We start from the raw sequence: 55,567 nt of genomic DNA on the forward strand, positions 1-55,567 counted from the left end.
AATGATGACGACGAATTCGCGCTGCTCACCCGACACGACGAACTTTTATTGAAGATACTTTACGATCCGCGCCTCAGCACTGGCATGACCGAAGCCGAGGCCACACCCATCGTCCGCCAGATCGCAGCAGAGCTGGTCGGCGGACCTGTGTAATTGAAAGGAGCCTCTTATGGGCATTTTGGATTTTCTGTCCGGTCAATTCATCGACGTTATTCATTGGACCGACGACACCCGCGACACGATGGTTTGGCGGTTTGAACGTGAAGGCCACGAAATCAAATACGGTGCGAAACTGACCGTTCGCGAAGGTCAGGCCGCGGTGTTCATTCATGAAGGGCAACTGGCGGATGTGTTCCAGCCTGGTCTCTACATGCTTGAAACGAACAACATGCCGATCATGACCTCGCTCCAGCATTGGGACCACGGGTTCAAATCCCCGTTCAAGAGCGAGATTTACTACATCAACACCACCCGTTTTTCGGACCTCAAATGGGGCACGAAGAACCCGATCATGCTGCGCGACCCTGAATTCGGCCCGACCCGCATTCGCGCCTTTGGCACCTATACGATCAAGGTGTCTGATCCTGCGAAATTCATGACCGAAATCGTCGGCACCGACGGCGAATTCACCATGGATGAGATCAGCTTCCAAATCCGCAACATCATTGTCCAAGAGTTCAGCCGTGCGATCGCATCGTCGGGGATCCCTGTTCTGGATATGGCCGCCAACACCGCCGATGTCGCGGCCTTGGTGAACAAGGCCATCGCACCAACCATCGCGGCCTATGGTCTAGAAATCCCAGAGTTCTACATTGAAAACATCAGCCTGCCAGAGGCGGTAGAGGCAGCGCTCGATGCCCGCACGAGCCGTGGGATCGCTGGTAATCTGGACGACCACATGAAATGGCGCGCAGCAGAGGCGATGGGCAATCCAACCTCTGGTGCTGGTTCGGCTATGGCAACGGGTATGGGCGCTGGTATGGGCATGGCCATGGGTCAGGCGATGACAGGTCCGTGGGGCGCTGTTCCACAAACTGCACCGCAGGTCGCCCCTGTTGCGCCTCCGCCGCCACCCGTCGAAAAGGTCTGGCACATCGCGGACAAAGGCGAAACCAAAGGCCCGTTTTCAAAGGCATCGCTGGGCCGCATGGCTGGTGACGGCGCACTGACTCGCGAAACACTGGTCTGGACCGCTGGTCAGGACGGCTGGAAACCTGCGGGCGATACAGAGCTCGCACTTTTGTTCACCGTCGCACCGCCCCCGCCGCCGCTGCCGTAATCACTGAACCCTAGCACAGGCTGCGTCCGTCTTTGGTTTCACACTCAGAGGCGGACTCGTTCCTCCTTTTCCATCGCGCTCGTGGCAGAACAGCCCAAGGATTTCGAATGACTGTTCAAGAACACCGTTTTCCCTGCGAACAATGCGGCGCTGACCTGCGGTTTGACCCAGTTCAGAACAAATTGGTCTGCGATTTTTGTGGGCATAGCGAGGCAGTGGAAAAGGGCGACTATGCGGGGACGGCGATAAAAGAGTTGGATTTTGAACAGGCGATCCGCCATCAACTCCCCCAAGCTGAAATCGAAGAAACCCGTGTTAGCACCTGCCCCAACTGCGGGGCGCAGGTGGAAATTCACGAAAAAGATCACGCTGTTGAATGCCCGTTCTGTGCGACGCCTGTGGTGACGGACACGGGCACCCATCGTCACATCAAACCCAAGGCGTTGTTGCCGTTCGGGCTCGATGAAAAGCAAGCGCGCGATGCGATGACGAAATGGTTGGGCCAGTTGTGGTTTGCGCCGAACGGATTGCAGGAATATGCCCGCAAGGGCCGCAAGCTCAACGGCATCTACGTCCCATACTGGACCTATGACGCGGATACAAAGTCGAGCTACACAGGCGAACGGGGTGACGATTATTATACCACCCATCGCGTCGTTCGGAACGGGAAATCCCAGACCGTGCGTCAGCGCCACACCAAATGGCGGCGTGCCTCTGGGCGCGTGGCGCGGTTCTTTGACGATGTGCTGGTGCTTGCCTCTAAATCGCTGCCGAAACGCTATACCGACGGGCTTCAGCCGTGGAACCTGTCCGAGCTTCAGCCCTATTCGCCCGATTTCCTGGCAGGGTTTCGCGCAGAGGGCTATCAGATCAGCCTTGAGGACGGCTACACCGAAGCCCGCGCCTATATGGATGCGATGATCCTGCGGGATGTCAAATTCGATATCGGTGGCGATCGCCAGAAGGTGCATAGCATCAACACCACGATCAGCGATGTCACCTTCAAACACATCCTGCTGCCCGTCTGGCTCGCAGCCTATAAATATCGCGGGAAAACCTATCGGTTTGTGGTGAACGGTCAGACGGGCAAGGTGCAGGGCGAACGCCCCTACTCTGCTTGGAAAATCGCCTTTGCTTCGATCATAGGTCTGATTGTCGCGGCAGGCGTGGGATACATTGTAGCGCAGAACAAGTAAGTTTAATCAGATGACTTGACTAATTGGTGTTTTAGCGGCACCCAGAGGTCTACTGTTAACGCTACCAGATGAGGCCCGAAATGATCCTGTGCTGCGGTGAAGCCCTGATTGATATGTTGCCCCGCACCTCGACCGAGGGTGAGGCATGCTATGCTCCCTACGCGGGTGGTGCTGTGTTTAACACCGCGATTGCGCTGGGTCGTTTGGGTGCAGAGACGGGTTTCTACTCTGGCATCGCGCAGGATATGATGGGCGATCTGCTCACCGAAACGCTCGTTAATTCAAAGGTCGACACCTCGGCTGTTGTCTATTTGGACCGCCCCTCGACCGTAGCCTTTATCAAACTGGTTGATGGTCAGGCGACCTATGCGTTCTACGATGAGAACACCGCAGGCCGCATGTTGTCCAAGGACGATTTGCCGACCGAGGTCGCAGCCGACACCCTGTTCTTTGGCGGCATCTCGCTGCCCGTCGATCCCTGCGGCGCAACTTACGAGGCGCTCTGCCATCGTGAGGCCGCAAACAAGGTCATCATGATCGACCCGAACATCCGACCGGGCTTTATCCGTGATGAGGCCACCTACCGCGCACGGATTGAAGGCATGCTGGCCGTGGCCGACATCATCAAAGTGTCCGACGAAGACCTCACATGGCTCTTTGGCGAAGGCGACATGATGGATCACGCCCGCAAGCTGATCAGCAACGGGGCAAAACTCGTTTGCATCACCGAAGGGGCCAAAGGTTCTTACGGTATCACCGCTGAGAACGTCGTATTTGTCGAAGCGCAGAAAGCGACCGTTGTGGATACTGTAGGTGCAGGTGACACGTTCAACGCGGGCGTTCTGGCGTCCCTTCAGTCGGCAGGCAAACTGACCAAAGCTGCCGTCGCTGAACTGGACGAGGACACAATCCGCACCGCCCTATCGCTGGGCAACCGTGCCGCCGCCGTGACCGTCAGCCGCGCTGGTGCTAACCCACCGTGGAGCAACGAACTGTGAGAGCCCTCGTCCAACGCGTATCCGAAGCATCTGTCAAAATAGACGGCGAAACCGTCGGCGAAATTGGCCATGGGATGCTCGTTCTTGTTTGCGCGATGGACGGTGACACAGACGAAAAGCCAACCAAATTGGCAGCAAAACTGTCCAAGATGCGCATCTTCAAAGATGACGAAGGCAAGATGAACAAATCACTGGTTGATGTGGGCGGTAGCGCCCTCATCGTCAGCCAGTTCACCCTCTCTGCCGATACCTCGCGCGGAAACCGCCCCGGATTTTCGACCGCCGCCCGCCCCAACGAAGGCGAACGCCTTTATGAGATGTTCAAAGACGAGGTCGCGAAACTCGGTATCCCGACGGCCTGCGGTCGCTTTGGTGCGGACATGAAAGTGTCGCTGATCAACGACGGCCCAGTGACGATCTGGACCGAGGTTTAACAAAACCATTGCGCGAAATGGGGAATCGCTGCTAACCAGCGTCCCATGTCGATCCTGATGAAGAAAACCATGACCAAGATGACCACCGCTCTGGCGGGGGACGTTTTTGCATGGTCTGATCGGATCTAAGCAAAACAAACCCCGCCGGAGACGGATGGGGTTTCAGCGACACAGCCAAAGCGTTCCCAATCCGCCTCCTCTGAAAAAAGAGTGAGACTATGAACGTGCATGTTGAACCACCCTACGCCGCCCCAGTCGTCGCCATTGTTGGCGCAACGGGTGCTGTTGGCATCGAATTGATCCGCAGTCTAGAGAGCCGTGGATTTCCCCTATCCTCCCTGCGTTTGCTGGCCTCTGCCCGTTCGGCGGGTCAGCGCATCGCCTTTCGCGGCAACGACCTGATCGTCGAAGAACTGACCGAGCAGAGCTTTGCTGGCTGCGATATTGTGTTCTTTTCCGCAGGGGCGACGATCTCGCGCCGCTTTGCGCCGATTGCGGTGCGCGCGGGCGCTGTGGTGATCGACAATTCGTCGGCATTCCGCATGGACCCAACCGTTCCACTGATCGTGCCAGAGGCCAATGGACGCGCGCTCACCCCACATGCGGGCATCATCGCGAACCCCAACTGCGTTGCGGCGATCGCCACGGTTGCCCTCGCCCCGCTTCAACGCTGCTGGTCAATCTCGCGCCTCAACATCGTGACCTATCAATCCGCTTCAGGCGCTGGTGCCGCCGCGATGGAGGAACTGCGTGATGCGACCGCCGCAGCCCTAAACGGCGAGGCCCATTCCCCGACCGTCCTGCCGCATCCCTACGCCTTTAACCTCTTTAGTCATAACGCCGAGATCGATCCCGAAACGGGTTACAATGGCGAAGAACTGAAAGTCGTTGAGGAAACCCGCCGCATCCTCGCCCATCCGCGTCTGCCTATCGGGATCACCTGCGTGCGCGTGCCTGTCCTTCGCGCCCATTCGCTCGCGATTTCGGTGCGGTTTGATCAGTATGTGTCGCCTGAATCGGTGCGTGCGCAGTTGGAAAACGCTGCGGGTGTTCGGCTTGTTGATAACCGTGACGCGAACCATTTCCCGATGCCGTCCGAAGCCTCAGGGATTGAAGACGTTCTGGTCGGCCGTATTCGCACGGACCTCGGTGATCCGACAGGTCAGACCATCGCGATGTTCGTATCGGGCGATCAACTGCTCAAAGGGGCTGCGCTGAACGCTGTGCAGATCGCGGAAACGCTGCTCACTCAGACTGCTAAAGCGGCCTGAGATGAATAAGGTCACGCACGGCGGCGCAACAGGCTCAGCACGAACAGAGCCGCCGCCGTGCAGACAATTGAAGGGCCCGCTTGGGTGTCTAGGGTAAACGACAGCCCCACCCCGCCAAGCGCCGCAACGATCCCACAGACAACCGCGATGACCGCCATCGCTTCGGGTGTGCGGGACAGGTTACGGGCCGCAGCGGCAGGAATGATGAGGAGCGCGGTGATCAAGAGCGCGCCGACGACCTTGATCGACACGGCCACAACGCCTGCGAGCAGGAGCGTCAGGATAAGCTGCTCACGACGTGGATCGATGCCCGCCGCATAGGCCAGATCGGGCGACACCGTTGCCGTCAACATCCGCGACCAGCGCCACGCGAGGACGCCCACGACCACAGCCGCGCCGCCCCAGATCACTGCCAAATCCGTTTTGCTCACCGTCAGAACATCGCCGAACAAATATGTGTCCAGATCAACCCGCGCCGAGGGCACCAGTGCCACCGCCAAAAGGCCGAGCGCTAGCGCTCCGTGAGACAAGACGCCCAGCACCGTATCAGCGGCAAACCCGCGCCCCGTCAGCGCCCATAGGCCGACCGCCATCAGCACCGCCACAACGCCCACGCTGCCCAAGATCGACACTTGAAAGCCCAGCGCAATCGCCACACCCAGAACCGCCGCGTGTGCGGTCGCATCGCCGAAATAGGCCATCCGCCGCCAGACGACGAACGACCCGAGGAAGCCCGCCGCAATCGCCGTTCCAACGCCCGCGAGGGCCGCACGCATGATGAAATCGCTGAGCATCAGTGTGCGTCCTCGTGATGGCAATGGGGATGATCGTGGTCATGCCCGTGATCGTGATCATGGCGATAAAGCGCGAGCGCCCCTTTGGTTCCCGTGCCGAACAACTGGCGATATTCGGGGGCAGCCGAAACGACCTCTGGCGTGCCTTCGCAACAGACGTGACCGTTGAGGCAAATCACACGGTCCGAAGCGCTCATCACAACGTGAAGCTCGTGGCTCACCATCAGAACCGCACAGCCGAGGCTATCGCGCAGGTCTTCGATCAATTGGTAGAACGCCGCCGACCCCGGTTGATCAAGGCCCTGCGTCGCCTCATCCAGCATCAGGATATCAGGGGACGACAGGATCGCCCGTGCCAAAAGAACACGCTGAAACTGCCCACCTGACAATCCGTCCAATGGGCGTGTGCCGATCCCCACAACGCCCGTTCGCGTCAATGCGGCTTCGGCCTCGGCATCCGTGACCCGCGTCGGCAGGTCCAAGAACCGCCGCACCGTCATCGGCATCGTCGCGTCCACATGCAGTTTTTGCGGCACATATCCGATCTTTAGCCCTGCCTTGCGCACCACCTGTCCAGAGGTCGGCTGCAACGCCCCAATGAGCGTGCGCAGAAGCGTCGATTTCCCCGATCCGTTGGGACCGACAATGGTGACGATCTCGCCTTTCTGGATAGCAAAGCTGACGTTGTGCAAAACCGTCGCCGCACCATGGCGGACGTGGATGTTCTGTGCGGTCAAAAGGCTCATGCGTGGTCCTCTTGGCATGCGGGGCACAGGCCCTCGGCCTCGATCACGGTCTGTTCGATGCTAAAACCGCTGTCCCCAATCGCATCCGATAGCACGGACGGCGCGGTTTCGGCTTCGGCGACCTTGTGACAAGCGCGGCAAATCATGAACGCGGGATCGTGGGTCGCACCAGGATGTGTGCAGGCGACAAAGGCGTTAAGCCGTTCGATCCGATGCGCAAACCCCTGTTCGACCAGAAACCCAAGCGCGCGGTACGCCACGGGGGGCTTAGACCCCAACCCTTCGGTCGTGAGCCGCGCGAGGACATCATAGGCCCCCAACGCGCGATGGGATTCGAGCAATATTTCCAGAACCCGACGACGCACAGGCGTGAACTGCGCCCCGCGTTCTGCACAGGCGTTTTCAGCCGCCTGAAGCGCCGAATGGATACAACTGGTATGATCGTGCGGCGCAAAACCGCTGATTTTATGGGGCATGGCATCTTGTTATGTTATAACATCACCAGTATATCGACGCCGACCTGCAACCACAAGAGGCCCCGATGTCGATTCGTCTAGCTACCGCACTCACCCTCGCCGCTACATCCCTACAGGCGGAGCCGCTTCGCATTGTGACGGATACAGCGCCGATACAGTCGATGGTTCAGGCCGTCGTGGGGGATCTGGCGGAGGTCGAGGTTCTGCTCCCTGCGGGTGCTAGCCCGCATGACTACGCGATGCGCCCGTCGGATGCGATTGCGTTGGAAAATGCGGATGTTGTGGTCTGGGTCGGGCATGGCCTCACCCCTTTCCTTGAGGACCCGATTGAGACACTCGCCAAGGACGCCACGGTCGTTGAATTGTTGGACACCGAAGGTTGGCTTCCGATTGAACTCGACCACCACGACGATGACCACGATGAACATGACCATGGCGCCGTTGATCCTCACGCGTGGCTCGCCCCTGATGTGCAGAGCGCATGGGTCATGACGCTGGCTAATACGCTCGGCCAATTAGACCCTTCCAACGCAGCCACCTACCAGTTTAATGCAGCCACACAGACCACGGCGATCATCGACACCCAATCCGCCGTTGAGGAAGTGCTCGCCGATGTGCGTGGCGGTCAGTTCGTCGTGTCGCATGATGCGCTCGGTTATTTCGAACGGGCCTTCGACATGCCTGCCGCGGGCGCGATCACGATCAGCGATGCCTCTGCACCAGGGGCTGCGCATATCATTGAACTCCGCCAGATCATGCAGGATTTGGACGTGACGTGTATCCTCGTTGACCCGCAAACCTCTCCGAAATGGGCGCAGGTCGTGGCCGAGGGAACAGGAGCCAAGGTCGCGATGGTCGACCCCCAAGGTGCGGCCCTCCCCGATGGTCCGATCCGCTCCACTGGGATCATGCTGGATATTGCGACGGTGCTTGCGGACTGCCTCAAAGAATAGGCGCCAGAGCATTCGTATGCTCATAAGCAAGTTGGTCACCTTTTTGCCGTATTGCTCGATACACCCGAGCATGAGGCAAAGAGGCACCAATGGACGAACCCAAACAGAACGACCGCCGTATTCAGATCGAAACGGCAGCCTATGGTTTGTTGTCGCTCAAAGGCTACAAGGCGACCTCCATGCTCGAAGTTGCCAAACGCGCGAAGGCGTCGAACGAAACGCTCTATAAGTGGTATGGCAACAAACAGGGTCTCTTCCTGTCGATGGTTGAACGCAGCGTGGCCGCGTCCCGCGAACTGCTCGTTTCCAGCCTCGAAGGGGATCAGGACCTTGCTGCGATCCTCGATACCTTTGGACCTCAGCTGCTGCAGATGTTGACGAGCCAACGCACGATTGTGCTCAACCGTGCTGCGGCGGGCGATGTGCATGACACGGGTATGCTGGGCCGCACGATTACCGAAGGTGGACGCGATGCGATCCTTCCGATCCTCGCCCAGGTATTCGACCTTTCAGAGCCTAAGGGCATGACAGGGTATGAAGCCGCAGAACTCTACCTCGACATCTTGATCAGTGACCTGCAAATCCGCCGCGTGATCGGTGTTCTGCCGATGCTGTCAGAGACAGACGTCAAAGCGCGCTCTGACCGCGCCCGCGATATCGTCCTGAAACTGATCGCTTAACCCTGCGCTGCGATCCACGCGGGCAGTTCAGCAATCGACGGTAAGACCACGTCGGCATGGGGTGCGAGTTCGGGCGCCTCTGCAAGTCCCGTGAGCACTGCCACCCTGCGCATTCCTGCCGCCCGTCCCGCATGAAGGTCATGGGTGCTGTCCCCCACCATCACGCAAGCCTCAGGCGCAAGCCCCGTCGCATCGCAAAAAGCGATCAACTGACCCGCTGCAGGTTTCCCACCAAAGCCACTATCGTAGCCCGCGATAAAGTCGAACCGATCCACGACATTCGACGCAGCTAGGTGCGCGCGTGCAGGTGCCTCGGAATCGTTCGTCGCTACGCCGAGCTTTAGGCCCATACCGCGCAACCCATCCAGATAATCGGCTAAAGGTGCCGCTTCGACCTGCGGTGCTGTGGCGGCGCGGGCATTCATGCGGGCGATCAGCTCAGCTTTGGGCTGCGGCGGCAGATACGGCATAATCGCATCGGCAACCTCTGAGGCGGTGCTCGCAATCACAATGCTGTCTTTGCGGAACCTACGGTTCGCAACGTCGTAGCCCATCACATTCGCAAGGTCTGCTAAACGCGCAGGATCGTCGCCCACTTCTTCGGTCAAAAGACCAAGCGTCCACGCCCCCCACGTCGCATTGAAATCATAGAGCGTGCCGTCTTTGTCAAAGACGACGCCTTTGATGGCAATCATGGCTGTTCCTCAGGTCCAGTGGACGTTTTCAGCGCCAGGCAGTGCGTATCGCGCCTGAAGCGGGGTTTCGTAGGACAACTCCAGCGCATCACACATCTGCACGACCCATTCATCATCCATGGTCAGAAAATCGAGAACCGAGGCGAGAAACGCAGGTTCCGTGGCCTGCGTGCGGATGTCATCAATCGACGCCCCCGTTGCGCCCAAAAACACAGGACACAGGTCATCATTTGCGGCCAACCAGCCAAGGGCCCGAAGGGCGATTGTCTCTGCCTGTTCACGGTTCATTTGGAATTCCAACGTCTGTGCAAGAGTTTCTTAACCATTTTCGCCGCATCCTTAACCCACAGCCGTGGAGAACCAGAATGGCGGGACGAATCCTCATCATCGATACAGTTGCCACGAACCGCATCGTGCTCAAGGTCAAACTGGCCTCGGCGCAATATCAGGTGACACCCTGTGCCAATGTTGCAGAGGCCCGTGAGGCGATGAACGAGGGTGGCTTTGACCTCTGCCTGATCGAGATGACCCAATTGCCCCCTGCCCTGCGGGAATTTTGTCAGGATTTGCGGGACACGGCGGACACCCGTCATGTCCCGATCATTGCCACGGGGTATTTCGATAGCCCGTCCCAACGGCTCGACGCGTTGATCTGCGGGGCGGATGACGTGCTGGAAAAACCGATGTCGGATCAGATGCTTTTGGCCCGTATCCGCAGCCTATTGCGGGCTCGTGCAGCGGACGACGAATTGCGGCTGCGTGATGATACCAGTCGCGCGTTGGGCTTTGCCGAAGCGACGGAGGTTTTCGTGGCGGCGGGCGCTGTGACCCTGATCGCGGCCCAGCCAGACCAGTCAGCGACACTCTGCCGTGACCTAGGCGCGGCCCTCGCAGCATCGGTTCATCAGAAAACGCCCGAAGATGTGCTCATGGCCCAAGGCAAGGTGCCCGACCTCTTTATCATCGACGCACGTGGGTTCGACCCTGACACCGATGATCGGCAACTGTTCCGCCTCATTGCTGATTTGCGGAGCCGCACTGACACGCGCCATGCCGCCCAACTCCTGATCACCCCCAACGCGGGGAGCGACCTCTCCCCCATGGCGCTCGACATTGGCGCGAATGATGTGGTGCCGTCTCACGCGAGTGCCGCCGAAATCGGCCTAAGGGCCCGTAAGCTCATTCGGCGCAAGCAACGGATGGCGCAATTGCGGGATACGGTTCAGACAGGGCTAAAGGCCGCGGTGACCGATCCCCTCACTGGGCTCTACAACCGCCGCTACGCGATCCCGCACCTTCGCGCCATGGCGGAGCGTTCAAAATCCACGGGGCGCAGTTTCGCGGTTATGGCGCTCGACATTGATCATTTTAAGCTCGTAAACGACAGCTTTGGCCATAGCGCTGGGGATCGGGTCATTGCGGGCGTGGCTGACATTCTACGCGATAACTTGCGTAGCGTGGATCTGGTCGCACGGATCGGCGGCGAAGAGTTCCTGATCGCCCTTCCCGACACGCCCGTCGATCAAGCCCGCAAAATGGCAGAGCGCATCCGCGACATCGTGCAGAACACGCCCCTATCGATTGGTGCTGGAAAAATGCCCGTGGGGGTTACGCTGTCGATCGGCGTTGCCTTGGGCATGGGGGACGACGGTGATGTGACCGACGTCATCGAACGCGCAGATGCGGCCCTCTATGACAGCAAATCATCAGGCCGCAATGCGGTGACACTGGCACGAACAGCGGCCTAGCGGCGGTCACCGCCATGTCTCAATTCGCGCTCTAAACGATCCGCAAATCGTGCTCGTTCGTCGCTATCCATCGCGGTGATCCGATTGAGCAGTGCCTGCTGACCTGCCTCCATCGCGTTGCTGGCACGGGCGCGCTGTTCGGCAAACATCGTTTCAATCGCGGCAGGGTCAAAGTCGTCGGCGCGAACAGCCGCCAAGAACCCCTCCATCGCGGCGATGCGGTCCTCGTAGCGGGGCGGACGAATGTCGTGGCGTCCGCGTAGTTCGGAACGGATGGCACGACGGTCGTCATCGCCCAAAGCATTCGCGAACGGCCCAATTGTCATATCGAACCCGCCGAACGGCCCCGGCGCGCGGCCTTTCATAATGCCGCCAGCCACGACGCCGATGATCATCACGTTGAGCGCAAGCGAGGCGATCAGCAAGATCCGCAGACCCGGACGCATCCGGCTCTTTGGTGTATCGGTGGTCATAGTTAACCCTCCAATCCGAGAATATCTTCGGAGGCGAATAGCGATACATCAACGCTATCGGCCCAAATTACATCTGTCACAGAGCTAAGGCTCGCTGGCAGGGAAATCCCGATCCACAAGCCCGCCGCCGCCGCAGCCGCCAGACCAGAGGCCCCAGCCCATCCGCCCAGCGCCGCCCAAAGCGAGGCCAAGAGCGAACGGCGTTCCTCTGTCGGCAAAGTGACCTGTTCAAACCCATCGGCCACGTCGTCAATGTCGGCAAAGAGACGCGCCATGAAATCATCGTGCGGATCGGGGTCAGCCGTCCGCGCCGAGGCGAACAGATCATCGAGTTCAAGATCGGTCAGGTCAGTCCGTTTATCGGTCATCATCAAACCCCAATTCCGCTTTGCGCCCAGCGAGTATCGCTGCAAGGGCGCGTTTTCCACGAGACGTCAGGCTCTCTACGGCCTCAACGCTTATTTCCATGATCTCGGCAATCTCAGGATTACCAAGCCCTTCGAGGTGACGCAAAGCCACCGCTTGCGCCTGTCGGTCAGGCAAGGACGCCAAGGCATCCGTCAGCGCCTTTTGGCGCGCATCATCTTGCATTCGGTCCGTGACGCTGGGCGTCGGGTCCTCGGGTTCTGCGATCTGATCGATCCCGACATTGCGTTTGCGCCGCCGCAATCTGTCAGTGCAGAGGTTTGCCACAACTCGGTAGAGCCAAGTAGACACCTGCGCCTCACCCTGCCGCCACTCTGGTGCGATTTTCCACAAACGCATAAGCGCGTCTTGGACCACGTCCTCGGCCTCGGCACGGTCGGTCAACATGCGGTATGCCTGCCCCAAGGCACGGGGCGTCAATCGGATCGCCAACAGGCGTGCCGCCGCGCGGTCACCATTGGCGAAAGCCACCAAAAGCGCTCCGTCTGGCGCGCCATCATATTGATCAAAGGCCATATCCATTAACCGTCAAGGGTATCTGGTCTTTTTGAGTGCTGCAATCAGTGGCCCACCTGTTTGGCAGGCCACGAAGCTATTCTAGCGATTAGTGGCTTTGGCGACCGAAGAACCCACCGCGTTCGTGATCACCGTGGCCTTCGCCACCACGCTGCATCCGCTGAGCCATCTGGGCCTGCGCGGTTTGGAATTCTTCGGCCGTCACTGTGCCATCCGCATCCGCGTCGAGACGTGCGAACATCATCGCCAGACCCTGACCGTTTTTCGGCTGAAGCTCCTCCGCCGAAAGAAGGCCGTCACCATCTGTGTCACGCTCTGCGATCATCATCTGGGCGCGGTTCGCAGCCATCTGCTCCATCTGGGCGGTGACCATTGCGGCAACTTCGTCTTGGCTCAGGGTGCCAGAACCATCGGTATCCGCTTCGGCGAACTTCGCGGCTGGCATCGCTTGCAGTTCTTCCAAGGTCAGCACGCCGTCACCATCAGTATCGAGCGATGCGAAATCCATCGGCGCCTGCATCATACGGCCACCCATTCGACCGGCATCGTCGCCACGACCAAAGCCTGCAGCCGAAACAGAAGTCGCAGCAAGACCAGCAACAACTGCCGCAATGATAAGTTTGGTTTTCATTTTGGTATTCCTTTTCGAGGTTTCTCCCCAAGGCCCTCAACTGCCTGGGTTGACCTTAATACGGGGCAGCTTGGACTTTCCGTCGCAGATTTTTTCGGCACGCCTCAGAGGCCCTTTGCGACATCGGGCCGCAAGGACCGATTGCCCTCTTTATTTTTTACGACGAAAAGATCAGGAAGGGGTCTACGCCAAGGAGAGCTGCATGACTCAACACGTCGAAGCCATCATCGAAGAACGCGACACCAAGACAGCGGTGCTGCGTGGTTTGCGTCGCAAGTGTCCCTCTTGTGGCGAAGGACATATGTTTGTGGGCTACCTCAAGGTTGCAGACCAATGCCCTGTCTGCCGTGAAGAGCTTTCGCATCACCGCGCTGACGATGGCCCCGCCTATCTGACCATCCTGATCGTTGGTCACCTGATGGGTATCCTGATGCATGTGATCTTTATTCAATTCCGCCCCGAACCTCTGGTCATGGCAACTGGATTTACGGTTGGCTGTGTGGCGCTGTCGCTCTATCTTCTTCCGAGGTTCAAGGGCTTCATTGTCGCGATGCAATGGGCGAAACGCATGCATGGGTTCGGCAACGCCTGATCCCGAAAGGGAACACGATGGACAAATCCGCACTTCGCAACGCTGCAACAATCATCGTTATCCGTGATCGTTTGACCAATCCCGCTGTCCTTATGGGCCAGCGCGGATCCTCTGCGGCGTTCATGCCAGACAAGTTCGTTTTCCCCGGTGGCGCGATTGATCCGAACGATGGGCTGGTGCCGATGGCTGCGGACTTGTCAGAGCCAACACAGTCCCGCCTGAACGAAGACAGCGACCTCACCGCCACCACGATCATCGCCGCAGCAATCCGCGAATTGTGGGAGGAAACGGGCCAGATCATCGGGACCAAGGGCGACTGGCCCGACGCCCCCCAAGGCTGGCGTGGCTTTGCCGCTGCGGGCTATCTACCTGATCCATCTGGTCTAGAATTCGTCTTCCGAGCCGTCACACCCGAAGGTCGCCCTCGTCGCTTTGACGCGCGGTTCTTGCTCGTCGATGCAGAACGGCTCGCCACGGACCCCGACGATTTCTCTGGGGCTGAGGACGAATTACGCCACCTGCAATGGGTGCCGCTAGATCAAGCGCGCAGCTTTGACCTGCCCTTTATCACAGAGGTCGTTTTGGCCGAGATCGCAAAAAACCTGCACAACTCTGGCGCGCCCGACCTCGTTCCGTTTTTCCGCAACGATGATGAGGCCCATCTGGTCACGCGACTGGGCGGGAAATCCCCGTTCGATCAGTAACGCTGCAGATAGTCCGTCTTATATCCGTTGAAGTCGAGCATCGTGACCGCAGCGCGATAGCGATCCGCGCTGATCGTGTCCCGCGCAAGGATCGCGCCCATTGATCCGTCAGGTGTGCCGACAACGGCGGCTTGACCATCTTCGGCCAACCAGAGCACCCACATCGGATCAGCATCCACTGTGTATCGCCCCTGCCCCAGATACCGCGCAGGGCCACCCGCATAGGCATTCCCGCCCGAACAGCCCGTGAGGATCATAGTGCGATCAACGGAAAGAACGGGATCACAATCGGGGGTATCGGCATTGGGAAACCCAGCAACGACACGCCAGTTCCCTTCAAACGCAGCGGGATCAAACACCGCCCGCGAGGCTATCGGAACATTGCGGTCCCGATAACTGGTGATAGTTTCTGGCCCTGCCTTTGCACAGGCAATCAGGCTCGCACAGAGGACGGACAGGGCCAGAAGGGATTTCATCAGTAGGGCATCGGGTGCTGGCGGTGAACCGCGTCGATCTCTTTCATCACCTCATCCGAGAGCGATACCTGATCGCCCGCGAGAAGATGCGCCAACTGCTCTGCCGTCGTCGCACCAAAGATGGCCGAGATCGGGAATGGACGGCGGCGTTGCCATGCCATCGCCATGTGCACTGGATCGATACCATGTTTGGCCGCCAGATCGAGGTAGGCTTGGGTCGCGGCAAAGGCACGGTCGGTCTTGCGTCCACCCAGATCACCGTTGAGCGACAGACGGGACCCTTCGGGCACAGCGCCGTTCTGGTATTTGCCTGTGAGCAGACCCGCGGCCAAAGGCGAATAGGACAACAGCGTGATGTCTTCGTGCACGGAAAGTTCCGCCATGTCGGTGTCATAGAGGCGGCACAAAAGCGAATATTCGTTCTGCATCGTCGCCATGCGCGGCAGGCCATGTTTTTCAGCCAAAGCCAGCCACTTCATCGTGCCCCAAGCGGATTCATTCGACAGACCAATCGCCCGCATTTTGCCAGCTTTCATCGCACGATCCGCCGCTTCGAGCGTTTCAATCATGTTAGCTTCGACCTTTGCGGTGTCCTGTTTAGATGGATCAAAGCCCCAGTTCTGACGGAAGTGGTAGCTACCACGGTTCGGCCAATGCAATTGATAGAGGTCGATGTAATCCGTCTGCAGGCGCGACAGCGTTACATCGAGCGCCTCTTCGAACGATTTTCCATTATACCCACCGGGGCGGAACCCACTGTCACCGCAAATCTTAGAGGCAACGACAACTTCGCTACGACGACCTGTCGCCGCAAACCAATTGCCCAGAACCTTTTCGGAATCGCCCATCGTCTCTTTCAAGACGGGGTTCACCGGATACATCTCTGCAACGTCAAAGAAATTGATACCCGCCTCAAGCGCCATATCCATCTGGCGAAACGCGTCGTCTTGGTCTGTTTGGCGGCTATAGGTCATCGTGCCGAGGCACCAATCAGAAACTTCGATACCCGTCCGGCCGAGTTGCAGCATGTTCATGTGGTAAATCCCGCGTAGAAAATTGTTAGCGCAACCCTAACCGTCCCGCCCGTCGACGCAACCCCTCGGGCGCCGCCAGCACTCTGCGTGAGTGCACAGAAAAAGGGCGCCCTGTTGGGCGCCCTTTGGATCGGTTTGGATTAAAACGCGTAGGTCGTGCCGACGCGGATGTTGGTCACATCAGACTGACCGCTGTCCATCATGTCGCGGATGACTTCGACGCGCAGATCGGTCTTTGCGCCAATTTCGTAGTCGAGGCCGAGGCCAAAGTTTAGGCCATCCGCACTACCGCCACTGTCGAGGTCATAGTTGGTGTAGCCCAGACCACCCATCAGAGCGATCACGCCCGTGTCATGACGCGCCATCGCACGCAGACGCAGCGCACCGTAGTCGCCATCATTGGTCAGGCTGTAGTCGACTTCGGGGCCGAACGTGACAGCGCCAGCGCCGAAACGCATACCGCCCAGAACGGTGATACCAAGGCTCGCGTCGCCCGAATGGGGGTTCGCATAATCAAAGGCGCCGCCAGCATAAATGTCTTGTGCCGAGGCAAATGCACCTGCGCAGCAGAGGGCTGCAGAGAGGAGGAGGGTTTTCATTGGGTTGTTCCCGATTTTAATGAACTGCTCTGACGCGAATAATACGCTAACCTTAGATCATAAGGAAGAGTCCTTAGGCGCTGGCGTCCCGCACGATGCCCCGCTAAAAGGCGGATAACTGCGCATAGGATAGAACAATGGCAAGACACCTGATCACCTCGGCAATTCCCTATATTAACGGGATCAAACACCTTGGAAACCTCGTGGGTTCGCAGCTCCCCGCTGACCTCTTTGCCCGCTACCAGCGTGGTCGCGGTAACGAAGTGTTGTTTCTGTGTTCGACCGATGAACACGGCACCCCTGCCGAACTCGCAGCAGCCAAAGCTGGCAAGCCCGTGGCCGAGTATTGCGCAGAGATGCATGAGGTTCAGGCCCGCATCGCCGAAGGGTTCCGCCTGTCATTCGATCACTTTGGTCGGTCATCAAGCGAACAGAACCACGCACTGACCCAGCATTTCGCGGCGAAACTGGCGGAAAACGATCTGATCCGCGAAGTGTCCGAGACCCAGATGTACAGCCACGCCGATGGCCGCTACCTGCCTGACCGTTATATCGAAGGCACCTGCCCGAACTGCGGTTTCGACAGCGCACGCGGCGACCAGTGTGACAACTGCACCAAACAGCTCGACCCTGTTGACCTGATCAACCCGCATTCGACCATCTCTGGCTCGACCGATCTGGAAATGCGCGAAACCAAACACCTCTATCTGCGCCAAACCGCGATGAAGGATCAGTTGGACGCGTGGATCGACAGCAAAAAAGACTGGCCCGTTCTGACGACCTCTATCGCGAAAAAATGGCTGCACGACGGTGACGGCCTTCAGGACCGCGGCATCACGCGTGACCTCGACTGGGGAGTTCCCGTGAAAAAGGGCGGCGAAGATTGGCCGGGCATGGAAGGCAAAGTCTTCTACGTTTGGTTCGACGCCCCCATTGAATACATAGCCTGTTCGCAGGAGTGGGTCGACGCGGGCAAAGGCGCGGATTGGGAACGCTGGTGGCGCACCGACAAAGGCGCAGAAGACGTGACCTACACCCAGTTCATGGGCAAAGATAACGTGCCGTTCCACACCCTGTCGTTCCCATCGACCATCCTTGGTTCGGGCGAACCATGGAAGCTCGTCGATTACATCAAATCGTTCAACTACCTGAACTATGATGGCGGCCAATTCTCGACCTCGCGCGGTCGTGGCGTGTTCATGGATCAGGCGCTGGAAATCCTGCCTGCGGACTACTGGCGTTGGTGGCTCTTGTCGCACGCCCCTGAATCGTCGGACTCTGAATTCACGTGGGAGAACTTCCAACAGTCGGTGAACAAAGACCTCGCCGACGTTCTGGGCAACTTTGTCAGCCGCATCACCAAATTCTGCCGTTCCAAATTCGGCGAAGAAGTCCCTGCTGGCGGCGCATTTGGCGAAAAAGAAGCGGTGGTTATCGCGGCTTTGACCGAACGCCTAAAGGCCTATGAGGGCTTTATGGATGCAATCGAAGTCCGCAAAGCTGCGAGTGAATTGCGTGCGATCTGGGTGATCGGCAACGAATACCTGCAAGACGCAGCCCCGTGGTCGACCTTTAAGGAAGACCCAGAAACCGCTGCCGCGCAGGTTCGGTTCGGTCTGAACTTGATCCGTTTCTACGCGATCCTGTCCGCACCGTTCATCCCTGATGCCTCTGATGCGATGCTCGCCGCAATGAAATCTGACGACAGCGCATGGCCTGACGATGTGGCCGCAGCACTGAATGCCCTGCCTGCTGGTCACGGCTTTGCCGTTCCCGAAAACCTCTTCCGCAAAATCACGGATGAGGAACGCGAAGAGTGGCAAGAACGCTTTGCTGGCGTCCGCACCTAGTAGAAAGCCCGCCAAACGGCGGGCTTTTTCAATCGAACATGTCGTGTTGGCTGCGTGGGGCTTCTAGCCCCAGATGCCGCCACGCGCTCTGCGTGAGCATCCGACCGCGTGGGGTCCGTTGAATGAGGCCCTGCTGCAAGAGGTAAGGCTCAATCACCTCTTCCAGTGCATCACGGCTTTCAGACAGAGCGGCAGAGAGGGTTTCGATACCGACAGGCCCGCCACCATAGCTTTCAGCCATCAGGCGCATATACCGACGGTCCGCGCCATCAAGGCCGAGCGTATCCACCCCAAGACGGTTCAATGCACGATCCGCAATTTGACGGGTGACACGGCCATTCCCTTCGACCACGGCAAAGTCGACGACACGGCGCAACAGACGGCCTGCAATTCGCGGTGTGCCACGGGCACGTTTCGCGATCTCATGCGCCCCATCATCATCCGCAGGCGCACCCAGCAGCCGCGCCCCACGGGTGACGATCTGGTGCAACTCTTCAACGTTATAGAACTGCAACCGCGTCGGGATGCCGAAACGGTCGCGCAGCGGGGTGGTCAGCAGCCCCAAACGGGTCGTGGCCCCTACAAGCGTAAAGGGCTGGAGTTCGATCCGAACAGTCCGCGCCGCTGGCCCCTCACCGATCACGAGGTCCAGTTCATAGTCCTCCATCGCGGGATAGAGCACTTCTTCGACCGCGGGGTTCATGCGGTGAATTTCGTCGATAAACAGAACGTCCCGCGCCTCAAGGTTGGTGAGGATCGCCGCCAGGTCCCCCGCCTTGGCCAAGACAGGACCAGAGGTCATGCGGAAATTCACGCCCAACTCACGCGCCATGATCTGGGCGAGCGTCGTTTTACCCAGCCCCGGAGGGCCGTGGAACAATGTGTGGTCCATCGCCTCGCCCCGCATTTTCGCGGATTCAATGAACACACGCAGGTTCGCCCGCGCATCGGCCTGACCGATAAATTCATCTAGCCCCTGCGGACGCAGCGCGCGGTCGTTGTCAGAGGGTTTGCGATCCGGCGTTAGTTCTTCGGTGCGGTCCATCGGTTAGCCTTTCGGGGCTAGGAGTTTCAGCGCCGCACGGATGAGCTGGCTGGTATCGAGGTCGGGCGTGTCATTCAGCGCCTGCGCCACAGCGCCCGCCGCGTCAGAGGGCGAATACCCGAGGTTCTGCAAGGCCGATAGCGCCTCTGGCTGGGCGCTAGACGCTTTGGGCGGGGCGGCGCGGGGTTTCGGTGCGGGTTCAGCCTCGATCACATCGTCCGAAACGGTGGCCTCTGTGCCCGTCATTGCCATAACACTCGGCGCTTTGCCTTTGAGTTCCAGAATGGCTTTTTGTGCGGTTTTTGGACCGACACCCTTGGCGCGGGCAATCGCGGACCAATCTTCTAGCGCAATCGCGCGGCTCACTCCTTCGGGGCCAAGCGTGCCAAGGATAGCAAGCGACGCCTTTGGTCCGATGCCCTGAACGCCCGTTAGCAGACGATGCCATTCCTTTTCCACCAAGGTCGAAAAGCCGAACAACTGCATCAAATCCTCGCGGACGAGAAGATCAGTGTAAAGGGCCACGGCCTGACCAATCGGAGGGATCGTCGCCATCACGCGGTCGGAGCAATAGACGATGTAGCCGACACCGCGCACGTCGATCAGAACATGATCCAGACCTTTGTAGTCCACGATCCCCGAAATCTTTCCAATCATACGCCAGCCTTTGCGATAGCGCGGGACAGATGGCCCGCTGATTGACAATGATGTGCATGACAAATGGCAATCGCCAAGGCGTCCGCCGCATCCGCGCCCGCGATTTTTACGCCGGGCAATTGCAGCCGCACCATATGGTCGATCTGTTTCTTATCCGCGTGCCCGACCCCAACCACCGCCTTTTTCACGGCGTTGGGCAGATATTCCCCAACGCGCAGCCCAGCCTGAGCAGGAACCAACAGCGCGATCCCCCGCGCCTGCCCCAGTTTCAAGGTGGCAACCGCGTCCTTGTTAACAAAGGTCTGTTCGACCGCTGCGGCATCAGGCTGATAACTCGCGAAAACCTCGGTCAGTTGGGAATAGAGCGACAACAGGCGGTCCGACAAATCCGCAGCGCCATCCGATTTACAGACCCCATTGGCGACATGCGAAAGACGCGAGCCAGAGACATCAATGATTCCCCACCCCATGTTTCGCAGCCCCGGATCGATGCCGATGACGCGCATGCCTGTTCCTTTTTGTATGCTCTTTCGGTCACAAGTAGCACAAAAAGAGAACAAACGCCAAGTCGCAATATTAAGCAGATTTTCATGCCGCACCTGCGAAGGGCGCAAAAACGACCCTAAAACGACACTTCAAATTTCGGTCGCGACGAAATTAGGAGCTTAAAAACAAGGCTGTTTGTCTAAGAATAAGGCATTCCAAAAACGCATAAGAACTATGCAAAACCGACTATAGCTTTTGAATTTTTCCGCAACTACATGGCGATCACCAAGACAACATCGCTGCACTGCGGCGACCCGACCCATGAAGGACAAAGCTATGGCTATGGTTGACACCACCACCGCGTACACACCGCGTCTGGCCTATCAGGCCGTTTCGTTCGTCTACAACGTGATCACCAGCATTCAGCTCTGGAACGAATCTCGCAAGACCGTGAGCGTTCTGGAGAAACTGACCGATCGTGAATTGAATGACATCGGTCTGAACCGCGGCGACATCTACAACTTCGCTCGCACTGGGTCGTTCTAATCCGCCCCAACTAGACGCGTCATTGACGATACGACAAAGGCCACCCGAGAGGTGGCCTTTTGCGTTTTCCGGTGCTGCAACGATTATCGCATCATCAACACGTTGGTGACCCCACGATCAATTTGGACCGCCAATGTGCGGCTGACAACGTCTGCCTGCATGAGCCACGCACCAGCACGGTCGAGCATCGTTCCAGCACGCATTGCATCAATGCGTTGATTGTAAGCCATCTCACCAAGGTAAAGCAGAACGATGACCTTGAACGCGATCAGCGCGACCACCATCGTGAACAGCCCCTTGAACGGGATGCGGGGCGCACAGCGTCGGGCACGCGCTACGATCAGCCCATCATCTTGGACCACATGGTCGACGCCATTGGCCATACGAACCTGATAGGTCCGCTCTAATTGTTTTAGACGTGCATCGAACGTCGCTTTGTTATCAGCCATAGGATTACCTCCGGCACGGCCCCCACCGCACAAAAACACCTAATATTTCGATAAAATTAGCTGCTAATTTCGTCCAATTTAGGGCCGTTCGAGCACTGATTTGGAAACATTACTCGAAAATCAGGGTCAATGTTGTCCAATCGCCGATGGATTCGCGGTTTTTCACCCCAAATCCCTGCGCTTTGTAGGCTGCCAGCACGGAATCGGCCTGTTCGTTCAGAATACCCGACAGGATCGACACGGTGCCCGATTTCGAATGGCGCGCCATGTCTGGGGCAATGGCGATCAGCGGCCCCTTGAGGATGTTCGCAAAGATCAGATCGTAAGGTGCCGCCGCACCAATCTCTGGCGCGTCAAAGCCTGCAGCTTCAATACACAGAACGCTGCCCGACATGCCGTTGGCGGACAGGTTGGCTTCGGCGACCTCGACAGCGACGGCATCAATGTCGGATGCCAGAACAACGGTGTCAGGCCACAGACGTGCCGCACCCATCGCCAAAACAGCGGTGCCACAGCCCACGTCGATGGTGCGTGCAGGTGCGTAGCCTTCGTCGGCCAAACGATCCAAGGCGCGTAGGCACCCCAATGTCGTGCCATGGTGCCCCGTGCCAAAGGCCATCGCTGCTTCGATCAGCAGCGCAATACGATCCTCTGGGACCTTGTCCGCATCATGGCTGCCGTAGACAAAGAAACGACCTGCCTCAACGGGGGCCAATTCGCGCTTCACATGGGCGACCCAGTCGATCTGCGGCACTTCGGAAATCACAAAGTCCTTTGCGCCATGCATTGTCGACAACAGCGCCAGCCCCGCCCGATCTGGTTCTTCGACGAAATAGACCGCGACTTCGAAGAGGCCCGAACCATCCTCGATCTCAAAGCTGCCAACGCCAGTTGGTTCTGGCCACAGGTTTTCGCAATCGGCGGCAAGCGCCTCTGCCTGTTCGAGGGAGGGGACAACAGCGATGGCGGAATAGGTGAGGTCAGTCATGTTCGTATCGTCTTATTCAGCAGGAGCGGCAACGGGCCGCGTGAAAACAGTCTCATGCCCAGCCATAGGATGACGCGGGATAAGAAGCGATAGGCAAAGCGAAACAAACGCCATGCAGGCCGCAAGGATGAAAACGGCGAAAGGAGAATAGAGCCACAAAAGCCCCAAGAGCACAGGCAAGAACACAGCCGCGATATGGTTGATCGTAAAGGCCACAGCGGCGGTCGGCGCAATATCCGCAGGATCGGCGATCTTTTGGAAATAGGTTTTCAGCGCGAGCGCGAGGCCAAAGAAGATATGGTCCACGACATAAAGCGCGGCGGCGACTGCAACGCCCCAACCGAACCAATAGACGCCGCCATAGGCCAAGAACACACAGATCAGACCCGTGTATTCAAACACCAAGGCACGGCGTTCGCCCCAGAGATGGACGACTCTCCCCAGCACGGGCGCGATCAGCATGTTGGCGATCAGGGTCACGAGGTAGAGGCTTGTGATCTCATGCACCTCAAACCCAAACCGTTCGACCATCATAAAGCCCGCAAAGACGACAAAGATCTGCCGACGGGCACCCGCCATGAATTGCAACGCATAATAAAGGCCATAGCGACGGCGCAGGATGAATTTCTTGATCTGGGGGTTCGGGGCTTCGAACTGTGGGAAGGCGACGATGCAGTAGATCGCGACCAGCGCGGTAAAGCCGCCCGACATCAGATAGACCGTGTTGAACGACAGATCAAAGCTCTTCCACGTCATGACGACCAGTACATAGGCCACCAAGGTCGCCGCCGATCCCGCAGACATCAACCAGCCCAGCGTTTGCGGGGCCTTGGCCTTGTCGATCCACTGGAGCTGGAGCGATTGGTTCACGGTTTCAAAATAGTGGAACCCGATAGAGCTGAAGGTGGTGATCATCAGGATGCCGCCCAAGGTCGGGAACCATGCGGTCATCGCTGTCGACACCCCCAAAAGCAACAGCGCAGAAAGGCACAGCACCTGTTCGCGCACCACCATCAGGATCAAAATCACACCGATGGCCAGAAACCCTGGGATTTCGCGGACGGTGTGCAATAGGCCGATGTCATCGCCTTGGAAGTTGGCGACCTCTACGACGAAGTTGTTCAACAGCGCCGACCAGATCGAAAACGCAACGGGCATCCCCATCGCCATCAGGAACAATAGCGCAATCGGGCGTCGCCACAGGGGCAACTGGTCTGCGTCATTCAGAGGGAAAATGCGTCTCATACCCGCCCGATACGCCTTTTTATGGGGTATGGCGAGTGATTTTACCGCCCCGCCCTGTCTGATCTGGGTCAAAGATTTCGTATTTCAGAGTCCAGTATTCAGACATTCATATCTATAAAGAGGCATCGCAGCGGGGAGACTGATATGGATTTTCTGTCCATCGTCGAAACTTTGGGTGAAGGCCGCACGGCTCTCTTGATGGGGGTCATCACGGGCATCACCTTTGGCGTGGCCGCCCAACGGTCGCGGTTTTGCCTGCGTGCTGCGACGGTAGAATTTGCCCGCCGCCAGATGGGGGACAAGGTCGCGGTCTGGCTGCTGACCTTCTCAACGGCTGTCGTCTGGGTGCAGGCGGCAGGGCTTTTGGGCTACATCGACATTCCCGAGGCACGCATCATGGCCATCCCCGGAAGCTGGTCAGGCGCAATTGTCGGCGGTCTGATGTTTGGCGTCGGTATGATCATGGCGCGGGGATGTTCGGGACGTTTGCTGGTTCTAGCCGCGACAGGGAACCTGCGTAGTTTGGTGTCGGGCATGGTCTTTGCCGTGGTGGCGCAGATGACAATGGGCGGCTGGCTCAAGGCACCGCGCGACTGGATCGCCTCGCAATGGATCACCTCAGGCGGACGCAATGTGGACCTCTTATCCGCGCTGCACCTGCCAGAATGGGGCGGTTTGGCCTTTGGCCTGATGCTCGCCGTCCTCGCGCTGATCATCGCCCGCAAGAACCGCATCGGCGCAAGCCGCCTGATCTTTGGTGCGGGCGTAGGCTTTGCCGTGGCACTGGGCTGGGCGCTGACAACTGCGCTGAGCCGCGTGGCCTTTGACCCCTACCCAATCGAAAGCGCCACATTTACAGGCCCATCGGCCAATACGCTGATGTTCCTTCTCGATAGTGGAAACGCCGTTCTGGAATTCCCAGTGGGTCTCGTTCCGGGCGTATTCATCGGGGCGTTCCTCGCCTCTGTCCTCACCAAAGAGTTCAAATTCCAAGGTTTTGAATCAGAGGCCAATATGCGGCGGTCCCTCACGGGGGCGGCTCTCATGGGATTTGGCGGGATGCTCGCAGGTGGCTGCGCTATTGGCGCAGGCGTGACGGGGGGATCGGTCTTTGCAGGCACCGCGTGGCTCGCGCTGACCGCATTTTGGATCGGCGGTATGATTACCGACTTCCTACTTGATCAGCGCATCGCGCGCGTGTCAGAGCTTTAACCAACGAGCCTCGGTGGGTTCACCGTATTACGGTGACGTTCCTCAACGCCGATCCGCAATCCGCGCCCGATGCGATGGGCAAGTTCTGACCACGCCGCAGCCTGAAGCGCATTCAGGTGACGCCGCAGAACCGAGTCGAACAGACCGAGCCACACGTCGAAATGTTGCGGACGCACGTCGCCCGCATGCATGTGCGCACGCATCGGATTGCCATCGTAGACCTTGTCGAAAAAGATCACGTTGCGCCAAAAATTGACGATCTTGGCCTCATGGGCCGTCCAGTCCGTCACATGCTTATTAAAGATGGGTCCCAATCCGGGATGGGTCCGCACGACGGCGTAGAATTCGTGAACGACCAACTCGACCTCCTGCTCAGAGATCGGGAAACGGGGCGACAGTAACGACATGGCCCGTCCTTTCGACGTCGGAAACCCCCAATCGGTGATCAGTCCCAACGCACAACCGACCACATGATTAACTCTAGCAAAGCCACTCTGAGCCTTCATTGACAAAGAACAAGATGCGGCAATTTTAGTCAGGTGGCCACATAGACTTTACGCCAATTCCCGCCCGTCCTATAAGCCGCCCATGAAGGCACGTAACCCGATCATTATTCGAATTACGAACCCGGCTCTCTGAAACCAGAGCGGCCGGGCTAAGGTGTCTGAGACTTCGCACCGATCCTACCCATCCTGACCGAATTTTCGTGAAAAGGACGCCACCATGTGCGCCGACACACCTGACTACAAAGACACCCTAAACCTGCCAGAAACTGAATTCCCGATGCGTGCAGGCCTGCCGCAGCGCGAGCCTGAATGGCTTGCCCGTTGGGCCGAGATCGGCATCTACGATCGCCTTCGTGAAAAATCTGATCGCACGCCGTTCATCCTGCACGATGGCCCTCCCTATGCGAACGGCCACCTGCACATCGGTCACGCGCTGAACAAGATCCTCAAGGACTTTATCGTGCGTTCGCAGCAGATGCTGGGCAAAGATGCGCGTTATGTTCCGGGTTGGGATTGTCACGGCCTGCCGATCGAATGGAAGATCGAAGAAAAATACCGCGCTGAGGGCAAGAACAAAGACGAAGTGAACGTTGTCGACTTCCGTCAGGAATGCCGCAAGTTCGCCGAAGGTTGGATCGACATCCAGCGTGAAGAGTTCAAACGTCTGGGCATCACAGGCAACTGGGCTGATCCCTATTTGACGATGAACTTCCACGCGGAACGTGTGATCGCCGAAGAATTCATGAAGCTCCTGATGAACGGCACGCTCTATCAGGGCTCTAAGCCTGTGATGTGGTCGCCTGTTGAGAAAACCGCGCTGGCAGAGGCTGAGGTCGAATACCACGACCACACCAGCCATCAGGTTTGGGTGCGGTTTAAGCCTGTCGTGGGTGGCGAAAAAGTATCCAGCGACGACTTTACAGTCGTGATCTGGACCACCACCCCGTGGACCATCCCGCAGAACCGCGCTGTCGCTTATGGCCCAACCATCGAATACGGCCTCTATAAAGTGACCGAAGTTCACGAACACTCTGCCGCGACCGTTGGCGAGGTTGTTCTCCTCGCCAATTCGCTGGCCGAAAGCGTGATGCAGGGCGTTCGCGTCACTGCGTTTGAAAAAGTCGGTGATGTCGCTGCTGATGCCCTCGAAGGCATGATCCTCGCGCACCCCTACCGTGGCGTTGAGGACGGCAACGGCGAATGGGACTATGACGTTCCGATGCTGCCGGGCGATCACGTGACCGAAGAGGCTGGTACGGGCTTTGTTCACACCGCGCCGTCGCACGGTGACGACGACTATCAGCTCGGCCTGAAATTCGGCCTGCCGATGACCTACAACGTGACCGAGGATTCCTCTTACCGCGCTGACCTGCCGATCTTTGCAGGCATGCATGTGATCCTGCCCGATGGCAAAGAGGGTCCCGCAAACGTCGCGAACATCAAACAGATGGCCTACACGGGCGCGCTCTTTGGTAAGGCCAAGATGAAGCACTCCTACCCGCATTCGTGGCGGTCGAAGGCTCCTGTTATCTACCGCAACACGCCGCAGTGGTTCGCAGCCATCGATAAGGACGTGAACGACGGGCAGGACACCTATGGCAAAACCATCCGCGAACGCGCGCTGACCTCGATCGACCAGCTGGTGAAATGGACCCCACAAACGGGCCGTAACCGCCTCTATTCGATGATCGAAGCGCGCCCTGACTGGGTTCTCTCGCGTCAACGCGCGTGGGGCGTTCCGCTGACCTGCTTTGTGAAGAAAGACACCCTGCCGACCGCAGATGATTTCCTCTTGCGCAACGCGGCGATCAACGCCCGTATCGCTGAGGAGTTCGAAGTGGGTGGCGCCGACGTTTGGTATGTCGACGGCTTCAAAGAGCGCGTGTTCGGCAACGATGCGAACCCTGACGACTACGAACAGGTCTTTGACGTGCTCGACGTTTGGTTCGACTCTGGTTCGACCCACGCATTCGTTCTGCGCGACCGTGAAGATGGCACCGCGGACGGCATTGCGGACCTATACCTCGAAGGCACCGACCAACACCGCGGTTGGTTCCATTCGTCCATGCTTCAGGCCTGCGGCACCAAAGGTCGCGCCCCCTATAAGGGCGTTCTGACCCACGGCTTTACGCTGGATGAAAAAGGCATGAAGATGTCCAAATCCATCGGCAACACCGTCGCCCCCGAAGACGTTTGCAACGAATACGGCGCAGACATCCTGCGTCTGTGGGTGGCACAGTCCGATTACACCGCTGACCTGCGCATCGGCGATAAGATCATCAAAGGCGTGGCCGACAGCTACCGTCGTCTGCGCAACACCATGCGCTTTATGCTGGGGTCGCTTAACGACTTCACCGAGGCCGACCGTGTTGATCCGCAAGACATGCCAGAACTGGAACGCTGGGTTCTGCATCGTCTGGCGGAGTTGGATGAAGTCGTTCGCAAGGGCTATGCTGAATACGATTTCCAAGGCGTATTCCAAGCGCTCTTTAACTTTGCGACCGTGGACCTGTCGGCCTACTACTTCGACATCCGCAAGGATGCGCTCTACTGTGACGGCGATACCCTGAACCGCCGCGCATCGCGCACGGTTCTCGACATCCTGTTCAACCGTCTGACCACATGGCTGGCCCCGATCCTCGTCTTCACGATGGAAGAGGTCTGGCTGGAGCGTCACAAAGAGGACGGCGCATCAGTGCATCTGGTCGATATCCCAGAAACACCCGCAGCGTGGAAAGACGAAGCCTTGGCCGCGAAATGGGCAGGCATCCGCAAGGTGCGCCGCGTCGTGACCGCTGCACTGGAAATCCAGCGCCGCGATAAGGTCATCGGTGCAAGCCTTGAGGCCGCGCCTGTCGTCCACGTTGACGACAAGGACGTGCTTGAGGCGCTGAAAACCGTTGCGTTTGACGACCTCTGCATCACCTCTGGCGTTATGCTTACAAACGACCCTGCCCCTGCTGAAGCCTTCCGCATGGGCGAAGTTGAGGGCGTGGCCGTCGTCTTTGAAAAGGCAGACGGTGAGAAATGTGAACGCTGCTGGAAAATCCTTCCAGACGTTGGCACCCACAGCCACGCGGGCGTCTGCGGACGCTGTGACGCGGCACTGGGCTAATAGATCGGGGCGCCTTCGGGCGCCCTTTTCACAACGGGGAACCATATGATCACGATCGTCACCACAGCCGCAGACCGTCAGGCCTGCTATGACATTCGCACCACCGTTTTTGTGGGCGAACAGAACGTGCCGCCAGAGCTGGAACTGGATGATCTAGAGGACCAATGCACCCACTTCCTCGCACGGTTGGACGGGGTGCCTATGGCGACCGCACGCCTGCTCGACCGTGGGTATGCCAAGGTGCAGCGCGTTGCAGTGATGAAAGAAGCGCGTGGGACGGGCTTGGGCAAACGAGTGATGGAGGTCCTGCTCGATCACGCCCGCGACAAAGGCTTCACCGAAGCCCGCCTAGATGCGCAGGTCAGCGCCATTCCGTTTTATGAAAAGCTGGGCTTTACCGCTGAGGGGCCAGAGTTTGACGATGCAGGTATCCCGCACCGCCTTATGACAAAACCGCTTTAACCGTCTTTGCCGTAAACGACCTGCTGCATGGCGCCTGCTGCGATCAGGTAAACCGAGGTGATCACCAACCCGTAATGCGCCCAGCTTTCGGGATGGAAATCGACCCAAGCGGCCCATCCCGCAAACCCTGTCCATGCCAGCGCCATCGGCAGCGTGACCAGCCGCCAGCGCGCGGTGCGCGTCGGGTGAACGAATTTGATCGGCAGGAACATCGCGATCGACAGCACAACTACGAGGCCGAGGATCACCCAATAATCAGGGCGGATCGCAAAAACGACCAGCACCAGCATGTTCCAGCACCCCGGGAAACCAGAGAACGAATAGTCCTTTGTTTTCATGCGGGTGTCCGCGAAATACAGCGCCGAGGTAAAGGTGATCACCATGATCGCCACCCAGCCCGTCCACCCCGGCAACATCTCTGGATGTTTGAACAGCGCGTAGGCGGGCACAAAGACGTAGGTCAGGTAATCGATGATCAGGTCCAACAGCACGCCGTCATAGATCGGGCTATTGGTTTTGACGTCGTATTTCCGCGCCAACGGCCCATCGATCCCATCCACAAAGAACGCGACGACCAGCCATAGGAACATCAAGCTCCAATTGCCATCGACGGCAGCGAGCATCGCGAGCATCGCAAAAACTGCGCCAGTTGCGGTGAGAAGGTGAACGCCGAGGGCTTTGTGTGAAAGTGTCATTGGGGCTAAATGACCGAAAGCAACCCTAGGGGCAAGGGTTCAGTCGCGCGATCCCGCACCTGCGCGGGGGTGCGCTGATCGATAGACCTCCATCAGGCGGGCGGTATCGACAGCCGTATACATCTGCGTCGTATTGAGCGAGGCATGACCCAGCAATTCTTGAATGGCCCGCAAGTCCCCACCCGCGTTCAACAAATGCGTGGCAAAAGAATGGCGCAGCGCATGTGGGGTCGCCGTGGCAGGCAGGCCCAGCTGCATACGTGCCTGCGCCATCACCTTTTGGATCATCACGGGCGACAGTTGCCCGCCGCGCACACCCCGAAACAGCGGCGTGTCAGGGTCGATCTGATGCGGACAGTCCCGCACATAGGCAGCCACCGCATCACGGGCGGCGTCGATCACGGGCACGATACGCTCTTTGCCGCCCTTGCCGACGATCCTCAGAACGTTGGGCAAAGGATAGTCGCGGCCCTTGAGGCCCAACGCCTCTGATATCCGCAGACCACAGCCATAGAGCAACGTCACGACCGCCGCATCTCGGGCTGCGACCCAAGGTTCGCGGGCTTGCAGTTCCACCGTGTCGATCATCGCTTTGGCAGCGTCTTCGGCCAGTGGGCGGGGTAGCTTTTTCTGGAATTTCGGGGCGCGGGTCATGAGGACCGCTGAGGGGTCGAACCCCTCTCGCTCTGCCATCCATTTCACAAAGGATTTGACCGCCGAAAGCATCCGCGCGAGCGACCGCGCCGCAACACCACGACCGCGTTCATGCGCCATCCATGACCGCATGTCCGAAATGGTCAGTCGCGACAGCGCTACCGTGCCCTGCTGTTCACCGTGGTGATTTTGCAAGAACCCAAGAAATGCGAGAACGTCTGTTTGATAGGCCTTTATCGTGTTTTCGGCCACACCATCGACCGCCCGCGCATGGTCAAGCCAACGGGCGAGCGCATCGGTGAGTGCAGGAGAGATCACTCAAGCCAGCGCCGCATGGCGCGTTCAAAGACAGAGCCAAAGAACCCAAGAAGATCCGTACCCTGCTGCGGTGAAAACTGATGCGGGTCCTCTGCCCCCATCGCCAACATCCCCGGCAAACGCCCCGGACCAAAGTCGAGACGTAGACACGCCTCGGACCGGATGTAATCCGCTTTGTCACCGTAGAGGCTGTTTTCCTCTGGCTGCACCTGACGCAAAAGCACCTGACGCAACGGGGCATTACGGCCCTTGGTCATATAGTCCGCGATAAATCCGGGCTTCACCACTGAGAGAACATCGCCAAGGCTCCGCACGGCGTCATCCGCCTGCTCGGCCCCACTTTCGAGAACCAGACGCATGGAATCGACGCGCAGAATTTCCGCGACTTCGGTGCCGAGGTCCTGAAGGAAGGCATCGAACTTTACGGGTTCCATCATGCGCAACACGGCGCGATGAATTTGATTGGTGCCCGCGAGGTTTTCATAGGCGGCGGCGATCACGCTACGGTGGGTGTCCTCTAGGCGGTCCAGACGCGCCTCAAGCCGAGCCATCGCAATGCCGCGCAAATCAACAATATTGCCGCCCATCGCCTGTTCGTTCGCAGAGACGAGCGCGCGCATCAGATCAGTATCTTCGAGAACGACCTCAGGATCGGAGAGAATAAAATCCCGCACTTTCGGATCGATTTCCGGATTACCGCTCATCACTGACCTCATACTGCTTTGCGCGAACCCTAACAGGTTTTTGCGAGAGGTTGTGTAAAAAATCGCCCCATCGCGCAAGTCAGCAGAAAACTGCGACTGCGGATTGTGCAGGTTTTGCCACAGGTTAGCGGCATCACTTAACGCAAATAGGGGCAGCCGATAAGGCCGCCCCTAGATGTAGATTGGATAAGGTGAAGATTAGAGAATCTTCTGGCCTGTCTTTGCCCAGTCAGCTTCGAACTGTGCGAGGCCTTTGTCGGTCAGAACGTGGTTCGCCATCGCTTTGATCACAGCCGGCGGAGCGGTCATCACGTCAGCGCCGATTTTCGCACATTCAGACACATGGTTCGCGGTGCGCACAGATGCAGCGAGGATCTGAGTTTCATAGCCGTAGTTGTCGTAAACGGTGCGGATATCTTCGATCAGCTGCAGGCCGTCGAGGTTGATATCGTCGAGACGACCGATGAACGGCGAGATAAAGGTCGCGCCAGCTTTTGCAGCCAGAATCGCTTGATTCACCGAGAAGCAGAGCGTCACGTTAACCATGATCCCGCGCGAGGACAGTTCCTTACAAACGCGCAGACCAGCCCAGGTCAGCGGAACCTTAACCGCGATGTTGTCTGCTATTTTCGCCAGTTTTTCGCCTTCGGCCAGCATGGTCTCAAAGTCCATGGATACAGCTTCAGCCGATACAGGACCGTCAACCAGTTCAGCGATTTCCTTTGTCACTTCGAGGATATCACGGCCCGATTTCAAGATCAGGGACGGGTTGGTGGTCACGCCATCAACCATACCGAGGTCGTTAAGTTCGCGGATTGCATCCACGTCAGCAGTATCTACAAAAAATTTCATGGGATTTGCCTCACAGTGTGGGTTGGCCTTTGTCGGGTCAGCGTTTACCTCAGGTAGGGTAAAACCGAAACCCTGAAATGAGTGCGCTTACGTGAGAGAATTCTACGCAGAAGGAGAGCTGGTATCTGTGCTGACCGCGCAGCCCCTCGACCGTCTGCTGGACTACAAAGCACCCGAGGGGGGATGTTGGCGCGGTGCCTTTGTTGAGGTGCCTCTTGGACCGCGCAAGGTCTTGGGCGTGATTTGGGGTGACGGCATCGGTGGGTTCGACCTGTCCAAAGCGCGTTCCGTCAATCGGGTGCTCGATGTGGCGCCCATGCGCGAAGAGATGCGTCAGTTCCTGACCAAGGTCGGCGCCTATACCTTGACCACCATGTCCGCGATGCTGCGGCTCGCGACTCGGGCACCGGGATTGGGCGACGCGCCATCCATGCGCAAGGTTTACCGTCTGGGAAGCGTTGCCCCCGACCGCATGACCGACGCCCGCACCCGCGTGTTAGAGGTGCTGCGCGACTACGGCGGCTTGGCCTTTACCCTGTCCGAACTGGCAGAGATGGCAGGCACCTCGTCCTCCGTCATCAAGGGCCTCGTCAAACAAGGCGCGGTGAGCGAAGAGGACAGCCCCCGCGACCTGCCCTACCCGCGACTCGACCCAGATTACGGTGCCAAAGACCTGAGCGACGATCAGGCGGCCGCCGCCGAAACCCTGCGGGCGAAAATGCGCTCAGGTGCCTATGGCACCACGCTGCTAAAAGGCGTGACAGGATCGGGCAAAACCGAGGTCTACCTTGAAGCCGTAGCCGAAGCGCTCCGCATTGGGCGACAGGCGCTGGTGCTATTGCCAGAGATTGCACTGACCTCTGAATTCATCACGCGCGTTGAGGCTCGGTTCGGGATGAAACCTGCGGAATGGCATTCGGGCGTCACCATGACCGAACGCCGCCGTTGCTGGAAAATGGTCGGCAATGGCGACGCGCAACTGGTCGTCGGCGCACGGTCCGCGCTTTATCTGCCCTATCGTGACCTCGGCCTGATCGTCGTCGATGAAGAACACGACACCTCTTACAAACAGGACGACGGCGTCCTATACAACGCCCGTGACATGGCCGTCCTGCGGGCGTCACTGAACAACGCACAAGTGGTTCTGGCCTCTGCCACGCCAAGCCTCGAAAGCTGGGCGAATGTCGAGGCGGGGAAATATGATCGGATCACGCTGACCTCGCGATTTGGCGACGCGGTGCTGCCCGACATGAAAGCCATCGACATGCGGGCAGAGGATGTCCCCTCCGGCCGTTGGATTTCACCCAGCCTGCGCTCTGCCATCATCGGCCGTATGGAAAAGGGCGAACAATCGCTCGTCTTTCTTAACCGCCGTGGATACGCGCCGCTCACCATTTGTCGCGCCTGCGGGCATCAGATCGCCTGTGATCATTGCGACGCGCGGATGGTGGAACATCGGTTCCTCAAACGGCTCATGTGCCACCAGTGCGGCGAAACCAAACCCATGCCAGAGGTCTGCCCGAACTGTCAGGCCGAAGGCAAACTGAACCCCGTTGGTCCGGGTGTGGAGCGTATGGCCGAAGAAGTGGCCGAGCTTTTCCCCGACGCGAAAATCGCCGTCCTGTCGTCCGACCTCTTTGGCTCTGCCCGCGCGCTCAAGGAAAAGATCGAAGAGATCGGGCGCGGCGAAACCGACATCATCATCGGTACGCAACTGGTGGCGAAGGGGCACAACTTCCCGCGATTGACGCTCGTGGGCGTTATTGACGCTGATCTGGGTCTGCAGGGCTCCGACCTTCGCGCGGCCGAACGGACATTCCAACTGATGCGTCAGGTTGCGGGGCGTGCAGGCCGCGCAGAGACCCCCGGCATTGCCTTGCTGCAAACCTATCAGCCTGAACACCACGTGATCCGCGCGATCCTATCGGGCGACGAAGAAGAATTCTGGAAAGCCGAAGCCGCAGAGCGCAAGGCGGCAGGCGTGCCCCCCTATGGGCGGATGGCTGGCATCGTGATCTCTGGTCCCGACATGCAAGAGGTGTTTGACCTCGGGAATGGCTTGGCGCGGCGGGCGGACCCGCTGACCCGTATCGGGGCGCAAGTCTTTGGCCCTGCCCCTGCCCCGATCGCTCGCATCCGTGGCCGTCACCGTGTGCGCTTACTGGTCAAGGCCGACAAAACCGCGCCGCTGCAAAACGCGCTCCAGCGATGGGTGGCGCAGGTGCGGGTTCCGAACAACGTCCGCCTGTCGATCGACATCGACCCGCAGAGTTTTTATTGATCCGCCTTCGGACGCCCAAAGAGCCCCGCCAATGCGCGGCTGACGATTTGCGAAACTGTTGGTTTTGACGCCACACCCCACGGCAGCGGGCGGCATACTTCTAGTGCGGCCACACCGACCCGAGCGGTCAATGCACCGTTGATCACGCCCTCACCGAAACGGCGCGACACCTTGGCCAAGGCCCCGCCGCCAGCGACGGTTCCGATCAGATCATCACCCACCGCAACGGCCCCAGTGGCCACTAGATGCGTCAGCACCGTGCGAGTCAAACGCCAGCTTCCGAAGGTGCCAGAACGGCCCCCGTAAATCTCTGCGATACGACGGATCATCCGCAGGTTCGCGGTCAAGGCGGTGATCAGATCAGCCAAGGCCAAGGGCACAATCGCGGTAACCGTCGCGACCTGACGCGCTGCGGCCTCGACCTCCGCGCGGGCCCTGTCATCAAGCGGCAAGAGGAGCGTTTGCTCGGCCAATTGCAAGAGACCGTCAGCGTCCATCACCTCGGCTTCACGGTCAGAGAGCTGGGCCAATCCCCACTCTAAATCAGCGCGATTTTTGTAGAGTTTCTTTATATCTGACAGAACATTACGAGCCAAAGCTAAATCATTGCTCGCGATAGCCTCTTGGGCCTCTTTGTGGACCTTATCCAACCGTCTGAGCCGCCCAAACGCTGCCAGTTCCCGCAGCGAGATCAGCGCCATGACCGCGACAAAACCAGCGACCAATACAGTGACGATCAACCCCAAAACGGGCGACCGCGCGAGGAGTGCGTTCACGTAATCCCACGCAGCCAAGGACACGACAAAGCCAATCAGCGAGACAAGCAGCGACCAGAACCACTTTGCCAGACGCGAAGGTTTGCGCACCGACAGCGCCGCCAGATGTTGCATCGCGACGGGGCGTCCCGCGTCGAAGTCATCGACAGGCGGGGCCTCTGCGGGACTGGGCGACGGAGTGTCGAGGTCGATCAAAACAGGGCCATTGGTCGTCATAGTCGGTCCCCCAACAAAAATTGCGCAACACGGTCCATCCGGATGTGTGGCGGACCATCACCCGGTCGAAGGGTGAGCGGCGCAGGCGCGAAATTCATCACGGAATAATCGGCATCCAACCATTTTTCATCGCCCGAACGGGCTGGTGCGAGGAGATGCGCGGGATCATCAGGCAAGGCACCAGGGTAAAACGCGGCCTGCCGCCCATCTGACAGCAAACGCCCCCTCACCACATCAATGGTCGCACCATCGTGTTGAACGGTCTCCTCTGTCGTCGTGCGCAGCGCCGCAATCGACATCGCATTGGTCTGCGCACCCGCGAAATCCGCCCGATCCTTTGCTTCGCGCAATAGGGCCTGCGTGATCGCTGTCAGTTTGGCGTGTTGACCGTGGTGGAGGTGGTCTGCCTTGGTCGCTGCAAAAAGGATTTTATCCACCCGCTTTCCACCCAAGAGCCGCGTCAGCCACGCATTCCGCCCCGGTCGAAACGCCGCCAGAATATCGGCCATCGCGGTGCGCAAATCTTCGACCGCACGGGGGCCATTATGGATCGCACCCAGCACATCAACCAAAACAATTTGTCGATCTATTCTTGCAAAATGATCCTTAAAGAACGGCTTTACGATCTTATTCTTGTAACTTTCGAACCTTCTCTCAAATTCACGGTAGAGAGAACCACGCGGCGCACGGTCGATTTCAGGCAGCGGCGCAAAGGTCAAAACAGGCGATCCTTCCAGATCGCCGGCCAACAGAAACCGCCCCGGCGACAGGTCCGAAAACCCCTCCTCTCGGGCTGCATTCAGGTAGGCGGTAAAGCTCCCGGCCAAGGCCCCTGCGGTGGGCTCATCGTGCGGCTCTGCACCCTTCGCCGAGTGCATCGTATCTCGCGCTGATTGGGCAACAGAGCGCCCCTCCATCCGTGCCAAAGTTTCACGCGACCATTCCGCATAGGATTTCTCAAGAAGCCCCAGATCGAGCAACCATTCACCGGGGTAATCCACGATATCGATATGAACCGTGCGCGGCCCCGTCACTCCAGCCAGAAACCCTGTCGGCTGAACACGCAAGGACAGACGCAATTCGGAAATGCGGCGCGTACCCTCAGGCCAGCTCGGTTGCGGTGCGGTGAGCTTGGCGAGGTGATCCTCATACGGGAACCGCGGGATCGTATCGTCGGGCTGTGGCTGAAGATAGGCCGAGCGGATCGCACCGTTCGCCGCAGGAACCAGTTGTGGCATCCGCCCCCGATCCATCAGGTTAGCCACGAGGGAGGTGATAAAGACCGTCTTGCCCGCGCGGCTTAATCCTGTGACGCCTAAACGGACCACGGGATCGGAAAATGGGGCCGTTACAGTGTCAGTGACCGTCTCAAGGCTACGGGCTAGACCATCGGCAAGTGTTGAAAGGACCAAATCAGTCTCCTGCTCTATTGGGTCATAGATAAGCACTTGGGGCGGCTCTGTGTAGGGGCGCTGCCCCCGTCCGCCTGCGGCGGCCTCCCCCGGGATATTTTGAGCACAAAGGCAGAGCGGGCGCGGGATTGATTTTCGGGGCAGCGCGGCCTAATCGGGGGCCATGCCTCGTTACGCGTTTCAGATCGAATATCACGGTGCCCCTTTTGTCGGCTGGCAAAGGCAGGCAGAGCAATTGTCGGTGCAAGGCGCGATTGAAGCGGCCTTGGCCAAGCTAGAGCCACGCGCCCATACCATCGCGGCGGCGGGGCGGACTGATGCGGGCGTTCATGCGACCCATCAGGTGGCTCACGTCGATCTAGAGCGGGATTGGACAACGTTTCGGTTGATGGAAGCGTTGAACTATCACCTAAAGCCGTTGCCAGTTTCGATTGTCCGCACCGAAAAGGTTGCAGACGATTGGCACGCACGGTTTTCGGCAAATGAACGTCGTTATCTGTTCCGTATCATCACACGCCGTGCTCCATTGGTGCATGAGGCGGGATTGGTTTGGCAAGTTCGGCAACGGTTGGATGCGGCTGCGATGCAAGAGGCGGCCAATAGGCTCTTGGGGCGGCATGATTTTACGACATTTCGGTCGTCTATTTGTCAGGCTGATAGCCCGATGCGAACATTGGATGAATTGCGCGTCGAAGAGCTGGCGCGTCCAGATGGGCAAGAGATACGGTTTTACGTGCGAGCACGGTCGTTCCTCCACAATCAGGTGCGGTCTTTTGTTGGCACGCTCGAGCGTGTTGGCGCAGGGCAATGGACGCCTGACGACGTGGAGGCCGCGCTCCATGCACGTGACCGCGCAGCCTGTGGCCCCGTTTGTCCGCCGCATGGGCTATATCTTGCCGGTGTTGGTTATCCCGACGACCCATTTGCTTGACCTGAATGTGATGCGCCGTAGCTCTACCTGAGGTGCATTCCTGTTCTCAGTGGGATAGGTTAGGGTTAAGCAAACTCATCAAGCGGGTGAGTGATAAGGGGCAGAAAAACGCGTGTCAGGACCATTCAAAACACTCGTGTCGAGCATTTCCATTGCCATCATTGCGCAAGCGGCCGTGGCCCAAGATTTGACCATCGCGGTGGATGTCGCGGATCTGGAACCCGTGCTGCGGCAAGCCTCGCTGGTCGCCACGGTGCTTTCGACCGAGGACGCCCCTCTGGCCCAAGATTTGATTGCAGCCGCGCGGGCCGATTATCAGCGGATCATCGCGGGTTTGTATTCCGAAGGGTATTACGGCGGCACGGTATCTATTCGCGTCGATGGGAGAGAGGCCGCTTCGATTGCGCCGCTGGATGCGCCCGAAACCGTCGGCGCAATCATGATTGAAGTGAACGCAGGCCAGCGGTTCACCTTTGGACAGGTGAGTGTTGCGCCTTTGGCGGACGGGACCGTTTTACCTGATGGATTTGCCACAGGGCAGACGGCGCGATCTAGCGAGGTAAAGGCGGCAGTTGCCGCGGCGGTCGCTGCATGGCGAGCGGAGGGGCACGCAAAGGCCACCCCGACATCGCAGCAGATCACCGCGCGCCATACCGAGGCCGAATTGAACGTGGCCGTCGGCATTGATGCGGGTCCGCAAGTGTCGTTTGGTCCCCTGACCGTGTCTGGCAACGAAGATGTCCGCACCGACGCCATCACACGGATCGTCGGCTACCAGCAAGGCACCGTATTTTCCCCTGATGAGGCCGAAAAACTGGCGGATCGTTTGCGACGCACGGGGGCGTTTTCCTCTGTAGCTGTGATCGAAGGGGAAACGCTGATCGGGACCGCTATGCCGATTGAACTGCAGGTGTCGGAAAAGCTGCCGCGCCGTCTGGGCTACGGTGTCGAGATGTCGACCGTCGATGGTCTCACACTGTCGGGCTACTGGATGCATCGAAACATGTTAGGTGGGGCACAGCGGTTGCGGGTCGATGGGATCGTATCGGGGATCGCAGGCGAAACAGGCGGGGTCGATTATGGGACGACTGTGACCTACGCCTACCCGCGTCCCTTTTCGATTGATACCGAAGCCGTCGCGACCTTAACCCTCGAACACGAGGATGAGCCTGATTACAAACTCGATCAGCTGACAGGATCGGTGATTGTAACCCGACTGTTCAGCGATAATCGCGAGATCGAGGGCGGCATCGGCTTTGTCACCGCCCAAAGCGAAGATGCCAACGGTATCCGCGATTACACCCTTCTGACGCTTCCCATGGCGGGCAGTGTGGATCGGCGGGATTCCACGTTGAACCCCAAGAACGGCCATTACGCGACCTTGGACCTCACGCCCTTTGTCGGTTTTGGCGATGCGGGCACTGGCGGTCGGCTCTATTTCGATGGGCGCATTTATAGGTCCGTCGGCACCGACGATAACGTCACCTTTGCCATGCGCGGCCAATTGGGATCGGTCCTGGGCGTGTCCATCGCCGAAGCGCCGACTGACTACCTATTTTACTCTGGCGGCGGCGATAGCGTGCGCGGTGAAGGATATAAATCGCTTGGCTATACAACAGGCGGCCAAACCACAGGCGGGCGCAGCTTTGCCGCGATTTCGGCGGAGACCCGTATCGACGTGACGCCTTCTATCGGGATGGTCGGATTTGTCGATGCAGGCTTTATCGGTGGTGGCTCCATTCCTTTTGAAGATGGCGAATGGCAGAGCGGTGCGGGCCTTGGCCTCAGGTATAACACGGGGATCGGGCCAATTCGCCTCGACCTCGCGACGCCGACCTCGGGCGATGGTGCGGGGCAATCAATTAACCTTTATGTCGGTATTGGGCAGGCGTTCTGATGCGGAAATTTCTCTTCCTCCTCGCATTGGCTCTGCCGATCCCTGCTGCGGCCCAAGACACCGTAGAGGCCGACCGTGGTTTGATCGTCGACTTCCTGACCGACAACCTGTCGGGCGCGGGTCGCGAGGTGCAAATCTATGGGTTCCAAGGGGCGCTGAGTTCGCAGGCCAAAATCGATCGGCTTACCATTGCGGACGCCGATGGTGTCTGGCTCGACGCCCAAGGTCTGGTTCTAGACTGGAACCGCGCAGCGCTTTTGGCGGGGCGGGTCGAGGTGAGCGACCTTTCGGCGGACAGTATCGCGATGCTCCGCAAACCCCTGACCGAAGCACAGGCCATTGACCCGAGCGCGAGCAGCGCACCCTTTGCCCTGCCCGACCTTCCCGTTTCATTGACCGTCGATCACATGTCGGTTGGCGCGCTGAGCCTCGGCGCCGACCTGATCGGAGAGCCCGTGTCCCTGTCCATCACAGGCAGCGCTGCATTGGCAGGCGGCGCGGGGTCTGCCGACCTACGGGCGGAACGGATTGACGGGCAAACGGGCGAATTGATCCTCACGGGGTCCTTTTCAAATGAAAGCCGCGTTCTGGGCCTGACCCTCGCCCTGCGCGAAGGGGACGCGGGAATTGCCGCACGGCTCCTCGATCTACCGGGGTTGCCCTCTATCGCGCTGAGCATCGATGGCACCGCTCCGCTGGACGCCTATGAGGCCACGATTGCGCTGGATACCGATGGGCAGGCACGGTTGAGCGGGATGGTTGGATTTGGCTCTGTCACCACTGCCCCTGACTCGACAGAAAAGACGTTCCAATTTGACCTCGGCGGCGATGTGACCGCGCTGTTCCTGCCAGAGTATCGCGACTTCTTCGGCCCTGACGTGCGGCTCGCAGCGGCGGGTCGGTCAACCGAACTGGGAACCGCTCTTTCCGCCCTGACCATTGAAACACAGAGCCTGCGGCTGAACGGCTCGGCGAACTTGGACGAAACGGGCTGGCCGATTGATTTCGCCCTGACGGGTGACATGGGTCGTGCAGATGGCGCGCCCGTTCTGTTGCCCATCAGCGGGACACAAACCTACCTACGGTCCGCGACTTTGGACATTGGGTTTGATGCCACAAACGGCGACCAATGGAACGCAAAGATCGACGCGCAAGACTTTGTTCGAACAGGAATTTCCATTCCATACCTTACGCTAAATGGCGGCGGCACGATTGCCCCTAATCGTAGCGGATTGACTGCGAACCTGACCTACGGCGCGACAGGCATTTCGCTCGACGATGAAGGGCTGACCGATGCGATGGGCGATGAGGTGAGCGGTGCATTGTCGCTCGACTACGTGGCAAATGATCGGACGACACTGCGCGAATTTTCCCTGTCAGGCGCAGGGATTGATGCGCAGCTATCGGCCATCATCGACCCCACTGGGAACGAGATCGTCATCACACCTGACCTGTCCGTCGTGGTCAAAGGCCTGTCTCGGTTCGCCACCCTCGCAGGTCTGCCCGACCTTGCAGGTGATGCTGAACTGACCGCCAAAGGCACGGTCCACCCCCTACGCACCGCTGTCGATTTGGACGTTGTCGCACGCACCACCGACCTGTCTATCGGGCAACCGCAGGCGGATGCGCTCTTGGCTGGGGACGGTGTTCTGACCCTCCGCGCTGTGCGGGATGAGGCGGGCACGCGGATCGAAGGCCTTGATTTTCAATCGAGTGACACGGCCCTGAACGGCACCGTGGCGCTGACGGCGGAGGGCGTGTTGGGACGGGCGACGCTCAACACCCCTGCGGCTGGTCTGATTGACGGGGCGTCGGGCGCATTGTCCGTGACGGTCAACGGCGCTCGTGCGACGGACGGAACCCTGACGGCCGAGGCTGTCATCACCCGCGATGGCGACAGGATCGACCTCAGCGCGGACCTGCCTGCCGAGGGCCAAGGCCCGATCACCCTAAACGCCGAAGTGGCTGACCTTAGTCAATATGCGGCCCTTGCTGGCCTTGACCTTTCGGGCGGCGCGTCTGTGACCATCAACGGCACCGCCCAAGCGGACGGCCAAGTGTTTGACCTGACCGCCAATGCGACGACGCGCAACGTGGCGATTGGGAATGCGAGCCTTGACCCGATCTTGGCTGGTACTGGGCAGCTGGCGACACGCCTGCGCCGCGATGACCAGCAGATCACCGTTGATCCACTCACGCTGACCTTCCCGAACCTCACGGGCCAAGCGACCCTCGCGACGGACGGCACTACAGGTGGAGCAGAGTTCAACCTCCGCCTTGCTGATCTTGCCCTAATCGCGCCTGACTTCTCGGGTCCGCTCACGACCAAAGGCACCGCGACCCTGACAGAGAATGGCGCGTGGCAGATCGACACCCAAGCAGACGGCGCGGCGGGCCTTTCGGCCAATGTCGCGGGACAGATTGCAGGCTCGAACCTCGACCTGCGGATCAATGGCGCGGCACCTCTTGCGCTCTTGAATGGCGTGTTAGAACCGCGCCGTTTGACAGGCACGGCAGGGTTTAACCTCACCGTCTCTGGCCCCGCTGCCCTCGACGCAGTCGCAGGGCAAATTCAGATCACGCGGGCAGAGCTGTCGGCGCCGACCTTGGGCCAATCTCTGCGCGACCTCGACGGGACGATCACCCTCGCCAATGGATCAGCGCAGGTGGATATGACAGGGGCGTCCTCGCTCGGTGGCGGGTTGGCGTTGCGTGGCCGTGTTGGGCTGAGTGGTGGACTGAATTCGGCCCTAACCGTTGAAGCCAACAACATCGTTGTGCGCGATCCAACGCTCTATGAAAGCACCCTGACGGGGGCGATTGCAATCAATGGGCCGCTTGCGGGTGGTGCGCAGATCAGTGGCACCATTGACGTGGCCCAATCGGAAATTCAGGTGCCGTCCTCGACCGTTGGGTCCTTGGGCGATGTGCCTGATGTCACCCATATCGGCGCGCCATCGGACGTACGTCAAACGCTCCAGCGGGCTGGACTGACGGGGGAAGCCGCGACCACCACGGGCGGTGGCGGGCCTGCCTATGGCCTCGACATCACAATCAACGCCCCTGCCCGTCTGTTTGTGCGCGGGCGCGGGTTGGATGCGGAGCTTGGCGGGCGACTTACGTTACAAGGGACCACACAGCAGATCATTCCCGCAGGTCAGTTCGACCTTATCCGTGGGCGGCTCGATATCTTGCAACAACGCTTTGCCTTGACCGATGGCGCGATCACCATGCAGGGCGACTTCATCCCCAAAATCCGCTTTGTTGCGACAACCGAGTCCCTGAACGGCACCACCGTAAACGTCATCGTCGAAGGCCCCGCCAGCGCGCCAGAGGTGAGTTTTACCTCCGCGCCTGAACTGCCCCAAGACGAAGTTCTGTCCCAGCTTCTCTTTGGTCGCGACATGTCGTCCATCAGCGCGTTCCAAGCCGTTCAACTCGCCGCAGCCGTTGGCACCCTTACGGGACGCAGCGGCGGTGGTCTGATCGACAAAATCCGTCAAGGGTCGGGATTGGATGATCTGGATGTGACCACCGATGACGCGGGCAATGCGGCCTTGTCGGCGGGCAAATACCTCAGCGACAATATCTACACCGATGTCACCGTATCATCGCAAGGCGACACCGAAATTAACCTTAACCTTGACCTTGGCGGCGACTTCACTGCCAAAGGCGGGTTCGGAACCACTGGCGATACCTCGGTCGGTGTTTTCTTTGAAAAGGACTACTGATGACGATCTCGCTCGACCTGACTGACCGTAAGGGGCTCCCTGATCCGCTGCGCGTGTTGGTCACCGAATACCCGCGTGACCTCTGGGCCAGCGATCCGAATTTCCACGGGCTGGTGAGCTTTTGGCTCGACCGCCACATGACCTTCCGCCGTCTTTTGTCCGCGATGACCACGGCGACCGAGGATGTGATGGACAAGGGTGATCCCAAACGGTTCGCGACCGCGATTTCGCGTTATGGCTCTATGTTCGTCCAAGACCTCCATGGCCACCATCAGATCGAGGATCAGCACTACTTTCCGATCCTGTCGAAAAAAGACCCCCGCGTGACCCGTGGCTTTGACATTCTGGACAAAGACCACCACGCGATGGACGGCATCCTCTCTAGCTTTGTCGAGGTTGCGAACGGGGCATTGCAGACCCTTGATCGTGGCCCAAAATTGATCACGGGCGCGGGTGCGCTTCATGCGGAGCTTGAGAATCTGACCCGCCTGATGGACCGCCACCTTACCGACGAAGAGGAATTGGTGGTGCCTGTAATCCTCAAGTTCGGCGCAGACGGGCTTCACTAACACAATCTGATTTGATCATTTCTTTGATGTGGGGCAGAATTGGCCCCAATCAGACGCAGGAGTGCCGCACGTGAACGTCGAAATGCCAAAGGAACCCGCGCACCAAACGGTGTATCGACGCCTTCGTGATATGATCCTTTGTGGCGAGATGGAGCCTGGTCAGGCCGTCACCATTCAGGGCCTCGTGGCTGAACTGGATGCAGGCATGACCCCCGTGCGCGAGGCGATCCGCCGCCTGACCTCTGAACACGCGCTCGAATTCAAGGACAACCGTCGCGTTGGCCTGCCCGTTCTAAACCGCGCAGAAATTGACGAAATTTCCTTTGCCCGTCTGGCGCTAGAACCTCAGCTAGCCATGTGGGCCGCGGCCAAGATCACGCCTGAACAGATCGACCAGCTTGCTGCTATTGACGAGGACCTGAATCGCGCGATTGATCGTGGCGATATTCAGACCTACCTGATTCAGAACTATCGTTTCCACAGCACGCTTTACGCGGCCTCTCAGGCCGCGACGGTGATCGCGCTGGTGGATGCGCTCTGGCTCCGCCTTGGGCCGAGCTTGCGTGTTATGCGAGGACGGTTCGGCACGGCCTCGCTCGACGATCGTCACGCCGTCGCGGTTGAGGCTCTGCGTTCGGGCGATATTCCTGCCGTGGGCGACGCCATTCGTTTGGATATTGAACAGGGGTTCAACCAGATCCGCCTGTCGATGCGCGACTAAAACGCCATCTCCATAAAGATAAGATCAAATCCGTCGACCGTGGGATGGCCGAGGGCATACAACTGTCCCGCCTCAATCGCGGCTGCATAATTTGCGTCCATCGGCGCGGGACGGCGGCCGATCAGTGGGATGTAGTCCGCATAAGAGGTTTCGACGATCTGTTGCACCGCTGGCAAATCGGCAGGCGTCGCGGGACGAATGTCCATCAGAACCGATCTTTAAGACCGAACCACAGCATACCCAGTACCAAGAGAGGATGCCGTAGTGCCGCACCGCCGGGGAACCGTGGGCTAGGAACCGAGGCCATAATGTCGAACTTTTCCGCCTGTCCCGCGATGGCCTCAGCCGCGACCTTGCCCGCGAATGTGGCAAGGGCAACGCCGTGGCCAGAGAAGCCAGAGAGCGACAGGATATTGCCCGTTATCCGCTCCACATGCGGAAGGCGGTTCATCGTGATCCCGAGCGTCCCGCCCCACGCGTAATCGACGCGGATACCGTTCAACTGTGGGAAAATCTGCGCCATCGCCTTGCGAACGACGCCTTCGATGTCGGACGGGAATTTGTAGCCGTAGCTTTCCCCGCCGCCAAAGAGCATCCGATTGTCTTCAGACAGTCGGAAGTAATTGATGACGTATTTGCTGTCAGCCACGCAATGATTGCCTTTCATCACCAGTTCAGGATCAGCCAAAGGCTCTGTCGCGATGATGAAGTTGTTGATCGGCATCACACGGGCGGCGACGCGCTCTTGCATCCGACCCAGATAGCCATTGCAGCCCATCACCACATAGCGCGCGCGGATCGTAGCGCCTTCGGTATGCACAACGGCTGGTTCACCCTCTTCAACGCGGGTGACGCGGGTTTGTTCATAGATGGTCACGCCCAAATCGCGGCACGCCCGCGCAAGGCCAAGCGCAAAGCGCAGCGGATGAATGTGACCGCCGCCCATATCAATCGCGCCACCATGATAGGCATCTGATCGACAAAGATCGTAGAGTTCATCCCGATCCAATTTGCGGATTTTATCGTAGCCGTATTCGGTGTTCAGCTTATCAACATAGGCATGAGTATGCGGCACGAACCGCGCGCGGTGATCGGCTTCGATCACACCTGCGGCCCAGCCAGCGCCTGTGTCGTATTTCTGATCCAGCCCGCGCAAGACATCGACGGATTCTTGCGACAAGCCCCAGAGTTTGCGGGCCAAATCCTTGCCTACGAGTTCCTCTAGATCGTCCTGATGGAGACGTTGACCGCCAGAGACCTGACCACCGTTGCGACCAGAGGCACCAAAGCCGACGCGCTGCGCCTCGACCAAAGTGACCTGATAGCCCTGCTCTGCCAGATGCAGCGCAGTCGATAGGCCCATGAACCCACCGCCGATGACACAGATATCGCAGGACAAATCACCCCTTGCCGCGGGGAACGCGTCAAGGGGTGTAGCTGTCGCCGCATAATAACTGTCGGGGTATTCCCCAACGCGATCATTTGCGGTGAGAAAGTCCATTAGGCCGACTTCATCAGACCTGCGGCCTTCACTTTTTCATAGGCTTCATCGAGCGACTTGCGGGCACGCGCGATCAGCTCGTCCACTTCATCACGGGTGATAACCAGCGGCGGAGCGATGATCATACGGTCACCAACGTGACGCATGATCAGGTCGTTACCAAAGCAGCATTCGCGGGTCATGAAACCAACGGTGCCCGGTGCAGCTTCGAACGGCTTGCGGCTGCCTTTTTCAGGAACCAGCGCGAGCGACGCCATCATGCCAACGATCTTGGTTTCACCAACAAACGGGTGATCGCCAAGGCTGTGCCACTTCTCTGCCAGATACGGTGCGATATCGTTCTTTACGTAATCAACGAGGTTCAGTTCCTCCATGATACGCAAGTTTTCCAGCGCAACCGCACAGGCCACAGGGTGACCCGAGTAGGTGTAGCCGTGGTTGAACTCAACGCTATCAATCGCCGCCGCAACTTTGTCGTTCACAATCGACGCCGCGATCGGAATATAGCCCGAGGACAGGCCTTTTGCGGTGGTGATGATGTCAGGCTTGGTGCCCATGGCTTGGAAGCCGAACCATTCACCCGTGCGGCCAAAGCCACAGATCACTTCGTCAGAGATGAACAGGATACCGTATTTATCAACGATACGCTGGATTTCTGGCCAGTAGGTTTCAGGCGCAACGATCACGCCGCCCGCACCCTGCACAGGTTCACCGATAAAGGCCGCGACCTTTTCCGGACCGATTTCTAGGATCGCCTCTTCGAGTTCACGTGCACGAGCGAGACCGAATTCTTCGGGCGACATGTCGCCGCCTTCGGTCCACCAGTTTGGCTGGTTGATGTGGTGAATGCCTGGGATGATACCGCCCTGCTTGTGCATGCCCGCCATACCGCCGAGGCTCATGCCAGCCATGGTCGAGCCGTGGTAGCCGTTCTTACGACCGATCACGACCTGACGATCAGGTTCACCTTTCGCCTGCCAGTATGCACGGACCATACGCAAGTTGGTGTCGTTCGCCTCAGAACCCGAGGACGCAAAGAACACGTGGTTCAAATCACCCGGTGCGATTTCAGCGAGCTTATTGGCAAGCTGGATAACCGGCACGTGCGTGGTCATGAAAAAGGTGTTGTAATACGGCAGTTCCTGCATTTGCTTTGCCGCAACTTCGGCAAGGCTGTCGTGGCCGTAGCCGATGTTCACACACCACAGACCCGACATCGCGTCGAGGATACGGTGGTTTTCGCTGTCGGTCAGCCACACGCCTTCGGCGCGGGTGACAACGCGGGCGCCGCGCTTTGCCAGAACATCACCGTTGGTAAACGGGTGCATGTGGTGAGCGGAATCGAGCGCCTGAAGCTCTGCTGTGGGGGTTTGGGTGCTGATCATATTCATGAGGGCGCTCCTTTCGGCGCGAAACGCGCGCAGGGTTGAGGGCAAAGGTTACACGCAATTTCTGCGTTCTGCGGCAGGATAGAAATACGGCTCCGCCCCGTCAAGCAAGTTTGATCAAATTCCACACCCACATGACCCACTCTGGGCCGTAGAATCGTCTTTGGACGTCATCCGAAGCAGGGTCTAATCGCTAGGCCGCGCACCCAAAGCCCACTCGACCCCCAAGATTTGCCCAACTGCTAAGCATCCAGATCAACTGGCCTTTCTTTCTTTGATCAATAAACGCCTTATTTTTGACCAGAGACAGTCCGCATAGCAAAACATTTACGCAGCCCCGCTTGTTTTTTGCCCTCAGTCGTGGCGGGATGATTTTACCCCCTGCGACACAGAAAGGTTGCAATGTAGGCTACTTTTGATCAAATTGGGGAAAAAGGTCCGAATGGGCCACCAACTCGGGAGAAAGAAATATGACAAAAACCTGGTTGCCGATGACGGCTGCAATTGCGCTCGTCGCTGGCTCTGCGATGGCAGAAGAGGTGCGCGTTTATAACTGGTCGGACTACATCGACGAGGCGCTCTTGGAAAAGTTCGAAGCCGAAACTGGCTATGACCTGATCTACGACGTGTTCGACTCGAACGAAGTTCTTGAGACCAAAATGCTGGCTGGTGGTTCGGGCTACGACGTCGTTGTGCCGACAGGTACCTTCCTTCAGCGTCAGATCGTAGCTGGCGCGTTCCAGCCGCTCGACATGTCGAAACTGCCGAACGCTGGCAATCTGTGGGACGTGATCAAAGATCGCACCGCGCAGTATGACCCCGGCAACGCCTATTCGATCAACTACATGTGGGGCACCACTGGTATCGGCGTAAACACTGGCAAAGTGGCTGAGCTTCTGGGCGACGACGCACCGATCAACAGCCTCGAGCTGGTATTCAACCCAGCCAACATGGAAAAGCTGGCTGAGTGCGGCGTTCACTTCCTTGACGCGCCAACTGAAATGGTTCCGGCAGCTCTCGCCTATGCGGGCCTCGACCCAGACGCCAAAGACGCTGACTCGCTCGCAAAAGCCGAAGAAGTGCTGATGGCGGTTCGTCCGTACATCCAGAAGTTCCACTCTTCGGAATACATCAACGCTCTGGCAAACGGTGAAATCTGCGTAGCCTTCGGTTGGTCGGGCGACATCCTTCAGGCACGTGACCGCGCAGCAGAAGCTGAAAACGGCGTCGAAGTTGCGTATAACGCTCCGACTGAGGGCGCTCTGATGTGGTTCGACCAAATGGCGATCCCTGTGGATGCTCCGAACCCAGAAGGCGCACATGCATTCCTGAACTTCATCATGGATGCGCAGAATATGGCTGATGCGTCGAACTACGTTTACTACGCAAACGGTAACAAAGCGTCCCAAGAGCTGCTGATCGAAGACGTGATCGGCGACACTGCGATTTACCCTGACGAAGCAACGCTGGAAAACCTCTACACCGTGACCCCGTTCGGTCCGGCAGAGCAGCGTCTGCTGACCCGTCTGTGGACCCGCGTTAAATCCGGCGTCTAATCGCGCCTGACCAGCCCCGCGCCGTTTTTATCGGCGCGGGGATTTTCATTTTATGCCGGAGTTCATTTGATGGCTCAGTCCCCTCGCCCGTCCAGTAATCCAACCAATGTTTTTGCACCTTGGAATGACCCAAACGCCAAACCATTGATCCAGTTTAAGAACGTGACGAAAAGGTTCGGGGATTTCACTGCCGTTGATGACCTGACAATCGACATTTACGAACGCGAATTCTTTGCGCTTTTGGGCCCGTCTGGCTGCGGCAAAACCACGTTGATGCGGATGCTCGCTGGCTTTGAGAGCCCGACAGAGGGCAGCATTCTTCTAGGTGGTCAGGACATCGTTCCCGTGCCCCCGAACAAACGCCCCGTAAACATGATGTTCCAGAGCTACGCGCTCTTCCCGCACCTGACCGTATGGGACAACATCGCCTTTGGTCTGCGCCGTGATGGGCTGGGCAAGGATGCAATCAACGATCGCGTCAAAGAGATGCTGCGACTAACGCGCCTCGACAAATTCGCGAAACGCAAACCGCACCAGATTTCTGGCGGTCAGAGACAGCGTGTGGCCCTTGCCCGCTCTCTGGCGAAAGCACCGAAACTGCTGCTGCTCGACGAACCGCTGGGCGCATTGGACAAGAAACTGCGCAACGAGACGCAGTTCGAACTGATGGACATTCAGGAAAAGACGGGGACCACTTTTGTCATCGTGACCCACGACCAAGAAGAGGCGATGACCGTTGCCTCCCGCGTTGCGGTCATGGACCACGGTAAGATGGTTCAGGTCGACACGCCCGCTGGCATTTATGAAGCGCCGAATAGCGTTTACGTGGCGGACTTTATCGGTGATGTGAACCTGATCGAAGGCAACGCTAAGGTCGAAGGCAACACCGTTACGATCCATTTCGCCGAATGTGCTGCACCCATCACTGCGGTCTGCGAACGCCCCATCGCGGATGGTCAACGCGTGTCCTATGCGATCCGTCCTGAAAAGATCTCTGTGAACCGTGAACCGCTCGACGATCGTGCGAACCACGTCAAAGGCAAGATCGAGGACATCGGCTACCTCGGCAACGTGTCGACCTATCACGTCCGCCTGCCCTCTGGTGAACTGGTCAGCGCCTTGATGACCAACTCGCGCCGCCTCGCCCGCCGTGATTTCACATGGGAAGACGAGGTATGGCTTAGCTGGACGGACACCGCTGGTGTCGTCCTGACGGAGTGAGCGGCATGAACCTACGCCGCCTCATCGTCATTGGAATTCCGTTCACGTGGTTGCTTTTGTTCTTCCTCGTGCCCTTCGTGATCGTGATCAAGATCTCGCTCTCTGATCCCGCCATCGCGATCCCGCCCTATTCGCCCACCTTGGAATTGTCTGGGGGCTTGGCGGGGCTCAAGGCGTTCTTTAGCCAGTTGGATTTCGAGAACTTCACCTTCCTGACGCTCGACCCGCTCTATTACACGGCCTATCTGTCCTCGCTCAAGATCGCCTCGATCTCGACCCTGCTGACGCTCGCCGTGGCCTTCCCAATGGCTTACGGCATGGCCCGTGCGCCAGAGGAATGGCGCGCCACGTTGATGATGCTCGTGATCCTGCCGTTTTGGACCTCCTTCCTGATCCGCGTGTATTCGTGGATGGGAATTTTGGGCAAAGAAGGCTTCTTGAACATGATCCTTCTGTGGCTCGGCATCATCGACGAACCACTGACGATCCTGAACACGAACACCGCGGTTTATATCGGTATCGTCTACACTTACCTGCCGTTCATGATCCTGCCGATCTATTCGACTCTAGAAAAACTGGACCTCTCACTGATCGAAGCGGCAGAGGACCTCGGCTGCACGCGCACCTCTGCCTTCTGGCTCGTCACGGTGCCGCTTTCTGTTCCGGGTGTGGTTGCTGGGTGTTTCCTCGTCTTTATCCCTGCCTTGGGTGAGTTCGTGATCCCGTCCCTCTTGGGCGGCTCGGACACGCTGATGATCGGTAAGGTTTTGTGGGAAGAGTTCTTCTCGAACCGTGACTGGCCTGTGGCCTCTGCGGTGGCTGTGATCCTGCTCGCGATCCTGATCATCCCGATCATTCTGTTCCAGCGGAACCAACAAAAGCAGTTGGAGGGCGACCAATGAAAAAGCTGAGCTGGTTCAACCTGACCACCCTCACCCTCGGGTTCGCCTTCCTTTACATCCCGATGATCGTGCTGATCGTCTATTCGTTCAACGGCGGGCGTCTGGTGACGGTTTGGGCGGGGTTCTCGACCAAATGGTATGGCACACTGTTCCATAACGAGGCGTTCCTTGATGCCGCTTGGGTGACGATCCGCGTGGCCGTTGCAACGGCAACGCTTGCAACAATCCTTGGCACGCTGGCAGGGTATGTGCTGGTGCGCGGCGGACGGTTCTGGGGTCGCACGCTGTTTTCTGGGATGGCCTATGCGCCGCTCGTGATGCCTGACGTGATCCTTGGTCTGTCGCTCTTGCTGCTGTTCAAGGTGATGTTCGGCAGCATGGGCATGACCACGATCATCCTCGCGCACACGACCTTTGCGATGTGCTATGTGTCGGTCGTCGTCTCTTCGCGCCTTTTGTCCTTTGACAAATCATTGGAAGAGGCCGCATCGGACCTCGGCGCGACGCCGTTCGACACGTTCATGTCGGTCACGCTGCCGATCATTTTTCCCGCGGTTCTGTCTGGCTGGCTCTTGGCCTTTACCTTGTCGCTCGACGATCTGGTGATTGCGTCCTTTGTGACGGGTCCCGGTGCAACGACCCTCCCGATCAAAATCTACTCGGCCGTGCGTTTGGGCGTTTCGCCCGAGATCAACGCCCTTTCGACCATCATGATCGGGATCGTGACCGTTGGCGTTCTAACTGCATCGTTGCTCAACAAACGCAAAGTTGTTCAGCGCCTCAAGGACGAAAAAGCCGCGAATTAAGCGAGTTCAGCGACCGTGCGGCGAGCCCAATCAAGGATCGCCGCCGGATCGTTGGGCAGTTCCTCGCCCAATCCTTCTGTAAAGGCGTGGAACGCAGGCAAGGTTTCATCACGAACAGCCAAAAGGACGGGAATACCCGCCGCCAGTGCCGCACCGATCACAGGACGGAACCCGCGCCCCTCGGCCTCTTGTTTGCCGAACTTATTCGCCAAGAGTAGCTCTGCCCCATCGAGCGAAGCCTCAACCAGCCCCACAGCCTCTTCCAATGCGGTCGGGTCCAGTCGACACCCCGATGACAAGGCGCCAAGGTTCTGGCTGATGCGGATCACCCTCCCTGACGGGATCATATGCAGGTCCATGTGATAAGGGCTTCCGTCCTGCGGATCATCGTTGATCTGGCAGGCCCCCGCGACCACGACGCCCTCTGCCCGCAACTGGCGTATCGCCTCTGTCAGCGTTGGGTTTGCGGTGCTGGTTTTGGACGCGATTACGTAGCCTAACATTATGCCCTCTTGTGCAAGTCGCACCACGATGACAGCCTGAGCCGCGAAAGAAAAGGGACGCAATGCAGCAAACACCAGTCATGATCCTTGCAGGCGGTCAGGCCACCCGAATGGGCGGCGGCGATAAGCCCCTGATGCTGTGGCGGGATCGCCCTTTGATCGAGTGGCTGCTGGAGGATCTACGCAAACACTCCCCCAAAATAGCGATCAACGCGAATGGGGACCCGCAGCGGTTCGCGACATATTGGCTGCCAGTGGTTCCTGATGAGCTACCAGATTGCGGCCCGCTCTCTGGTATTTTGACTGCGATGGAATGGGCTGCGACCTCTGGATTTTCGCATGTCGGGGTGATTGCGGGAGATACCGTTTCGCTACCCGATGACCTTTTGGAGCGTTTGGGCACTGGACCGTCCTACGCCGCCTCGCTGGTCAACTACGAATGGCGCGCCCATCCTACGGTCGGTGTCTGGCCCGTCGATCTGGCCGCGGGATTACGTGATTACCTTCTGTCTGGGGAACGCCGCGTCATGGGCTGGGCTAAATATGTGGGCGCAACCGAGGTGCGGTTTGACGGCGACGTCTTCCGCAATTTCAACACGCCAGAGGACCTAAAGGGCTAGCCCCTTCGGATCAGATAGGCCTGCCCGCGGTCGACCTCTTCCATACCGAGAAACTCATGCCCCGCCTCGCGACAAAACACGGGCATGTCAATCTGCGCCATCGCGTCGGATGCGAGAATACGCAGCACTTGCCCCTCTGCCATCGACGCTAGAACTTTCCGCGCCTTCAGGACAGGCAGGGGACATAGCAGCCCAATGGCGTCGACCTCAACGTCAGCCATGGAGCTTACGATCCCGCAAAGACGCCACGAAGGATGCGCCGATGAGGGCCGCACCGATCAAGCCCGTGACAGCTTCGGGCACATGGAATTCGACGTGTAAGAACATCACCACGGCCAAAACAAGGATCGACCAGAATGCCCCGTTTTCGAGGTAACGATATTCGTTCAACGTGCCTTTCTCGACCAACATGACCGTCATCGACCGCACATACATCGCGCCGATCCCAAGGCCTATGGCGATGATGAACAGGTTTTGCGTCAGCGCAAACGCACCGATCACACCGTCAAAACTGAACGAGGCATCGAGCACTTCAAGGTAAAGGAACGCCCCCAAACCTGCCTGCCCAATAGCACGACCCGCCTTTTGTGCGTCCAGATAATGGCCGAGCACATCGACCAGCAGAAACGTCAGCAGACCCCAGATCGCCGATTGTAGAAACGCGCGGCCTGTCACTGGATCAAAGAGGTTCGACACAAGCGTGATCACCCCGATCACAATCGTCACCACCAACAGTTTCGCGCCTGACATGCGGCACATCATCCGTTCCACACCAGGCAGCCAATGTACGGTCTTTTCTGGGTCAAAAAAGTAAGAAAGCGCGACCATCAACAGAAACGTCCCGCCAAAGGCGCTGATCGGAACCCGCGCACCGTCCATGATCGCGGCGTAGCGGTCAGGATGCGCCCAAGCGAGCTCTACCGCCGCCCATGGCCCGATCTTGGCCGCGATACACACGACGGCCAGCGGGAAAATGATCCGCATCCCAAAGACAGCGATCAGAATACCCCATGTCAGAAACCGCCGCTGCCAAACTGCGGTCATCTCACGCAGTTTGTTCGCGTTCACGATCGCATTGTCGAATGAGAGCGAAATTTCCAGAACCGACAGCACAGTCGTGATGAACAGCACGTTCAACATACCCGCCACGGTGCCAAAGATGCTCCACCCCAAAACCAAACTGAGGATAAGACCGCCAGCGGTCACAGCGAAAGCCAGCGTGAAATAACGCAACGCAGGTTTCGAACACGGTTCTGCCAATTCAGACCACCATAAAAAAGGACCGCCGCCCGATGGGGGCGGCGACGGTGATTATTTCTGCGCTTCGAGCGCGTCGAGCCGCGCCTTGAGCGCTTCGTTCTCTTCGCGGGCTTTTTGCGCCATCGCGCGAACGGCGTCGAATTCTTCACGGGTGACAAAGTCACGGTCCGCAAGCCAGCGATCCAGCATGGATTTCATCGCGTTCTGCGCTTCGTCCTTGGCCCCTTGCGCCACGCCCATAGCGTTGGTCATCAATTGGGAAAAGTCGTCTAGAATTTTATTGCGGGTCTGCATTGTCAGCCTCCGTTCAGTGTTAAGCCCTATATGGGGGGCGAACCTCAAAGGGGCAAGTCGCAACCTGTTGACTCTGACTATTCGTCCCATCAAACCTGCGGCCATGATCGCTCTTTCTGCTCTCGCCTTTCCGAATGTGTCACCGGAAATCTTCACCATCTCGCTCTTCGGGATGGAGTTTGCGCTGCGTTGGTATGCCCTCGCTTACATCGCTGGAATCGCTCTGGGCTGGTGGATGATCGCAAAGTCGCTCAAACAGCCCGCGTTTTGGCCCGCGAACACCGCGCCGATGACCGCCAAACAGCTCGAAGATCTTATGACGTGGATCATCGCGGGTGTGATTTTGGGCGGACGTTTCGGCTATGTGCTGTTCTACCGCTTTAGCTACTACGCCCAAAACCCGCTTGAAGTTCTTCAAGTCTGGGAAGGCGGCATGTCCTTCCACGGTGGGTTCCTCGGTGTGATCGTGGCGACCTA

At 58.6% G+C, this 55,567-nt stretch carries 60 protein-coding genes (2 of these 60 only partly in view); 28 read left to right on the forward strand and 32 right to left on the reverse strand.

Annotation, left to right across the window (positions count from 1 at the left end):
- The 6 genes from QWY83_RS07560 to QWY83_RS07585 all read left to right on the forward strand — a co-directional run.
- A protein-coding gene (locus QWY83_RS07560; protein ID WP_249945429.1) for a DUF2927 domain-containing protein crosses the window boundary here: on the forward strand, positions 1 to 153 show its 3' portion. 795 nt of this gene lie to the left of the window's left edge; only the last 153 of its 948 coding nucleotides appear in the window; its start codon lies off the left edge, out of view; its stop codon occupies positions 151 to 153.
- A 16-nt stretch (positions 154 to 169) separates the two neighbouring features.
- Positions 170 to 1,279: an SPFH domain-containing protein gene (locus tag QWY83_RS07565; protein ID WP_249945428.1), complete on the forward strand. Its 1,110-nt coding sequence runs from the start codon at positions 170 to 172 to the stop codon at positions 1,277 to 1,279.
- A gap of 107 nt (positions 1,280 to 1,386) precedes the next feature.
- Positions 1,387 to 2,475 (forward strand): TFIIB-type zinc ribbon-containing protein, encoded by a 1,089-nt coding sequence (locus QWY83_RS07570; protein WP_249945427.1) that lies wholly within the window; start codon positions 1,387 to 1,389, stop codon positions 2,473 to 2,475.
- Positions 2,476 to 2,555: 80 nt separating this feature from the next.
- Complete coding sequence (locus tag QWY83_RS07575; protein ID WP_249945426.1) at positions 2,556 to 3,473, forward strand: carbohydrate kinase family protein; 918 nt, start codon at positions 2,556 to 2,558, stop codon at positions 3,471 to 3,473.
- Entirely contained in the window at positions 3,470 to 3,907 is a 438-nt protein-coding gene (dtd, locus tag QWY83_RS07580; RefSeq protein WP_249945425.1) for a D-aminoacyl-tRNA deacylase, read from the forward strand. Before QWY83_RS07575 ends, dtd begins: the two co-directional genes overlap by 4 nt.
- A gap of 218 nt (positions 3,908 to 4,125) precedes the next feature.
- Positions 4,126 to 5,178: an aspartate-semialdehyde dehydrogenase gene (locus QWY83_RS07585; RefSeq protein ID WP_249945424.1), complete on the forward strand. Its 1,053-nt coding sequence runs from the start codon at positions 4,126 to 4,128 to the stop codon at positions 5,176 to 5,178.
- Positions 5,179 to 5,189: 11 nt separating this feature from the next.
- Here QWY83_RS07585 and QWY83_RS07590 read toward each other — a convergent pair whose 3' ends face one another.
- From QWY83_RS07590 to QWY83_RS07600, 3 genes are read right to left on the reverse strand one after another with little or no spacing between them, the layout of a single operon-like run.
- Positions 5,190 to 5,972, reverse strand: coding sequence for a metal ABC transporter permease (locus QWY83_RS07590; RefSeq protein ID WP_249945423.1), 783 nt, complete (start codon positions 5,970 to 5,972; stop codon positions 5,190 to 5,192).
- A complete protein-coding gene (locus QWY83_RS07595; RefSeq protein WP_249945422.1) occupies positions 5,972 to 6,718 on the reverse strand; it encodes an ATP-binding cassette domain-containing protein in 747 nt (248 codons plus the stop codon). Before QWY83_RS07595 ends, QWY83_RS07590 begins: the two co-directional genes overlap by 1 nt.
- Positions 6,715 to 7,194 (reverse strand): helix-turn-helix domain-containing protein, encoded by a 480-nt coding sequence (locus QWY83_RS07600; RefSeq protein WP_249945421.1) that lies wholly within the window; start codon positions 7,192 to 7,194, stop codon positions 6,715 to 6,717. Before QWY83_RS07600 ends, QWY83_RS07595 begins: the two co-directional genes overlap by 4 nt.
- Before the next feature lie 65 nt (positions 7,195 to 7,259).
- Between QWY83_RS07600 and QWY83_RS07605 the strand changes: the two genes are divergently transcribed.
- Together QWY83_RS07605 and QWY83_RS07610 are read left to right on the forward strand one after the other, a co-directional pair.
- The gene (locus tag QWY83_RS07605) at positions 7,260 to 8,147 is read left to right on the forward strand and encodes a zinc ABC transporter substrate-binding protein (protein WP_249945420.1); all 888 of its coding nucleotides are present in this window, start codon (positions 7,260 to 7,262) and stop codon (positions 8,145 to 8,147) included.
- 89 nt (positions 8,148 to 8,236) lie between these two features.
- Positions 8,237 to 8,827 (forward strand): TetR/AcrR family transcriptional regulator, encoded by a 591-nt coding sequence (locus QWY83_RS07610; RefSeq protein ID WP_105234707.1) that lies wholly within the window; start codon positions 8,237 to 8,239, stop codon positions 8,825 to 8,827.
- Here the strand turns inward: QWY83_RS07610 and QWY83_RS07615 are convergent.
- A complete protein-coding gene (locus QWY83_RS07615; protein WP_249945419.1) occupies positions 8,824 to 9,522 on the reverse strand; it encodes an HAD family hydrolase in 699 nt (232 codons plus the stop codon). The two genes, QWY83_RS07610 and QWY83_RS07615, sit on opposite strands and share 4 nt — an antisense overlap.
- Positions 9,523 to 9,531: 9 nt before the next feature.
- On the reverse strand, positions 9,532 to 9,810 hold the full coding sequence (locus QWY83_RS07620; RefSeq protein ID WP_249945418.1) for a DUF3572 domain-containing protein: 279 nt from the start codon (positions 9,808 to 9,810) through the stop codon (positions 9,532 to 9,534).
- 77 nt (positions 9,811 to 9,887) lie between these two features.
- On the opposite strand from QWY83_RS07620, the gene QWY83_RS07625 reads away from it, so the two are divergent.
- Positions 9,888 to 11,270 carry a diguanylate cyclase gene (locus tag QWY83_RS07625; RefSeq protein WP_249945417.1) on the forward strand — a complete coding sequence of 461 codons (1,383 nt, stop codon included), beginning with the start codon at positions 9,888 to 9,890 and terminating at the stop codon, positions 11,268 to 11,270.
- On the opposite strand, the gene QWY83_RS07630 is transcribed toward QWY83_RS07625, so the two are convergent.
- The 4 genes from QWY83_RS07630 to QWY83_RS07645 form a co-directional block, all read right to left on the reverse strand.
- Positions 11,267 to 11,743 carry a periplasmic heavy metal sensor gene (locus QWY83_RS07630; RefSeq protein WP_249945416.1) on the reverse strand — a complete coding sequence of 159 codons (477 nt, stop codon included), beginning with the start codon at positions 11,741 to 11,743 and terminating at the stop codon, positions 11,267 to 11,269. The genes QWY83_RS07625 and QWY83_RS07630 overlap by 4 nt on opposite strands.
- A 2-nt stretch (positions 11,744 to 11,745) precedes the next feature.
- Entirely contained in the window at positions 11,746 to 12,111 is a 366-nt protein-coding gene (locus tag QWY83_RS07635) for a hypothetical protein (protein WP_249945415.1), read from the reverse strand.
- Positions 12,101 to 12,691, reverse strand: coding sequence for an RNA polymerase sigma factor (locus QWY83_RS07640; RefSeq protein ID WP_249945414.1), 591 nt, complete (start codon positions 12,689 to 12,691; stop codon positions 12,101 to 12,103). The genes QWY83_RS07635 and QWY83_RS07640 overlap by 11 nt, the downstream gene beginning before the upstream one ends.
- 82 nt (positions 12,692 to 12,773) lie before the next feature.
- Positions 12,774 to 13,316 (reverse strand): EF-hand domain-containing protein, encoded by a 543-nt coding sequence (locus QWY83_RS07645; RefSeq protein ID WP_249945413.1) that lies wholly within the window; start codon positions 13,314 to 13,316, stop codon positions 12,774 to 12,776.
- A 202-nt stretch (positions 13,317 to 13,518) separates the two neighbouring features.
- On the opposite strand from QWY83_RS07645, the gene QWY83_RS07650 reads away from it, so the two are divergent.
- Complete coding sequence (locus QWY83_RS07650; protein WP_105234699.1) at positions 13,519 to 13,908, forward strand: DUF983 domain-containing protein; 390 nt, start codon at positions 13,519 to 13,521, stop codon at positions 13,906 to 13,908.
- 17 nt (positions 13,909 to 13,925) lie between these two features.
- Positions 13,926 to 14,612: an NUDIX hydrolase gene (locus QWY83_RS07655; protein ID WP_249945412.1), complete on the forward strand. Its 687-nt coding sequence runs from the start codon at positions 13,926 to 13,928 to the stop codon at positions 14,610 to 14,612.
- Here QWY83_RS07655 and QWY83_RS07660 read toward each other — a convergent pair.
- The 3 genes from QWY83_RS07660 to QWY83_RS07670 form a co-directional block, all read right to left on the reverse strand.
- A complete protein-coding gene (locus tag QWY83_RS07660; protein ID WP_249945411.1) occupies positions 14,606 to 15,088 on the reverse strand; it encodes a lipocalin family protein in 483 nt (160 codons plus the stop codon). The genes QWY83_RS07655 and QWY83_RS07660 overlap by 7 nt on opposite strands.
- On the reverse strand, positions 15,088 to 16,122 hold the full coding sequence (locus tag QWY83_RS07665) for an aldo/keto reductase (RefSeq protein ID WP_249945410.1): 1,035 nt from the start codon (positions 16,120 to 16,122) through the stop codon (positions 15,088 to 15,090). The genes QWY83_RS07660 and QWY83_RS07665 overlap by 1 nt, the downstream gene beginning before the upstream one ends.
- Before the next feature lie 140 nt (positions 16,123 to 16,262).
- The gene (locus QWY83_RS07670) at positions 16,263 to 16,721 is read right to left on the reverse strand and encodes an outer membrane beta-barrel protein (protein ID WP_249945409.1); all 459 of its coding nucleotides are present in this window, start codon (positions 16,719 to 16,721) and stop codon (positions 16,263 to 16,265) included.
- 137 nt (positions 16,722 to 16,858) lie between these two features.
- On the opposite strand from QWY83_RS07670, the gene metG reads away from it, so the two are divergent.
- Positions 16,859 to 18,571, forward strand: a complete 1,713-nt coding sequence (gene metG / locus QWY83_RS07675) for a methionine--tRNA ligase (RefSeq protein ID WP_249945408.1) — start codon at positions 16,859 to 16,861, stop codon at positions 18,569 to 18,571.
- Between the two features lie 28 nt (positions 18,572 to 18,599).
- On the opposite strand, the gene ruvB is transcribed toward metG, so the two are convergent.
- The 3 genes from ruvB to ruvC are packed head-to-tail and all read right to left on the reverse strand — an operon-like array spanning position 18,600 to position 20,779.
- On the reverse strand, positions 18,600 to 19,616 hold the full coding sequence (gene ruvB, locus QWY83_RS07680; RefSeq protein WP_105234693.1) for a Holliday junction branch migration DNA helicase RuvB: 1,017 nt from the start codon (positions 19,614 to 19,616) through the stop codon (positions 18,600 to 18,602).
- A gap of 3 nt (positions 19,617 to 19,619) precedes the next feature.
- Positions 19,620 to 20,273, reverse strand: coding sequence for a Holliday junction branch migration protein RuvA (ruvA, locus tag QWY83_RS07685; RefSeq protein WP_249945407.1), 654 nt, complete (start codon positions 20,271 to 20,273; stop codon positions 19,620 to 19,622).
- A complete protein-coding gene (ruvC, locus tag QWY83_RS07690; protein ID WP_249945406.1) occupies positions 20,270 to 20,779 on the reverse strand; it encodes a crossover junction endodeoxyribonuclease RuvC in 510 nt (169 codons plus the stop codon). The genes ruvA and ruvC overlap by 4 nt, the downstream gene beginning before the upstream one ends.
- A gap of 316 nt (positions 20,780 to 21,095) precedes the next feature.
- Here ruvC and QWY83_RS07695 point away from each other — a divergent pair, with 316 nt between their 5' ends.
- Entirely contained in the window at positions 21,096 to 21,305 is a 210-nt protein-coding gene (locus QWY83_RS07695; protein WP_105234691.1) for a DUF1127 domain-containing protein, read from the forward strand.
- A gap of 83 nt (positions 21,306 to 21,388) precedes the next feature.
- On the opposite strand, the gene QWY83_RS07700 is transcribed toward QWY83_RS07695, so the two are convergent.
- The 3 genes from QWY83_RS07700 to QWY83_RS07710 all read right to left on the reverse strand — a co-directional run bounded on the left by QWY83_RS07700 (position 21,389) and on the right by QWY83_RS07710 (position 23,987).
- Positions 21,389 to 21,754, reverse strand: a complete 366-nt coding sequence (locus QWY83_RS07700; protein WP_249945405.1) for a hypothetical protein — start codon at positions 21,752 to 21,754, stop codon at positions 21,389 to 21,391.
- 109 nt (positions 21,755 to 21,863) lie between these two features.
- Positions 21,864 to 22,742 carry a 50S ribosomal protein L11 methyltransferase gene (locus QWY83_RS07705; protein WP_249945404.1) on the reverse strand — a complete coding sequence of 293 codons (879 nt, stop codon included), beginning with the start codon at positions 22,740 to 22,742 and terminating at the stop codon, positions 21,864 to 21,866.
- 12 nt (positions 22,743 to 22,754) lie between these two features.
- On the reverse strand, positions 22,755 to 23,987 hold the full coding sequence (locus tag QWY83_RS07710) for an MFS transporter (protein WP_249945403.1): 1,233 nt from the start codon (positions 23,985 to 23,987) through the stop codon (positions 22,755 to 22,757).
- A 144-nt stretch (positions 23,988 to 24,131) separates the two neighbouring features.
- On the opposite strand from QWY83_RS07710, the gene QWY83_RS07715 reads away from it, so the two are divergent.
- Positions 24,132 to 25,199 carry a YeeE/YedE family protein gene (locus tag QWY83_RS07715; protein WP_249945402.1) on the forward strand — a complete coding sequence of 356 codons (1,068 nt, stop codon included), beginning with the start codon at positions 24,132 to 24,134 and terminating at the stop codon, positions 25,197 to 25,199.
- On the opposite strand, the gene QWY83_RS07720 is transcribed toward QWY83_RS07715, so the two are convergent.
- Positions 25,196 to 25,606 (reverse strand): group III truncated hemoglobin, encoded by a 411-nt coding sequence (locus QWY83_RS07720; RefSeq protein WP_249945401.1) that lies wholly within the window; start codon positions 25,604 to 25,606, stop codon positions 25,196 to 25,198. The genes QWY83_RS07715 and QWY83_RS07720 overlap by 4 nt on opposite strands.
- Positions 25,607 to 25,922: 316 nt before the next feature.
- On the opposite strand from QWY83_RS07720, the gene ileS reads away from it, so the two are divergent.
- A complete protein-coding gene (gene ileS, locus QWY83_RS07725; protein ID WP_249945400.1) occupies positions 25,923 to 28,820 on the forward strand; it encodes an isoleucine--tRNA ligase in 2,898 nt (965 codons plus the stop codon).
- A gap of 45 nt (positions 28,821 to 28,865) precedes the next feature.
- The gene (locus QWY83_RS07730) at positions 28,866 to 29,282 is read left to right on the forward strand and encodes a GNAT family N-acetyltransferase (protein ID WP_105234684.1); all 417 of its coding nucleotides are present in this window, start codon (positions 28,866 to 28,868) and stop codon (positions 29,280 to 29,282) included.
- On the opposite strand, the gene QWY83_RS07735 is transcribed toward QWY83_RS07730, so the two are convergent.
- From QWY83_RS07735 to fsa, 4 genes are all read right to left on the reverse strand, one after another.
- A complete protein-coding gene (locus QWY83_RS07735; protein ID WP_105234683.1) occupies positions 29,279 to 29,977 on the reverse strand; it encodes a CDP-alcohol phosphatidyltransferase family protein in 699 nt (232 codons plus the stop codon). The genes QWY83_RS07730 and QWY83_RS07735 overlap by 4 nt on opposite strands.
- 39 nt (positions 29,978 to 30,016) lie before the next feature.
- Entirely contained in the window at positions 30,017 to 30,949 is a 933-nt protein-coding gene (locus tag QWY83_RS07740) for a tyrosine recombinase XerC (RefSeq protein WP_249945399.1), read from the reverse strand.
- Entirely contained in the window at positions 30,946 to 31,653 is a 708-nt protein-coding gene (locus QWY83_RS07745; protein WP_105234681.1) for a DUF484 family protein, read from the reverse strand. Before QWY83_RS07745 ends, QWY83_RS07740 begins: the two co-directional genes overlap by 4 nt.
- 198 nt (positions 31,654 to 31,851) lie before the next feature.
- Entirely contained in the window at positions 31,852 to 32,505 is a 654-nt protein-coding gene (fsa, locus tag QWY83_RS07750) for a fructose-6-phosphate aldolase (RefSeq protein WP_067546217.1), read from the reverse strand.
- Between the two features lie 91 nt (positions 32,506 to 32,596).
- Here fsa and QWY83_RS07755 point away from each other — a divergent pair, with 91 nt between their 5' ends.
- Complete coding sequence (locus tag QWY83_RS07755; protein ID WP_249945398.1) at positions 32,597 to 34,786, forward strand: primosomal protein N'; 2,190 nt, start codon at positions 32,597 to 32,599, stop codon at positions 34,784 to 34,786.
- Here the strand turns inward: QWY83_RS07755 and QWY83_RS07760 are convergent.
- Positions 34,780 to 35,778, reverse strand: coding sequence for a YcjF family protein (locus QWY83_RS07760; protein ID WP_249945397.1), 999 nt, complete (start codon positions 35,776 to 35,778; stop codon positions 34,780 to 34,782). The two genes, QWY83_RS07755 and QWY83_RS07760, sit on opposite strands and share 7 nt — an antisense overlap.
- Complete coding sequence (locus tag QWY83_RS07765) at positions 35,775 to 37,190, reverse strand: YcjX family GTP-binding protein (RefSeq protein WP_249945396.1); 1,416 nt, start codon at positions 37,188 to 37,190, stop codon at positions 35,775 to 35,777. Before QWY83_RS07765 ends, QWY83_RS07760 begins: the two co-directional genes overlap by 4 nt.
- A gap of 163 nt (positions 37,191 to 37,353) precedes the next feature.
- Here QWY83_RS07765 and truA point away from each other — a divergent pair, with 163 nt between their 5' ends.
- The 5 genes from truA to QWY83_RS07790 all read left to right on the forward strand — a co-directional run bounded on the left by truA (position 37,354) and on the right by QWY83_RS07790 (position 45,039).
- Positions 37,354 to 38,121, forward strand: coding sequence for a tRNA pseudouridine(38-40) synthase TruA (truA, locus tag QWY83_RS07770; RefSeq protein ID WP_249945395.1), 768 nt, complete (start codon positions 37,354 to 37,356; stop codon positions 38,119 to 38,121).
- Positions 38,122 to 38,257: 136 nt separating this feature from the next.
- Complete coding sequence (locus QWY83_RS07775; RefSeq protein ID WP_290245876.1) at positions 38,258 to 40,018, forward strand: autotransporter assembly complex protein TamA; 1,761 nt, start codon at positions 38,258 to 38,260, stop codon at positions 40,016 to 40,018.
- Positions 40,018 to 43,749 carry a translocation/assembly module TamB domain-containing protein gene (locus QWY83_RS07780; protein ID WP_249945393.1) on the forward strand — a complete coding sequence of 1,244 codons (3,732 nt, stop codon included), beginning with the start codon at positions 40,018 to 40,020 and terminating at the stop codon, positions 43,747 to 43,749. The genes QWY83_RS07775 and QWY83_RS07780 overlap by 1 nt, the downstream gene beginning before the upstream one ends.
- A complete protein-coding gene (locus QWY83_RS07785; protein WP_249945392.1) occupies positions 43,749 to 44,318 on the forward strand; it encodes a hemerythrin domain-containing protein in 570 nt (189 codons plus the stop codon). Before QWY83_RS07780 ends, QWY83_RS07785 begins: the two co-directional genes overlap by 1 nt.
- A gap of 70 nt (positions 44,319 to 44,388) precedes the next feature.
- Entirely contained in the window at positions 44,389 to 45,039 is a 651-nt protein-coding gene (locus QWY83_RS07790) for a GntR family transcriptional regulator (RefSeq protein ID WP_249945391.1), read from the forward strand.
- On the opposite strand, the gene QWY83_RS07795 is transcribed toward QWY83_RS07790, so the two are convergent.
- Genes QWY83_RS07795 through QWY83_RS07805 form a run of 3 tightly spaced genes read right to left on the reverse strand, consistent with a single transcriptional unit; the run spans position 45,036 to position 47,931 of the window.
- Positions 45,036 to 45,245, reverse strand: a complete 210-nt coding sequence (locus QWY83_RS07795) for a hypothetical protein (protein WP_249945390.1) — start codon at positions 45,243 to 45,245, stop codon at positions 45,036 to 45,038. The genes QWY83_RS07790 and QWY83_RS07795 overlap by 4 nt on opposite strands.
- Positions 45,245 to 46,540, reverse strand: a complete 1,296-nt coding sequence (locus QWY83_RS07800; protein WP_249945389.1) for an NAD(P)/FAD-dependent oxidoreductase — start codon at positions 46,538 to 46,540, stop codon at positions 45,245 to 45,247. Before QWY83_RS07800 ends, QWY83_RS07795 begins: the two co-directional genes overlap by 1 nt.
- A complete protein-coding gene (locus tag QWY83_RS07805) occupies positions 46,540 to 47,931 on the reverse strand; it encodes an aspartate aminotransferase family protein (RefSeq protein ID WP_249945388.1) in 1,392 nt (463 codons plus the stop codon). Before QWY83_RS07805 ends, QWY83_RS07800 begins: the two co-directional genes overlap by 1 nt.
- A 467-nt stretch (positions 47,932 to 48,398) precedes the next feature.
- Here QWY83_RS07805 and QWY83_RS07810 point away from each other — a divergent pair, with 467 nt between their 5' ends.
- The 4 genes from QWY83_RS07810 to QWY83_RS07825 all read left to right on the forward strand — a co-directional run bounded on the left by QWY83_RS07810 (position 48,399) and on the right by QWY83_RS07825 (position 52,413).
- The gene (locus tag QWY83_RS07810) at positions 48,399 to 49,484 is read left to right on the forward strand and encodes a polyamine ABC transporter substrate-binding protein (protein ID WP_249945387.1); all 1,086 of its coding nucleotides are present in this window, start codon (positions 48,399 to 48,401) and stop codon (positions 49,482 to 49,484) included.
- A 69-nt stretch (positions 49,485 to 49,553) separates the two neighbouring features.
- Entirely contained in the window at positions 49,554 to 50,705 is a 1,152-nt protein-coding gene (locus QWY83_RS07815; protein WP_249945386.1) for an ABC transporter ATP-binding protein, read from the forward strand.
- 5 nt (positions 50,706 to 50,710) lie between these two features.
- Positions 50,711 to 51,607, forward strand: a complete 897-nt coding sequence (locus QWY83_RS07820; RefSeq protein WP_249945385.1) for an ABC transporter permease subunit — start codon at positions 50,711 to 50,713, stop codon at positions 51,605 to 51,607.
- Positions 51,604 to 52,413 (forward strand): ABC transporter permease, encoded by an 810-nt coding sequence (locus QWY83_RS07825; RefSeq protein ID WP_105234669.1) that lies wholly within the window; start codon positions 51,604 to 51,606, stop codon positions 52,411 to 52,413. The genes QWY83_RS07820 and QWY83_RS07825 overlap by 4 nt, the downstream gene beginning before the upstream one ends.
- Here QWY83_RS07825 and QWY83_RS07830 read toward each other — a convergent pair.
- Complete coding sequence (locus tag QWY83_RS07830) at positions 52,410 to 52,916, reverse strand: DUF2478 domain-containing protein (protein WP_249945384.1); 507 nt, start codon at positions 52,914 to 52,916, stop codon at positions 52,410 to 52,412. The two genes, QWY83_RS07825 and QWY83_RS07830, sit on opposite strands and share 4 nt — an antisense overlap.
- 62 nt (positions 52,917 to 52,978) lie before the next feature.
- Here QWY83_RS07830 and mobA point away from each other — a divergent pair, with 62 nt between their 5' ends.
- On the forward strand, positions 52,979 to 53,536 hold the full coding sequence (mobA, locus tag QWY83_RS07835) for a molybdenum cofactor guanylyltransferase MobA (protein WP_249945383.1): 558 nt from the start codon (positions 52,979 to 52,981) through the stop codon (positions 53,534 to 53,536).
- Here mobA and QWY83_RS07840 read toward each other — a convergent pair.
- The 3 genes from QWY83_RS07840 to QWY83_RS07850 are packed head-to-tail and all read right to left on the reverse strand — an operon-like array spanning position 53,533 to position 55,090.
- Positions 53,533 to 53,757: a sulfurtransferase TusA family protein gene (locus QWY83_RS07840; RefSeq protein WP_249945382.1), complete on the reverse strand. Its 225-nt coding sequence runs from the start codon at positions 53,755 to 53,757 to the stop codon at positions 53,533 to 53,535. The two genes, mobA and QWY83_RS07840, sit on opposite strands and share 4 nt — an antisense overlap.
- The gene (locus QWY83_RS07845; RefSeq protein WP_249945381.1) at positions 53,750 to 54,796 is read right to left on the reverse strand and encodes a DUF475 domain-containing protein; all 1,047 of its coding nucleotides are present in this window, start codon (positions 54,794 to 54,796) and stop codon (positions 53,750 to 53,752) included. Before QWY83_RS07845 ends, QWY83_RS07840 begins: the two co-directional genes overlap by 8 nt.
- Positions 54,797 to 54,847: 51 nt before the next feature.
- The gene (locus tag QWY83_RS07850; protein ID WP_067546274.1) at positions 54,848 to 55,090 is read right to left on the reverse strand and encodes an accessory factor UbiK family protein; all 243 of its coding nucleotides are present in this window, start codon (positions 55,088 to 55,090) and stop codon (positions 54,848 to 54,850) included.
- Between the two features lie 103 nt (positions 55,091 to 55,193).
- On the opposite strand from QWY83_RS07850, the gene lgt reads away from it, so the two are divergent.
- On the forward strand, positions 55,194 to 55,567 hold the 5' end (the start) of the coding sequence (lgt, locus tag QWY83_RS07855; protein ID WP_249945380.1) for a prolipoprotein diacylglyceryl transferase. The gene runs 508 nt beyond the window's last position; 374 of the gene's 882 nt are visible here — the first part of the coding sequence; its start codon is at positions 55,194 to 55,196; the stop codon falls past the right edge of the window.

The sequence above is a fragment of the Marivivens donghaensis genome (genome assembly GCF_030410045.1).
GTDB classification, from domain to species: Bacteria; Pseudomonadota; Alphaproteobacteria; order Rhodobacterales; family Rhodobacteraceae; genus Marivivens; species Marivivens donghaensis.

Coding starts and splice junctions, on each gene's coding strand:
- QWY83_RS07565 (WP_249945428.1), top strand. CDS start 170: ATGGGCATTTTGGATTTTCTGTCCGGTCAATTCATCGACGTTATTCAT.
- QWY83_RS07570 (WP_249945427.1), top strand. CDS start 1,387: ATGACTGTTCAAGAACACCGTTTTCCCTGCGAACAATGCGGCGCTGAC.
- QWY83_RS07575 (WP_249945426.1), top strand. CDS start 2,556: ATGATCCTGTGCTGCGGTGAAGCCCTGATTGATATGTTGCCCCGCACC.
- QWY83_RS07585 (WP_249945424.1), top strand. CDS start 4,126: ATGAACGTGCATGTTGAACCACCCTACGCCGCCCCAGTCGTCGCCATT.
- QWY83_RS07590 (WP_249945423.1), bottom strand. CDS start 5,972: ATGCTCAGCGATTTCATCATGCGTGCGGCCCTCGCGGGCGTTGGAACG.
- QWY83_RS07595 (WP_249945422.1), bottom strand. CDS start 6,718: ATGAGCCTTTTGACCGCACAGAACATCCACGTCCGCCATGGTGCGGCG.
- QWY83_RS07600 (WP_249945421.1), bottom strand. CDS start 7,194: ATGCCCCATAAAATCAGCGGTTTTGCGCCGCACGATCATACCAGTTGT.
- QWY83_RS07605 (WP_249945420.1), top strand. CDS start 7,260: ATGTCGATTCGTCTAGCTACCGCACTCACCCTCGCCGCTACATCCCTA.
- QWY83_RS07610 (WP_105234707.1), top strand. CDS start 8,237: ATGGACGAACCCAAACAGAACGACCGCCGTATTCAGATCGAAACGGCA.
- QWY83_RS07615 (WP_249945419.1), bottom strand. CDS start 9,522: ATGATTGCCATCAAAGGCGTCGTCTTTGACAAAGACGGCACGCTCTAT.
- QWY83_RS07620 (WP_249945418.1), bottom strand. CDS start 9,810: ATGAACCGTGAACAGGCAGAGACAATCGCCCTTCGGGCCCTTGGCTGG.
- QWY83_RS07625 (WP_249945417.1), top strand. CDS start 9,888: ATGGCGGGACGAATCCTCATCATCGATACAGTTGCCACGAACCGCATC.
- QWY83_RS07630 (WP_249945416.1), bottom strand. CDS start 11,743: ATGACCACCGATACACCAAAGAGCCGGATGCGTCCGGGTCTGCGGATC.
- QWY83_RS07635 (WP_249945415.1), bottom strand. CDS start 12,111: ATGACCGATAAACGGACTGACCTGACCGATCTTGAACTCGATGATCTG.
- QWY83_RS07640 (WP_249945414.1), bottom strand. CDS start 12,691: ATGGATATGGCCTTTGATCAATATGATGGCGCGCCAGACGGAGCGCTT.
- QWY83_RS07645 (WP_249945413.1), bottom strand. CDS start 13,316: ATGAAAACCAAACTTATCATTGCGGCAGTTGTTGCTGGTCTTGCTGCG.
- QWY83_RS07650 (WP_105234699.1), top strand. CDS start 13,519: ATGACTCAACACGTCGAAGCCATCATCGAAGAACGCGACACCAAGACA.
- QWY83_RS07655 (WP_249945412.1), top strand. CDS start 13,926: ATGGACAAATCCGCACTTCGCAACGCTGCAACAATCATCGTTATCCGT.
- QWY83_RS07660 (WP_249945411.1), bottom strand. CDS start 15,088: ATGAAATCCCTTCTGGCCCTGTCCGTCCTCTGTGCGAGCCTGATTGCC.
- QWY83_RS07665 (WP_249945410.1), bottom strand. CDS start 16,122: ATGAACATGCTGCAACTCGGCCGGACGGGTATCGAAGTTTCTGATTGG.
- QWY83_RS07670 (WP_249945409.1), bottom strand. CDS start 16,721: ATGAAAACCCTCCTCCTCTCTGCAGCCCTCTGCTGCGCAGGTGCATTT.
- metG (WP_249945408.1), top strand. CDS start 16,859: ATGGCAAGACACCTGATCACCTCGGCAATTCCCTATATTAACGGGATC.
- ruvB (WP_105234693.1), bottom strand. CDS start 19,616: ATGGACCGCACCGAAGAACTAACGCCGGATCGCAAACCCTCTGACAAC.
- ruvA (WP_249945407.1), bottom strand. CDS start 20,273: ATGATTGGAAAGATTTCGGGGATCGTGGACTACAAAGGTCTGGATCAT.
- ruvC (WP_249945406.1), bottom strand. CDS start 20,779: ATGCGCGTCATCGGCATCGATCCGGGGCTGCGAAACATGGGGTGGGGA.
- QWY83_RS07695 (WP_105234691.1), top strand. CDS start 21,096: ATGGCTATGGTTGACACCACCACCGCGTACACACCGCGTCTGGCCTAT.
- QWY83_RS07700 (WP_249945405.1), bottom strand. CDS start 21,754: ATGGCTGATAACAAAGCGACGTTCGATGCACGTCTAAAACAATTAGAG.
- QWY83_RS07705 (WP_249945404.1), bottom strand. CDS start 22,742: ATGACTGACCTCACCTATTCCGCCATCGCTGTTGTCCCCTCCCTCGAA.
- QWY83_RS07710 (WP_249945403.1), bottom strand. CDS start 23,987: ATGAGACGCATTTTCCCTCTGAATGACGCAGACCAGTTGCCCCTGTGG.
- QWY83_RS07715 (WP_249945402.1), top strand. CDS start 24,132: ATGGATTTTCTGTCCATCGTCGAAACTTTGGGTGAAGGCCGCACGGCT.
- QWY83_RS07720 (WP_249945401.1), bottom strand. CDS start 25,606: ATGTCGTTACTGTCGCCCCGTTTCCCGATCTCTGAGCAGGAGGTCGAG.
- ileS (WP_249945400.1), top strand. CDS start 25,923: ATGTGCGCCGACACACCTGACTACAAAGACACCCTAAACCTGCCAGAA.
- QWY83_RS07730 (WP_105234684.1), top strand. CDS start 28,866: ATGATCACGATCGTCACCACAGCCGCAGACCGTCAGGCCTGCTATGAC.
- QWY83_RS07735 (WP_105234683.1), bottom strand. CDS start 29,977: ATGACACTTTCACACAAAGCCCTCGGCGTTCACCTTCTCACCGCAACT.
- QWY83_RS07745 (WP_105234681.1), bottom strand. CDS start 31,653: ATGAGCGGTAATCCGGAAATCGATCCGAAAGTGCGGGATTTTATTCTC.
- fsa (WP_067546217.1), bottom strand. CDS start 32,505: ATGAAATTTTTTGTAGATACTGCTGACGTGGATGCAATCCGCGAACTT.
- QWY83_RS07760 (WP_249945397.1), bottom strand. CDS start 35,778: ATGACGACCAATGGCCCTGTTTTGATCGACCTCGACACTCCGTCGCCC.
- truA (WP_249945395.1), top strand. CDS start 37,354: ATGCCTCGTTACGCGTTTCAGATCGAATATCACGGTGCCCCTTTTGTC.
- QWY83_RS07780 (WP_249945393.1), top strand. CDS start 40,018: ATGCGGAAATTTCTCTTCCTCCTCGCATTGGCTCTGCCGATCCCTGCT.
- QWY83_RS07785 (WP_249945392.1), top strand. CDS start 43,749: ATGACGATCTCGCTCGACCTGACTGACCGTAAGGGGCTCCCTGATCCG.
- QWY83_RS07795 (WP_249945390.1), bottom strand. CDS start 45,245: ATGGACATTCGTCCCGCGACGCCTGCCGATTTGCCAGCGGTGCAACAG.
- QWY83_RS07800 (WP_249945389.1), bottom strand. CDS start 46,540: ATGGACTTTCTCACCGCAAATGATCGCGTTGGGGAATACCCCGACAGT.
- QWY83_RS07805 (WP_249945388.1), bottom strand. CDS start 47,931: ATGAATATGATCAGCACCCAAACCCCCACAGCAGAGCTTCAGGCGCTC.
- QWY83_RS07810 (WP_249945387.1), top strand. CDS start 48,399: ATGACAAAAACCTGGTTGCCGATGACGGCTGCAATTGCGCTCGTCGCT.
- QWY83_RS07815 (WP_249945386.1), top strand. CDS start 49,554: ATGGCTCAGTCCCCTCGCCCGTCCAGTAATCCAACCAATGTTTTTGCA.
- QWY83_RS07820 (WP_249945385.1), top strand. CDS start 50,711: ATGAACCTACGCCGCCTCATCGTCATTGGAATTCCGTTCACGTGGTTG.
- QWY83_RS07825 (WP_105234669.1), top strand. CDS start 51,604: ATGAAAAAGCTGAGCTGGTTCAACCTGACCACCCTCACCCTCGGGTTC.
- QWY83_RS07830 (WP_249945384.1), bottom strand. CDS start 52,916: ATGTTAGGCTACGTAATCGCGTCCAAAACCAGCACCGCAAACCCAACG.
- mobA (WP_249945383.1), top strand. CDS start 52,979: ATGCAGCAAACACCAGTCATGATCCTTGCAGGCGGTCAGGCCACCCGA.
- QWY83_RS07840 (WP_249945382.1), bottom strand. CDS start 53,757: ATGGCTGACGTTGAGGTCGACGCCATTGGGCTGCTATGTCCCCTGCCT.
- QWY83_RS07850 (WP_067546274.1), bottom strand. CDS start 55,090: ATGCAGACCCGCAATAAAATTCTAGACGACTTTTCCCAATTGATGACC.